This window comes from Polaromonas sp. 39-63-25, assembly GCF_002278925.1.
Classification (GTDB): domain Bacteria; phylum Pseudomonadota; class Gammaproteobacteria; order Burkholderiales; family Burkholderiaceae_C; genus Polaromonas.
Window position 1 is genome coordinate 168318 of record NZ_NCJH01000002.1, and the last position, 55475, is coordinate 223792.

Annotated in this window: 54 protein-coding genes (2 of these 54 cut by a window edge); 24 read left to right on the plus strand and 30 right to left on the minus strand. The window is 65.1% G+C overall.

Annotated elements, in window-relative coordinates; translation table 11 throughout:
• On the minus strand, positions 1-834 hold the 5' portion of the coding sequence (locus B7X65_RS03475) for a neutral zinc metallopeptidase (RefSeq protein ID WP_293592726.1). 39 nt of this gene lie to the left of the window's left edge; the window shows 834 of its 873 coding nt (coding positions 1-834); the start codon lies at positions 832-834; its stop codon lies off the left edge, out of view.
• Between the two features lie 115 nt (positions 835-949).
• On the opposite strand from B7X65_RS03475, the gene B7X65_RS03480 reads away from it, so the two are divergent.
• Both B7X65_RS03480 and pcp read left to right on the plus strand, forming a co-directional pair.
• Complete coding sequence (locus tag B7X65_RS03480; RefSeq protein WP_293592727.1) at positions 950-1627, plus strand: DUF4136 domain-containing protein; 678 nt, start codon at positions 950-952, stop codon at positions 1625-1627.
• A gap of 93 nt (positions 1628-1720) precedes the next feature.
• On the plus strand, positions 1721-2359 hold the full coding sequence (pcp, locus tag B7X65_RS03485) for a pyroglutamyl-peptidase I (protein WP_349769854.1): 639 nt from the start codon (positions 1721-1723) through the stop codon (positions 2357-2359).
• Here pcp and B7X65_RS03490 read toward each other — a convergent pair.
• On the minus strand, positions 2352-2573 hold the full coding sequence (locus B7X65_RS03490) for a hypothetical protein (RefSeq protein ID WP_293592729.1): 222 nt from the start codon (positions 2571-2573) through the stop codon (positions 2352-2354). The genes pcp and B7X65_RS03490 overlap by 8 nt on opposite strands.
• Before the next feature lie 77 nt (positions 2574-2650).
• Positions 2651-3022 (minus strand): hypothetical protein, encoded by a 372-nt coding sequence (locus B7X65_RS03495; RefSeq protein ID WP_293592730.1) that lies wholly within the window; start codon positions 3020-3022, stop codon positions 2651-2653.
• A 172-nt stretch (positions 3023-3194) separates the two neighbouring features.
• Between B7X65_RS03495 and B7X65_RS03500 the strand changes: the two genes are divergently transcribed.
• Both B7X65_RS03500 and B7X65_RS03505 read left to right on the plus strand, forming a co-directional pair.
• Complete coding sequence (locus B7X65_RS03500; RefSeq protein WP_293592731.1) at positions 3195-4109, plus strand: delta(1)-pyrroline-2-carboxylate reductase family protein; 915 nt, start codon at positions 3195-3197, stop codon at positions 4107-4109.
• 79 nt (positions 4110-4188) lie between these two features.
• On the plus strand, positions 4189-5547 hold the full coding sequence (locus B7X65_RS03505) for an MBL fold metallo-hydrolase (protein WP_293592732.1): 1359 nt from the start codon (positions 4189-4191) through the stop codon (positions 5545-5547).
• 198 nt (positions 5548-5745) lie between these two features.
• On the opposite strand, the gene B7X65_RS03510 is transcribed toward B7X65_RS03505, so the two are convergent.
• The 4 genes from B7X65_RS03510 to hemN form a co-directional block, all read right to left on the minus strand.
• Positions 5746-7737: a GspE/PulE family protein gene (locus tag B7X65_RS03510; protein ID WP_293592733.1), complete on the minus strand. Its 1992-nt coding sequence runs from the start codon at positions 7735-7737 to the stop codon at positions 5746-5748.
• Positions 7738-7753: 16 nt separating this feature from the next.
• The gene (locus tag B7X65_RS03515) at positions 7754-8878 is read right to left on the minus strand and encodes a PilT/PilU family type 4a pilus ATPase (RefSeq protein WP_293592734.1); all 1125 of its coding nucleotides are present in this window, start codon (positions 8876-8878) and stop codon (positions 7754-7756) included.
• A gap of 129 nt (positions 8879-9007) precedes the next feature.
• A complete protein-coding gene (locus B7X65_RS03520; RefSeq protein WP_293592735.1) occupies positions 9008-9706 on the minus strand; it encodes a sulfite exporter TauE/SafE family protein in 699 nt (232 codons plus the stop codon).
• Between the two features lie 12 nt (positions 9707-9718).
• Positions 9719-11101 (minus strand): oxygen-independent coproporphyrinogen III oxidase, encoded by a 1383-nt coding sequence (gene hemN / locus B7X65_RS03525; RefSeq protein WP_293592736.1) that lies wholly within the window; start codon positions 11099-11101, stop codon positions 9719-9721.
• 187 nt (positions 11102-11288) lie between these two features.
• Between hemN and B7X65_RS03530 the strand changes: the two genes are divergently transcribed.
• The gene (locus tag B7X65_RS03530; RefSeq protein ID WP_293593011.1) at positions 11289-12008 is read left to right on the plus strand and encodes a helix-turn-helix domain-containing protein; all 720 of its coding nucleotides are present in this window, start codon (positions 11289-11291) and stop codon (positions 12006-12008) included.
• Positions 12009-12127: 119 nt separating this feature from the next.
• Here B7X65_RS03530 and B7X65_RS03535 read toward each other — a convergent pair whose 3' ends face one another.
• Positions 12128-12598: a universal stress protein gene (locus B7X65_RS03535; RefSeq protein ID WP_293592737.1), complete on the minus strand. Its 471-nt coding sequence runs from the start codon at positions 12596-12598 to the stop codon at positions 12128-12130.
• A 24-nt stretch (positions 12599-12622) separates the two neighbouring features.
• Positions 12623-15298 carry a bifunctional acetate--CoA ligase family protein/GNAT family N-acetyltransferase gene (locus tag B7X65_RS03540; protein WP_293592738.1) on the minus strand — a complete coding sequence of 892 codons (2676 nt, stop codon included), beginning with the start codon at positions 15296-15298 and terminating at the stop codon, positions 12623-12625.
• Between the two features lie 135 nt (positions 15299-15433).
• On the opposite strand from B7X65_RS03540, the gene B7X65_RS03545 reads away from it, so the two are divergent.
• The gene (locus tag B7X65_RS03545; RefSeq protein ID WP_293592739.1) at positions 15434-15820 is read left to right on the plus strand and encodes a TraR/DksA C4-type zinc finger protein; all 387 of its coding nucleotides are present in this window, start codon (positions 15434-15436) and stop codon (positions 15818-15820) included.
• A gap of 35 nt (positions 15821-15855) precedes the next feature.
• Positions 15856-16341, plus strand: coding sequence for a phasin family protein (locus B7X65_RS03550; protein WP_293592740.1), 486 nt, complete (start codon positions 15856-15858; stop codon positions 16339-16341).
• A gap of 51 nt (positions 16342-16392) precedes the next feature.
• On the opposite strand, the gene B7X65_RS03555 is transcribed toward B7X65_RS03550, so the two are convergent.
• Positions 16393-18144, minus strand: coding sequence for an alpha/beta fold hydrolase (locus B7X65_RS03555; RefSeq protein ID WP_293592741.1), 1752 nt, complete (start codon positions 18142-18144; stop codon positions 16393-16395).
• A 361-nt stretch (positions 18145-18505) separates the two neighbouring features.
• Between B7X65_RS03555 and B7X65_RS03560 the strand changes: the two genes are divergently transcribed.
• The 11 genes from B7X65_RS03560 to B7X65_RS03610 all read left to right on the plus strand — a co-directional run bounded on the left by B7X65_RS03560 (position 18506) and on the right by B7X65_RS03610 (position 30866).
• Entirely contained in the window at positions 18506-19159 is a 654-nt protein-coding gene (locus B7X65_RS03560) for a BON domain-containing protein (RefSeq protein ID WP_293592742.1), read from the plus strand.
• A 53-nt stretch (positions 19160-19212) separates the two neighbouring features.
• Positions 19213-19641 carry an Hsp20/alpha crystallin family protein gene (locus B7X65_RS03565; protein ID WP_293592743.1) on the plus strand — a complete coding sequence of 143 codons (429 nt, stop codon included), beginning with the start codon at positions 19213-19215 and terminating at the stop codon, positions 19639-19641.
• Positions 19642-19653: 12 nt separating this feature from the next.
• Positions 19654-20379, plus strand: a complete 726-nt coding sequence (locus tag B7X65_RS03570; protein WP_293592744.1) for an ABC transporter ATP-binding protein — start codon at positions 19654-19656, stop codon at positions 20377-20379.
• Positions 20380-20383: 4 nt separating this feature from the next.
• The gene (locus B7X65_RS03575) at positions 20384-22765 is read left to right on the plus strand and encodes an ABC transporter permease (protein WP_293592745.1); all 2382 of its coding nucleotides are present in this window, start codon (positions 20384-20386) and stop codon (positions 22763-22765) included.
• Positions 22766-22784: 19 nt separating this feature from the next.
• Complete coding sequence (locus B7X65_RS03580) at positions 22785-23987, plus strand: HlyD family efflux transporter periplasmic adaptor subunit (RefSeq protein ID WP_293592746.1); 1203 nt, start codon at positions 22785-22787, stop codon at positions 23985-23987.
• A gap of 19 nt (positions 23988-24006) precedes the next feature.
• Positions 24007-25476 carry a bifunctional aminoglycoside phosphotransferase/ATP-binding protein gene (locus B7X65_RS03585; RefSeq protein WP_293592748.1) on the plus strand — a complete coding sequence of 490 codons (1470 nt, stop codon included), beginning with the start codon at positions 24007-24009 and terminating at the stop codon, positions 25474-25476.
• 94 nt (positions 25477-25570) lie between these two features.
• Positions 25571-27103, plus strand: a complete 1533-nt coding sequence (locus B7X65_RS03590; RefSeq protein WP_293592750.1) for a thymidine phosphorylase family protein — start codon at positions 25571-25573, stop codon at positions 27101-27103.
• Positions 27103-28005 carry a ribose-phosphate pyrophosphokinase gene (locus B7X65_RS03595; protein ID WP_293592752.1) on the plus strand — a complete coding sequence of 301 codons (903 nt, stop codon included), beginning with the start codon at positions 27103-27105 and terminating at the stop codon, positions 28003-28005. Before B7X65_RS03590 ends, B7X65_RS03595 begins: the two co-directional genes overlap by 1 nt.
• On the plus strand, positions 28002-28595 hold the full coding sequence (locus B7X65_RS03600; RefSeq protein ID WP_293592754.1) for an NAD(P)H-dependent oxidoreductase: 594 nt from the start codon (positions 28002-28004) through the stop codon (positions 28593-28595). The genes B7X65_RS03595 and B7X65_RS03600 overlap by 4 nt, the downstream gene beginning before the upstream one ends.
• A 69-nt stretch (positions 28596-28664) precedes the next feature.
• Positions 28665-30188: a DASS family sodium-coupled anion symporter gene (locus tag B7X65_RS03605; protein WP_293593013.1), complete on the plus strand. Its 1524-nt coding sequence runs from the start codon at positions 28665-28667 to the stop codon at positions 30186-30188.
• A gap of 27 nt (positions 30189-30215) precedes the next feature.
• A complete protein-coding gene (locus B7X65_RS03610; RefSeq protein ID WP_293592755.1) occupies positions 30216-30866 on the plus strand; it encodes a SagB/ThcOx family dehydrogenase in 651 nt (216 codons plus the stop codon).
• A gap of 85 nt (positions 30867-30951) precedes the next feature.
• Here the strand turns inward: B7X65_RS03610 and petA are convergent, their stop codons facing one another.
• Positions 30952-31542: a ubiquinol-cytochrome c reductase iron-sulfur subunit gene (petA, locus tag B7X65_RS03615; protein ID WP_293593015.1), complete on the minus strand. Its 591-nt coding sequence runs from the start codon at positions 31540-31542 to the stop codon at positions 30952-30954.
• A gap of 270 nt (positions 31543-31812) precedes the next feature.
• Between petA and B7X65_RS03620 the strand changes: the two genes are divergently transcribed.
• From B7X65_RS03620 to B7X65_RS03630, 3 genes are all read left to right on the plus strand, one after another.
• Positions 31813-33177 carry a sigma-54-dependent Fis family transcriptional regulator gene (locus B7X65_RS03620; protein ID WP_293592756.1) on the plus strand — a complete coding sequence of 455 codons (1365 nt, stop codon included), beginning with the start codon at positions 31813-31815 and terminating at the stop codon, positions 33175-33177.
• An 82-nt stretch (positions 33178-33259) separates the two neighbouring features.
• On the plus strand, positions 33260-34018 hold the full coding sequence (locus B7X65_RS03625; RefSeq protein ID WP_293592757.1) for a DUF4395 domain-containing protein: 759 nt from the start codon (positions 33260-33262) through the stop codon (positions 34016-34018).
• Positions 34019-34165: 147 nt separating this feature from the next.
• Positions 34166-34858, plus strand: coding sequence for a class I SAM-dependent methyltransferase (locus tag B7X65_RS03630; RefSeq protein WP_293592758.1), 693 nt, complete (start codon positions 34166-34168; stop codon positions 34856-34858).
• A gap of 16 nt (positions 34859-34874) precedes the next feature.
• On the opposite strand, the gene B7X65_RS03635 is transcribed toward B7X65_RS03630, so the two are convergent.
• Positions 34875-35801 carry an alpha/beta fold hydrolase gene (locus B7X65_RS03635; protein WP_293593017.1) on the minus strand — a complete coding sequence of 309 codons (927 nt, stop codon included), beginning with the start codon at positions 35799-35801 and terminating at the stop codon, positions 34875-34877.
• Entirely contained in the window at positions 35801-35941 is a 141-nt protein-coding gene (locus tag B7X65_RS03640) for a hypothetical protein (RefSeq protein WP_293592760.1), read from the minus strand. The genes B7X65_RS03635 and B7X65_RS03640 overlap by 1 nt, the downstream gene beginning before the upstream one ends.
• Positions 35942-36375: 434 nt before the next feature.
• Between B7X65_RS03640 and katG the strand changes: the two genes are divergently transcribed.
• Entirely contained in the window at positions 36376-38550 is a 2175-nt protein-coding gene (gene katG / locus B7X65_RS03645) for a catalase/peroxidase HPI (protein WP_293592762.1), read from the plus strand.
• Between the two features lie 263 nt (positions 38551-38813).
• Here the strand turns inward: katG and B7X65_RS03650 are convergent, their stop codons facing one another.
• The 10 genes from B7X65_RS03650 to B7X65_RS03695 form a co-directional block, all read right to left on the minus strand.
• Positions 38814-39053 carry a hypothetical protein gene (locus B7X65_RS03650; protein WP_293592764.1) on the minus strand — a complete coding sequence of 80 codons (240 nt, stop codon included), beginning with the start codon at positions 39051-39053 and terminating at the stop codon, positions 38814-38816.
• Positions 39054-39104: 51 nt separating this feature from the next.
• Positions 39105-39485 (minus strand): rhodanese-like domain-containing protein, encoded by a 381-nt coding sequence (locus B7X65_RS03655; protein WP_293592766.1) that lies wholly within the window; start codon positions 39483-39485, stop codon positions 39105-39107.
• A 77-nt stretch (positions 39486-39562) separates the two neighbouring features.
• Complete coding sequence (locus B7X65_RS03660; RefSeq protein ID WP_293592768.1) at positions 39563-40165, minus strand: class I SAM-dependent methyltransferase; 603 nt, start codon at positions 40163-40165, stop codon at positions 39563-39565.
• The gene (locus B7X65_RS03665) at positions 40162-41508 is read right to left on the minus strand and encodes a DUF3422 family protein (protein ID WP_293592771.1); all 1347 of its coding nucleotides are present in this window, start codon (positions 41506-41508) and stop codon (positions 40162-40164) included. The genes B7X65_RS03660 and B7X65_RS03665 overlap by 4 nt, the downstream gene beginning before the upstream one ends.
• 115 nt (positions 41509-41623) lie before the next feature.
• A complete protein-coding gene (locus B7X65_RS03670; RefSeq protein ID WP_293592773.1) occupies positions 41624-42070 on the minus strand; it encodes an OsmC family protein in 447 nt (148 codons plus the stop codon).
• A 28-nt stretch (positions 42071-42098) separates the two neighbouring features.
• Positions 42099-42323: a DUF2892 domain-containing protein gene (locus B7X65_RS03675; protein ID WP_293592775.1), complete on the minus strand. Its 225-nt coding sequence runs from the start codon at positions 42321-42323 to the stop codon at positions 42099-42101.
• 39 nt (positions 42324-42362) lie between these two features.
• The gene (locus B7X65_RS03680) at positions 42363-43634 is read right to left on the minus strand and encodes an FAD/NAD(P)-binding oxidoreductase (RefSeq protein WP_293592777.1); all 1272 of its coding nucleotides are present in this window, start codon (positions 43632-43634) and stop codon (positions 42363-42365) included.
• A 41-nt stretch (positions 43635-43675) separates the two neighbouring features.
• The gene (locus B7X65_RS03685) at positions 43676-46972 is read right to left on the minus strand and encodes an efflux RND transporter permease subunit (protein ID WP_293592779.1); all 3297 of its coding nucleotides are present in this window, start codon (positions 46970-46972) and stop codon (positions 43676-43678) included.
• A gap of 7 nt (positions 46973-46979) precedes the next feature.
• Positions 46980-48050, minus strand: a complete 1071-nt coding sequence (locus B7X65_RS03690) for an efflux RND transporter periplasmic adaptor subunit (RefSeq protein ID WP_293592781.1) — start codon at positions 48048-48050, stop codon at positions 46980-46982.
• Between the two features lie 165 nt (positions 48051-48215).
• The gene (locus B7X65_RS03695) at positions 48216-49076 is read right to left on the minus strand and encodes an MBL fold metallo-hydrolase (RefSeq protein WP_293592783.1); all 861 of its coding nucleotides are present in this window, start codon (positions 49074-49076) and stop codon (positions 48216-48218) included.
• Positions 49077-49179: 103 nt separating this feature from the next.
• Here B7X65_RS03695 and B7X65_RS03700 point away from each other — a divergent pair, with 103 nt between their 5' ends.
• Positions 49180-49512 carry a metalloregulator ArsR/SmtB family transcription factor gene (locus B7X65_RS03700; RefSeq protein ID WP_293592785.1) on the plus strand — a complete coding sequence of 111 codons (333 nt, stop codon included), beginning with the start codon at positions 49180-49182 and terminating at the stop codon, positions 49510-49512.
• A gap of 1 nt (position 49513) precedes the next feature.
• Here B7X65_RS03700 and B7X65_RS03705 read toward each other — a convergent pair whose 3' ends face one another.
• The 7 genes from B7X65_RS03705 to B7X65_RS03735 form a co-directional block, all read right to left on the minus strand.
• A complete protein-coding gene (locus B7X65_RS03705; RefSeq protein WP_293592787.1) occupies positions 49514-49852 on the minus strand; it encodes a chaperone modulator CbpM in 339 nt (112 codons plus the stop codon).
• A complete protein-coding gene (locus tag B7X65_RS03710) occupies positions 49833-50759 on the minus strand; it encodes a DnaJ C-terminal domain-containing protein (protein WP_293592789.1) in 927 nt (308 codons plus the stop codon). Before B7X65_RS03710 ends, B7X65_RS03705 begins: the two co-directional genes overlap by 20 nt.
• A gap of 26 nt (positions 50760-50785) precedes the next feature.
• A complete protein-coding gene (fnr, locus tag B7X65_RS03715) occupies positions 50786-51574 on the minus strand; it encodes a fumarate/nitrate reduction transcriptional regulator Fnr (protein ID WP_293592791.1) in 789 nt (262 codons plus the stop codon).
• A gap of 26 nt (positions 51575-51600) precedes the next feature.
• Positions 51601-51990, minus strand: coding sequence for a response regulator transcription factor (locus B7X65_RS03720; RefSeq protein WP_293592793.1), 390 nt, complete (start codon positions 51988-51990; stop codon positions 51601-51603).
• 170 nt (positions 51991-52160) lie between these two features.
• Positions 52161-52997 (minus strand): universal stress protein, encoded by an 837-nt coding sequence (locus B7X65_RS03725; protein WP_293592795.1) that lies wholly within the window; start codon positions 52995-52997, stop codon positions 52161-52163.
• 92 nt (positions 52998-53089) lie between these two features.
• Positions 53090-53734: a response regulator transcription factor gene (locus B7X65_RS03730; RefSeq protein WP_293592797.1), complete on the minus strand. Its 645-nt coding sequence runs from the start codon at positions 53732-53734 to the stop codon at positions 53090-53092.
• Positions 53731-55200 carry a PAS domain-containing sensor histidine kinase gene (locus B7X65_RS03735; RefSeq protein WP_293592799.1) on the minus strand — a complete coding sequence of 490 codons (1470 nt, stop codon included), beginning with the start codon at positions 55198-55200 and terminating at the stop codon, positions 53731-53733. The genes B7X65_RS03730 and B7X65_RS03735 overlap by 4 nt, the downstream gene beginning before the upstream one ends.
• 189 nt (positions 55201-55389) lie before the next feature.
• Between B7X65_RS03735 and B7X65_RS03740 the strand changes: the two genes are divergently transcribed.
• Positions 55390-55475: the 5' portion of a universal stress protein gene (locus tag B7X65_RS03740; RefSeq protein ID WP_293592801.1), read on the plus strand. 391 nt of this gene lie beyond the right edge of the window; the window shows 86 of its 477 coding nt (coding positions 1-86); the start codon lies at positions 55390-55392; its stop codon lies off the right edge, out of view.

Sequence of the window (55475 nt, forward strand, 5' to 3'; positions counted from 1 at the left end):
ATTGCCCTGCTGCAAGCCGTTGTTGAACCAGCGCGCACGCTGGGCGCTGCTGCCATGGGTAAAACTCTCGGGCACGATGGCGCCGCCGTTTCCGCGCTGCAACGCGTCGTCGCCGATCTTCGCGGCGGCATTCATGGCCTCCTCGACGTCGCCCTGCTCCAGGATGGCACGGGCGCGCTGTGCGTGGTGCGCCCACAAGCCGGCAAAACAGTCGGCCTGCAACTCCAGCCGCACGCTCATGGCGTTGTATTCGGTCTTGCTGACACGGCCGCGCATCTGGTCCATCTTGCCGGTGATGCCCAGCTGGTTCTGCACATGGTGGCCGACCTCGTGCGCAATCACATAGGCCTGCGCAAAGTCGCCGGGCGCGCCCAGCTTTTTCTGCAGGGTTTCATAAAAGCCGAGGTCGATGTAGACCTTCTGGTCGGCCGGGCAATAAAACGGCCCCATGGCCGCCTGCCCCTGGCCGCAGGCCGTGGCGGTGGCGCCGCGAAACAGCACCAGCCGCGGCTCCTGGTAGGTGCTCCCGCCCTGGGTGAACACCACTTTCCAGACGTCTTCGGTGTCGGCCAGCACGGTGGATACAAAACTGGCCATGCGGTCATCCGCCGGCGGACGCTGGGCGGGGCCCTGCTGCACCTGCGCCGTCGGGGTGCCGCCGCCGCTCAGCAGGCTCAAAATGGTCAGCGGGTTGATGCCGAAAATCCAGCCGCCCACCAGCGCGATCACAATCGTGCCGATGCCGATGCTCCGGCCGCCCAGCAACCCGCCCCCTCCGCCTCCACTGCGGCGGTCCTCGACGTTGTCGGATTCGCGGTTGCCTTCCCATTTCATGATTGACTTTCGTTGGCGTCGGCGCCGCAGAGGCGGCGCAAACTGTGCGGATTACTTTACTTGAGCTTTCAATTCAGAGACGGAACATTTTGTTCGTCGCAGCATCCCATTGAACATGAACAGCCTTCTTGCACGCGCGCGTCTTTTTCCCGTCCTGCTGTCAGCCTTATTGCTGAGCGCCTGCGCGAGCCCGCTGGTGACACAGGTCACCAGCTTCAACCAGTGGCCCACTGACGCTGCCGGCGCCAGCTTCAGCTTCATCAGGCCGCCACCCAACCGCCTGGGCGCGCCGCAGGAGCTGGAGCAGGCCACCTATGAACGGTATGCGCAGCTGGAACTGGAAAAACTGGGGCTGCGGCCTGCCGCCGCGGGCCAGCAGGCGCGCCTGCTGGCCGAGCTGAGCACGGTCAACCAGACCCAGCAACGGACCTATCTGCAGCCGGTGTATGAAGACCCCCTGGTGTTTTACCCGCCGCGCCGCAACGCCGCCGGCCAGTATTTCCCGGGCTTCTGGGCGCCCAGCCGCTTCGGTCCGACCTATGTGGGCGACCGGGTCGTGCCCTACACCGTGCAGTTCAGCCAGCTCAACCTGCGTCTTCTCGATACCCGCAGCGGCCCGCCGGGGCAGCCCCGCGCCGTGTTCGAATCCCGCGCGGTGTATGAAGGCAGCGCCAGCCTGCCTGCGGTCATGCCTTATCTGGTGCGCGCCGCGCTGGACGGCTTTCCCGGCCAGAACGGGCAGGTGCGCCAGGTGCGTTTCGACCGGGAAACCGGCGCACTGATCAGAAAATAAGCGCCTTGCACGGCCCCGGGATCGACGCTGCCGAGCGCAGGGTCCGGCCTGCTTCACAATGGTGGCATGCCACGCCCGACGACCTCCCCGCCCCTGCCACGCATCCTGCTGACCGGTTTTGACGCCTTCGGCGGCGACACCCTGAATCCGAGCTGGCTGGCGGTCCAGGCGCTGCACGGCCGGCGCATCAGCGGCCATCAGGTGGTGGCCGCCCAACTGCCGACCGTGTTTGAGGCCTCGCTGGACGAACTGCGGCGATTGCTGCGCACGCACAAGCCGGCGCTGGTCATTTGTGTCGGTCAGGCCGGCGGGCGCGCCGCCCTCTCGCTGGAGCGTGTGGCCATCAATGTGAACGACGCACGCATTGCCGACAATGCCGCCGCCCAGCCGGTGGACACGCCCGTCGTCGCCGGCGGGCCGGCCGCGTATTTCAGCACGCTGCCCATCAAGGCCATGCTGAAGGCGCTGCAAAAACAAGGCATTGCCGCCGAGGTCTCGCAGACCGCCGGCACCTTTGTCTGCAACCATGTGTTTTACGGACTCATGCACATGCTGGCCACAGGGCGCGGCTTCAAGCGCACGCGCGGCGGCTTTGTGCATGTTCCCTTTCTGCCCGGCCAGGGCCAGCCCCACATGGCGCTGGAGGACGTGGTGCGCGGGCTGCGTGTGGCCGTGCGCACGGCAATCACAACGCAGCGCGACATCACGCAGGGCGCGGGAGCGATCAGTTGATTTTTTGGGGAGCGGGCTCGTCCCGCAGAAGCCGCCAGACCAGCCAACTGCCGATCAGCGCGTTGCTGAGGGCGAAACCGCCGACGATCAGGGTGGCCCAGGTGTCCAGCACCCGGTTGTGAACAATCCAGGCCAGCGCGGCCGACAGGGCATTGAGCGCCATGGCCATCCAGAACAGGGGATTGCGGGGCTGAAACAGGCGGGATAACTTCATGCAGGGAATGCTAACCGCTGCCGGCGCCCCTTCCTGGAACCGCTCTGTCTGGTACAGCCGGAAAAATAGACCCGGGTTTAACGGACAGCGCTGAAGGAGACCGGGATCAAACCCATGTTGTCCGCGGAAGTCTTGGCCTGTCCGCCGGCCAGAACCGCGCCTGCCGGCTCATTGCCGGCCAGGGTGGACTTGGCGCCGTCGTTGTACACGTCGGCCCGGGCATGTCGCATGCAGTTGCTGAGGGCCGCACCGCGCAGGGTTTCCACACAATAAGCCACGGCGGTCTGCTGGGAGGCCAGCAGGGAGTCACGCGCCTGGGCCTTTTTGACTTCGCCGCCGGCCACCATGGCCATGGCCGCCAGCAGGCTGATCATCAGCACCACCCCGGCGCCCAGATAAAGGTATTCACGGGGAATGGCATTGACTTGGGGCATATGGGTGGAAAACATGAAACAGACTCCTCGTTGCGACTGTTTCGATGTTATGAATGCGCCCTGGACATTCAACGCGGGGCATTGCCCGTGCCGATGTAGGATAAAACCGCTTCCAGCAAACACGCCCTGACCGGTCCTTTGCCGATGCCACAGGCGGGGGATGCGCAGGCTGGCTTACCATCCAGCCATGACCGATTCGCCCATCCTGCTGAGCGCCGCGCAGACTGCGGCCCGCCTGCCCTACCCTGCCTTGCTGGAAGAAATCGTGCGCCTGCTGGGCGATGCCTCGGTGCAGGTCCCGCAGCGTCTGGTGCAACCCCTGGCCGGCGGCGGCAGCCTGTTTGTGATGCCGGCCTCGGACAGCCGGGTGGCCATGACCAAACTGATCACCTTCACGCCGGCCAACGCCGGAACCGCGCGAGCCACCATCCAGGGCGATGTCGTGATTTTTGACATTGCCAGCGGCGAACGCCGGCTGGTGCTGGACGGCCCGACGGTCACGGCGCGGCGCACCGCGGCCGTCTCCGTGCTGGCGGCGCAGCGACTGGCCCCCAACACCCGCGGGCCGCTGCTGATCGTGGGCGCGGGGGTGCAGGGCAAGGCCCACCTCGACGCCTTTGCAGAAGTCCTGCAGGTTCGCGAAGTCGTGATCGCCTCGCGCAGCGTGTCCAGTGCGCTGGCCCTGGTGCAGCATGCGCAAGCACGGGGCCTGCAGGCCCGTGTGGTGCAGGACGCTAACACCGCGCTGGCCGACTGCCCGCTGGCGGTGACCTGCACGCCGGCCCATGGCGTGGTGCTGGGCAGCTTGCCGCGCCCGGATGCGTTCATCAGCGCGGTCGGCGCCTTCACGCCGCAAATGGTGGAGCTCGGTCCGGACCTGTGCCGTCACTTTGCGCAGCAGGGCGCGGTGTTTGTGGACACCGCCGACGCAAGCCATGAAGCGGGCGATTTGCTGCAGGCCGGTCTCGATGTGAGCCGCTTTGCAACGCTCGCGGACGTGCTGGCCCAGGGCACGCAGCGGCCAGCCGGGCCAGTGCTTTTCAAGAGCTGCGGCTGGGCCGGCTGGGACCTGGCAGCCGCGCGGACGGCTCTGGCGCGGTAAAAAAAGCGCCTGTCGTCACGTCCACCCCTGTTGATCCACCGCAAGCGAATCCACCCTCGCCCTTCCTAGACTGAAACCCATGAAACTTCAATTCCTCGGCGCGACCGACACCGTCACCGGTTCCAAATACCTGATCCAGCACGACAAGTCCAAGGTGCTGGTCGACTGCGGCCTGTTCCAGGGCTACAAGTTGCTGCGCCTGCGCAACTGGGCGCCGCCGCCGGTGAAGCCGTCCTCGATCGACGCGGTGATCCTGACGCACGCCCACATCGACCACAGCGGCTACCTGCCCCTGCTGGCGCGCCAGGGGTTTCGCGGCAAGGTGTTCTGCACACCCGCCACCTACGACCTGTGCCGCATCCTGCTTCCCGACTCCGGCCACCTGCAGGAAGAAGAGGCCGAGTACACCAACCGCCACAAGCTGTCCAAACACAAGGAGGCCCTGCCGCTGTACACGCGCGACGATGCGCTGCAATGCCTCAAGCTGTTTCATCCGGTTCCCCACGGCAAGGACTGGGAGGCCGCACCGGGCCTGCATGCCCGCATGACGCCCTCGGGCCACATGGTCGGGTCGTCGTTTGTCAGGCTGGACGACGGCTCACGCTCCATCCTGTTTTCCGGGGATATCGGCCGGCCCAACGATCTGGTGCTCAAGCCCCCCGTGCAGATGGATGGCGCCGACTACCTGGTGGTGGAATCCACCTATGGCGACCGTCCGCACAGGAACTCGGACCCGCTGCTGGAACTCGGCAAGGTGATCAACCGCACCGCCGCCCGCGGCGGCGTGGTGGTGATCCCGGCCTTCGCCGTGGGCCGGGCCCAGAGCCTGCTGCACTGCATCCAGCTGCTCAAGGCCCAGGGCGTGATCGGCGACATCCCGGTGTACCTCAACAGCCCCATGGCGGCCAGCGCCATGCAGGTTTACCTCAAACACAAATCGGAACTGCGGCTGACGGCCGCCGAATGTGATGCGCTGGCGCATGCTGCACACATCGTGCAAACGCCGGAAGAATCACGGCTGCTCAATGCACGCCACGGCCCGATGGTGATCGTCGCCGCCAGCGGCATGGCCACGGGCGGGCGCGTGGTGCACCACCTCAAGGCCTTTGCGCCCGGCAAGCGCAACACCATTTTGTTCGCCGGCTTTCAGGCCGGCGGTACGCGCGGAGCATCCATCGCGGGGGGAGCACCGACGGTGCGGATCTTCGGCGAGGACGTGCCCATCCGGGCCGAGGTCGCCAAGCTGGACGACCTGTCGGCCCATGCCGACGCCGCCGAAATTGTGAGCTGGCTCAAGGGCTTCAAGGCGCCGCCCAAACAGACCTTCATCACACACGGCGAACCGGCCGCTGCCGACGCGATGCGCCAGCACATCGAGCGCGAGCTCCATTGGGACGTCCACATGCCGTTTTACCTCGAAACGGTCACGCTCCGTTGATGGGCTCAGGGCCTGTTACCGCTATCGCCGGGGGAACGAATGGGCCCGGCGCCAGACCGAACCATAACGCAACGCGCTGCACAAGGTCTGCACAGCGCGCCGGGTGAAAAAAATCCCGGCCCGTGGCCATGCCAGCGGGCGAATGCGGGCACCGTAGAGGAAACGTCGAGTTTCATCGCCCGTTCCATACTGATTTATTCAGCCGTAGGCAGCACGGGCCTGTGGCAGGTCGATCTTCCCCTGCACCATCTTCTCCAGCGCGTCATGCCGCAGACTACGCATGCCCATCCGGATGGCGGTCTCGAACACCTCAGACGGACGAGCCTGATGCTGGATCAGGCCGCGCAAGGTCGGATTATTCTCCAGCACCTCGTAGATCCCCATACGGCCCTTGTAGCCCTTGCCTCCGCACTGTGGACAGCCAACCGCCGTCCTGACCACGATCTCGTCGGACTTGCTGACGCCGGCGCCGTCCACCAGCCGGCGGCGACCCTCCTCGGCATCCATGGGCGTTCCGTCGATGTACTCCGTCACCAGCTTTTCAAACGCTTCGCGGGGGAGTGGCTTGGGTGCGGCACATTTTGGGCACAGTGCCCGAACCAGGCGTTGGGCCACGATGCCCAACAGCGAGTCGGCAAAGTTCATCGGGTCCATGCCCAGGTCCAGCAGGCGAACCACGCTCTCCGAGGCGTTGTTGGTATGCAGGGTAGAGAGAACCAGATGCCCCGTCAACGATGCTTCGATCACGATCTTGGCCGTCTCGGTATCACGAATTTCACCGATCATGATGATGTCCGGGTCTGCCCGCAGGAAGCCACGCATGGCAGCGGCAAAGGTCACGCCAATCTTTGGATTGACCTGGACTTGGCGCAGGCCGTCCTGCGTGATCTCGATGGGGTCTTCAGCGGTCCAGATCTTGCGCTGGTCTGTGTTGATCTCTTTCAGCATCGAGTGCAACGTCGTGGTCTTGCCAGAGCCGGTGGGACCGACGGCAAGGATCAGGCCGAAGGAGTGGGCCGACATGGCCAAAACCTTTTTTTCATCGCGAGGTTGGAGGCCCAGTTTCTCCAACGGGATCGGTTTACTCGACGCCAGCAGGCGCATCACCACATCTTCCAGACCATCATGGGTAGGCAGCACCGCGACCCGCAGCTCGAGCTTGCTGCCGCCAAAATCAGCAAAGTTGATTTTTCCATCCTGCGGCCGACGGCGCTCGGAAATGTCGAGTTTCGCCATCACCTTGATGCGCGACACCAGCGCAGCGCGCAGCGAAGCCGGCAACTTCAGGTAAGGTTCCAGATCCCCATCGCGGCGAAAGCGGACACGGGTCACCATCTGGCCCGGGTTGGTTTCGATGTGGATGTCAGAGGCATTGAGCTTTTGGGCATCCTGAATCATGCGATTGACCAACATCACGAAGCTGGACGACTCGACAATATCGAGGAGCTGCGCACCCGCCGGATGGGAATCCGCGTCGGCAATCGCCTTGGCCAGCAACAGGTCGATATTCTCATGCTCCGTCCCGGTGTCTGCAGCCTCCGGCAACCCGGTGATGCGCGCACTCGGCGCCGCCCCTTTTGCTGCCAGTCCGTTAGCGGACACTGGATCTCGCCGACCCGGCACACGATCCACAAGCCTTTCGTCGATGGCCTGAGCCGACGCCCACACCAGCTGTACATGCCGATTGAGAAGAGACGAAAGCAGTAGCGCGAGTTCCTGTTGGGTCGGTGTAGACGAAGCCACAAAAAAACTATCGGGCGTCGCCCCGAGGGGACACACATGGTAGCGACGCGCGTCACTCACGTTCAATTCATCAGCGTCCGTCCGGATCTCGAAATGGCTCAGGTCCACCTCCGGCAGACCGGCCAAACTCGACAGGATCCGGTGAGATGCGTCCAGCGTGATCAGCCCCTTCTCGAGGAGATTCCCCAACAAATAACCTGAAGACCCTGCCTTATGCAAGTAGGGTGCAAGCACCTCTTTCGACAGGTAGCCCAAGTCAAGGATGATGCTCTCGACCGATTGGCTGGGGCGGGTATGCAGATATTCCAGGGCTACAAGCAACTGGGGGATGGTGGTGACCTGCGGCGGTATCGCAGGCAAGCCGGCTGCCATTGCCAGCATGGCCGGAGCCAGCTCGTGTGGTTCACCGTCCCATTGCGGCGTGGATGAATCCGTCGATTCGCTCATCTTCGCGCCCCCCGACTCACGACTTGATCTCCATGCCCGACGCATCCGGAGCCCTGCCGGAGGTCAGCCTCACCCTCAGGGACAAGTCGGTTTTCGAATCTGCGTTCTCGATGGCCTGCTCCAGAGTGATGTCTCCGGCGGTGTAGAGGTTGTACAGGGACTGGTCAAAAGTCTGCATGCCCAATTCGTTGCTCTTGGCCATGGCTGGCTTGATCTGATCCGCCTGGCCCTTGAGGATCAGATCCGAGATGTAGGGAGACTGCAGCATCACCTCCACGGCTGGTACCAGCTTGCCGCTGGTACCCTTGATCAGGCGCTGCGCCACCACGCCCTTGAGGTTGAGCGACAAATCCATCAGGGCCTGGCGGCGAGACTCTTCCGGAAACAGGTTGAGCACGCGTTCGATGGCCTGGTTGGCGTTGTTCGCGTGCAGCGTGGACACACACAGGTGCCCCGTCTCGGCGTAGGCCATCGCATGCTGCATGGTGAGGCGATCGCGAATTTCGCCGATCATGATCACATCCGGCGCTTCGCGCATCGCATGGCGAAGCGCCTCCTCAAACGAATGCGTGTCCAGGCCCACCTCACGCTGGTCGACCAGCGACTGCTTGTGGTGGTGCACAAACTCGATCGGATCCTCAATGGTCAGGATATGCCCCGGCACCGTGCCGTTGCGGTAGTCGAGCATGGCGGCCAGTGTGGTGGACTTGCCAGAACCTGCGGCACCCACGACCAATACCAGGCCTCGCTTGAGAATGGCCAGGCCCTTGAGAGCAGGCGGCAACTTGAGTTCATCTATCGATGCGACGGTCGAGGTGATGTAGCGCACCACCATCGCCACCTCGCCGCGCTGCATGAAAATGTTGAAGCGAAAGCGCCCCAAGCCGTCGATGGTTGTGGCCAGGTCGCACTCCAGCGATGATTCGAACTCACGCATCTGGGACTCGCGCATGACCGAATAGGCCAGCGACTTCGCATCGCCAGACGTCAAGGCGGGCAGATTCATGGGACGGATCACCCCATGTACCTTGACAGATGGTGGGGCACCTACGGTGACAAAAAGGTCCGAAGCATCGGACTTCACCATGAACTGCAGATAGCGCCCCATGTCGTTCAGGTCATTCGATGAGATGGCGTCCATGACGGGCGTTCCTTGTTGCAGCGGAATTTGCAGTCTACCCTGCATGGGCCTGCGTCAACCGGCACTCCACGCCATTTTCATCGCCATCCGCGCCACCGTCGCGCGTTGACCATCGACCGGAACCCCAGGTCAGGCAATCGCGATACCGCACCACTCGGCAAAGCGGTGGAAGGCATCCGCCCAGAGCGCCCAGGCAGCCGCGAGGACCAGCAGGCCACCGGCCGCGCGTGTGCCCCAGTCCTGCTTGAACTTGTTACCGCGCCCCTGAAGCTTGTCGTACAGCAGCGGCACGAGCATCAGCGACACGCTGCTGCCGGCGACAAACAGCGCCATCGACAGCGCGCCCTCCAGCGGCCCGCCGCTGAGCGAGGCCACCAGCAGCGCCGAATAAAGCAGGCCGCAGGGCATGAAGGTCCACAGCACACCAGTAGCGAAGATGCCGCCGCGCGCCGTGGCCAGTGGCCGGATGCGCGCCCAGACGGCGCGGCCAGCGTCGCTGACCCATGCCGGCTGGCGGGCCTGATACAGCAGCATCAACCCCCATAGCAGCACAGCCAGATGAAACAGCGTCCAGACCGGGCGCAACGCCGCGGTGTTGGTGGTCAACCAGGCCAGGCTCTGCACGGCCAGCGCGGCAGCGGCGCCGGCCAGCGAGTAGCCCGCCAGACGCCCAGCCTGAAAGCTCCAAAGTGAGCGCGACGACGAGCCCGCACCCTGACGCGGCCCCAGGCGCGAAATGCCCGCACAGGCTGCACCGCACATGGCAGCGCAATGCGGGCCGCCGGCCAACCCCATCATCAGGGCTGTTACAGCCAGTGTGGTGGACATGGCGGAAACCTCTTAGATGATGCGCGAAAACCTGGCGCGGTTTCGGTCGGCCTGCAGGTAGCGGTCGAACACCATGGCCACCGCGCGCACGAAGAACCAGCCCTGCGCCGTGACCTGAATGCCGGACTCGTCCAGCAGAACCAGCCCGGCATCGGCCAGACTGCGCAGCTGTTCGAGCTCGGCCGCGAAATAACTGCGGAAGTCCAGCAGCCACGCCAGCTCGATTGACTCGAAGAGCACCTGGCCCTGGCACATCAGTGCCATGATCACGGCACGGCGCGCCAAGTCATCGCGGTTGAGCGCCAGCCCACGCACCACCGGCAGGCGGCCCTGGTCCAGATGGTCGCAGTACTCTTCCATCGTCTTGGCGTTCTGGCTGTAGGTCGCACCGATTCGTCCGATGGCCGAGACGCCCAGGCCGATGAGGTCGCAGTCGGGCTGGGTGCTGTAGCCCTGGAAGTTGCGGTGCAGCCGGCCCTGGCGCTTGGCCACGGCCAGCGCGTCATTGGGCAGGGCAAAGTGGTCCATGCCGATATAGACATACCCTGCACCCATGAAGGCCGCCAGCGACTGCGTCAGCATGGCCACCTTGGCCGCAGCACCAGGCAAATCGGCCGTCGTGATGCGTCGCTGCGGCTTGAAGCGCTCGGGCAGGTGGGCATAGGCATACAGCGCAATGCGGTCGGGCCGCAACTGCGCCACCTGGGCCAGTGTGCGTGCAAAGGACTCGGGGGTCTGGCGCGGCAGGCCGTAGATCAGGTCCACATTGATGGAATCGAAGCCCACCTCGCGCGCCTGGGCCATCAGTTCGCTGACCTGCTCAAAAGGCTGGATGCGGTGCACGGCCTTCTGGACATCGGGATCAAAATCCTGCACGCCAAAACTCAGGCGATTGAAACCCATGTCGGCGAGGGCGCGCAGCCGTGTGCCGTCAACCGTGCGCGGGTCGATCTCGATGGAGTATTCGCCGCCGGGCACCATCGTGAAACTGCGCCGCAGCATGGCCATGAGTTCTCTCAACTCTTCATCGGACAGGAAGGTCGGCGACCCCCCGCCCAGATGCAGTTGCGTGACCGTCTGGCCCTCGCCGAGCTGGGCCGTGTGCAGGTCGATCTCGCGGCTCAGGTAGCGCAGGTAGCTGATGGCACGGTTATGGTGCTTGGTGATGATCTTGTTGCAGGCGCAGTAATAACACAGCGATTCACAGAACGGAATATGGACATACAGCGACAGCGGCATGGTCAGCCCGGCCGGGCCGGTGCGGCGCTGGACCAGGGCCTGACCATAGTCGGCTGCGGTGAAGGCTTCTACAAAACGGTCGGCCGTTGGATAGGATGTATACCGCGGCCCCGGAACGTCGAATCGTTGGAGCAGATCGGGCGATACATTGGTCATGACATGATTCTCGTGGAGGTAAGTGACTGTGCCGCGTCCGCCCCCCTGACCGTTTGATATGGATCAAATGCGCCGGGGCGGAGGACAGGACAATTTGATCAAGATCATATAAGGCTCTCCCATGAAGGAAATCCCCGTACGTACGCCCCCCGCGGATCTGGTAATGACTGCCCCGGAAACGCCGTTTATCGATGAAAAAACTATCAAGGTGGCGTGCTCGAACTGCAACCTTCGCGAACTGTGCATGCCGGTGGGCCTGAGCCCGCAAGAGCTCGCGCGCATCGACGAGGTCGTGGCCATCCGCCGCAAGGTCAAACGCGGCGCCACCCTGTTTCGCAATGGTGAGCCGTTCGAATCACTGTTTGCCATTCGCACCGGCTTTTTCAAGACCTGCGTCACTTCCGGCGACGGTCGCGACCAGGTCACCGGCTTCCAGATGGCCGGCGAGGTGATCGGCCTGGACGGCATTGTCAATGACCGCCATACCTGCGATGCCGTCGCCCTGGAAGATGCCGAGGTCTGCGTCATGCCTTTCAATCGCATCGGTGAGCTCTCGCGCGAGATCAATGCCCTGCAACACCATGTGCACCGCATCATGAGCCGCGAGATCGTGCGCGAACACGGCGTGATGCTGCTCCTGGGCAGCATGCGGGCCGAAGAACGCGTGGCGGCCTTCCTGCTGAATCTGGTGCAGCGGCTGCATGCTCGGGGGTTCTCGGGGTCGGAGCTGGTCCTGCGCATGACACGCGAGGAGATTGGTAGTTACCTCGGGATGAAGCTGGAAACCGTGAGCCGCACCTTCTCGAAGTTTGCCGATGACGGCGTCATCGAGGTCCACCAGCGCCATGTGCGCATCCTCGACCCCGCCGCCCTGCAGTCCATCGTCAACCAGCAGGGCTGCAACTAGGGCCCCCACGCTTGTCGCTTCGCGTACTGCGCTGCCCCCCGAGGGGGCGCTGCGCCTGCGGCCCGGCAAAGCCGGTTCCGCGGCCCCGGCTGGCAACTCGGGCGATTGGCAACCAGGGACTACGGGCGGGCGGTATCCTCGGCCCCGCGCACCACCAGCACCGGAACCGGCGCGGTCCGCACGATCTGTTCGGCGTCGCTGCCCATCAGGACACGGCCCATGCCGCGCCGCCCGTGCGAACCGACCACAATCAGGTCCGCCCCCGCGCTCCTGGCCTGCTCGGCCACATGTTCGCAGATGCGGCCCGGCCCGCCCACAATCAGCACACTGTCGGTGTCCACGCCCTGGTCCACGGCCTTTTGCCGGCCGAGCGCCAGCAGTTTCTCACCCGCCGCCTGCATCAGGGGAACGATTTCGTTGGTGTAATTCATCGCCGTCTCGAAGCCGTTGACGTAACTCAGCTCGTCCACCACATGAAGCAGCCGCAGCCGCGCGCCGGTCAGCCGGGCCAGGCGGATGGCTTCGTCCAGCGCCTTTTCCGAAGTCGGGCTGCCGTCGAAGGGAACAAGAATCTGATGGTAAGCGGACAATTTTTCTCCTCAGTCAAATCATTTTCAGCGCAGCGACAGGCGCATCGCCACGGTTTCCTGCGCGCTTGCGGTGGACACGTCGAACCTGGTCTGGCGCGCCAGGGCGGCCATGCCCACGTTCTCCGGCAGGCACTGCCCCACAACCTCGGTGGTGCCGCGCTCGCGCAGGTAGCGAATGAGCTTGTCCATCAGCTGGCGCCCCAGGCCGCGCCCCTGCCAGTCCGTGGCCACCTGTATGGCAAATTCCGCCTGCAGGTTGTCGGGGTCGCAAACGGCCCGCGCTTCGCCCACCATGACCGGCTCGCCGCCCGCCTGCGGCACCATCGCCACAAAGGTCATCTCGCGGTCATAGTCGATCTGGCTGTAACGGGCCAGCTCGGAATGCGGCACCTCGCGCCGCGTCATGAAGAAACGCAAGCGCATGTCGGCAGGTGACGCCCCGGCGTAAAAAGCCATCAGGCGCTGGCCATCCTCGGGGCGAATCGGACGCAGCAGCACGTCCTGGCCCTTGACCTGCACATGCTCCTCCAGGGTCTGCGGGTAAGGACGGATGGCCAGCCGGCTGCGCTCGCCCGCGGGAACCGGGCGCAACCGGACCCGCGCATCGAGAGCCAGCACACCGTGTTCGTCAACCAGCAGGGGGTTGATGTCGAGTTCGGCCAGCCAGGCCAGGTCGCAAGCCATCTGCGAGACCTTCAGCAGCGTGGCCAGCAACGCCGCCTCATCGGCGGGCGGGCGCCCGCGGTAGCCCGCCAACAGCAGCGATAGCCTGCTGCCGGCGAGCATGTCCTGCGCCAGCCGGGTGTTGAGCGGCGGCAACGCCACCACATGGTTCTTGTGCAGCTCGACGGCCACGCCACCCTCGCCGAGCAGCATCACCGGCCCGAACACGGGGTCCGAGGCAATGCCGACAATCAGTTCGTGCGCCCCGGGGCGCTCAGCCATCGCCTGCACAGTGAAGCCGAGTATCTGCGCCTGCGGCAGCAGCCCGGTCACCTGCCGGCGCATTTTCTCGGCCGCGCGCCCGAGTTCTTCGGCTGAAGCCAGGTTGAGCGCCACGCCGCCGACGTCGGACTTGTGGATGACCTGGGGCGACACGATCTTCAGGGCCACGGGGTAACCAATGCGGTTGGCGGTAGCGACCGCCTCCTCGACGTCGCGGGTCCTGACGGTTTCCACCGTGGGGATGCCGTAGGCCCGCAGCAGCGCCTGGGCCTGCGCATCACCGAGCCACTCGCGGCCTTCCTGCAGCGCCTCCTCGAGCAGCGACTGGGCCAGTTGCCGGTCCGGCGTGAAGTCCTCCAGTGCGGACGCGGGAAGCTGCTGCAGCGCCTGCTGGTTGCGCGCGTAGGTGGCCAGTTGCAGCCACGCCGCTGCGGCGCGCTCCGGCGTGTTGTAGCTGGCAATGCCGGCCCCGGCGCTGGCCCGCCGCGCCGCCGCCACCGCCGCACCGCCCAGCCAGCAGGTCAGCACCGGTTTTGCGGACGCCTGGATCAAGGGCAGGCAGGCCGCTGCAATCTGGTCGGCAGGAACAATGGCGGTGGGGGCATGGATGAACAGCACACCGTCGACCTCGGGTGCCGCCAGCAAGACCCGCAGGCTGTCCGCATAACGACTGACGGGTGCATCACCAACAATGTCAATCGGGTTGCCATGCGACCAGGTAGGCGGCAGGCACTGGTTCAGCGCTTCCAGCGTCCCTTCACCCAGCACCGCCAGTTGGCCACCGCCCAGCGCTAGCGCGTCGGCGGCCAGCACCCCCGCACCGCCGCCGTTGGTCAGGACCGCCAGCCGCTCGCCGTGCCAACCCCTCACATGGGTCAGGGTTTCGGCGGCGTCGAACAGCGCCTCCAGCGTGTCCACCCGCAACATGCCAGCGCGCCGGACGGCGGCGTCGAACACCACATCGGAGCCGGCCAGCGCACCGGTGTGCGAGGCCGCGGCCCGGGCGCCGTCAGGCGCACGCCCGGCCTTGACAACAATCACCGGCTTGTTGCGCGCGGCGGCGCGCGCCGCCGACATGAACTTGCGAGCGGTCTTGACCGATTCCATGTACATCAGGATGGCCCGCGTTCCTGGATCGCTGGCCAGGTAGTCGATGACGTCGCCGAAGTCCACGTCGGCGCTGTCGCCCAGCGAGATGAAATGCGAAAACCCGATGCCGCGGCTGTTGGCCCAATCCAGCATGGCGGTCGCCAGCGCGCCCGATTGCGTAACGAAAGCCAGCTTGCCGGGCAAGGCGTTGCCGGGTGCAAAACTGGCATTGAGCCCGATCCCCGGCACCAGCGCCCCGATGCAGTTGGGCCCGAGGATGCGCAGCAGCCAGGGCCGCGCCGCATCCAGCATGGCCTGCTCCAGCGTGGGCCCGCCCGCGCGCGAGGCCTGCTTGAGCCCGGCCGACAGCACGATGGCGGCGCGCGTGCCTTTGCGGCCCAGGGCGGTGATCAGGTCGGGCACGGTCGCGGCCGGCGTGCAGATGATGGCCAGATCCGGCGCCTGCGGCAGCGACTCGACATCGGGCCAGGCCGGGCCACCACCCACCTGGGAATGCCGACGGTTGACCGGCCAGACCGGGCCCTGAAACCCGTCAGCCCTGAGATTGCGCAGGACCACAGCCCCCAGACTGCCCTCGCGGTCGGAGGCACCTATCAGGGCCACAGAGGCGGGGCGGAACAGGGTCTCGAGATTGCGTACGCTCATGAATTTCCTTGGAACAAGAGTCAAACATACCCCATGCTGGAAGATTAGCGCCCGGTCAGCACCCTCAGTTGCTCCAGATCAAAGACCCGGGTGCCGGGTGGCCCACAGAATGGTCGCGCCAGCACAAGGTTCTCCATGGAAACATACGATTGCACCCTGATGCCGCGCTTCAGCCAGATTCTGGCGCAGCGCGAAGCCGAACTGCGTGCCCTCCTGCGCGCCACCGCCGAGCACCCCCAGGAAGCGGGCAGCACCGGACAACACCGGGTGATGGATTTCAAGGATGTCGCCATGGAACAGGCCCTGGCCACGGTCGATGAGGCCAAGGCCGGACACGCGGTGCATGAACTCGAGGAGGTGCTGGCGGCGCGGCGCCGCCTGGCCGATCAGCGCTTCGGCCATTGTCTGGACTGTGGCGAAGCGATCGATCTGCGACGCCTCGCGGCCCGGCCCGCCGCGGCCCTGTGCACCACGTGCCAGGCCATTCATGAGCATGAGCGTCCCATGGCGATGCGGCGCTGAACCGGCAACCATCACCCCACCCGAAAGGAATTCCCATGCGTGCAAAAACGTCCCTCCCCGTCCCGTCCCGCGAAAGCACGGGTATGGGCGCCACCCCCGCCAGTTTTCTGGCCGACCTTGGCCGCCAGCAACTGGCCGTCGCCGCCGATGCGGCGTGTGCCCTGTTGCGCGGCAGCGAAGCCATGCGGGCCATCCAGCATCAGGCGGCCCACGAGGCTTCCCTGCGTCACCAGGCGGCGGCGCAAAAGCTGCATGGAAACTGTGAGCCGGCCGACCTGATGGCCATCCAGTCGGATCTGCTGAGTTTTGACCTGCAGGGTGCCACCCAGTACTGGCAACAGATCACGGCCGCGGCACTGCAGTCGCAGGTCGAGATGATGGCCAGCGCCACCCACCTGCTCGACAGCGAACAGGGCGACGCATTGAAATCGGCCATGGAAAGCTTTCAGGCGGCGATCGCATCGGGCAATGGCTTTTTTGCGGGGAAACCCGCCGCCACGGCGCCACCAACCCGCGTCTGAAGCAGGTTACCCGCCGACCGTGTCCGCGGGCAGGGGTACTGAAACCGCACCTTACCCTTGGTGAACGTAAGTACCGGGTGCGGCTGACAGCCGGCCCGCAGAACGCAGGCCGACGACCGGCGTTGCCTTGGTTTGTCCCGTCGATTGTTCATGCAGCCAGGCGTGCCAGCACGGCCACCAGGAGCCGGTGACCGGCGGCGCACCTTGCAGCCAGGCCTGCGGATCCGCAGGCGCCTTGCCTTCCGCATGGGTGGCGACGCGGTAACTGGCCTGGGCATGGGCTGCGGCGCCGGACGGCGGATTGACGATGCCGACGTTGTGCCCTCCCGAGGTCAGCACAAAACTCACAGGCGCGCGTGTCAGGCGGTGAATCTTGTAGACCGAAGTCCACGGCGACACATGGTCGCGCTCGGTGGCCACCACGAACAGCGGCACCTTGATGTCGGCCAGCGAGATGGCGCGGCCACCCGCCACATAGCGGCCCTCGGCCAGGTCGTTGTGCAGGTACAGCCTGCGCAGGTACTCGCTGTGCATGCGCGCCGGCATGCGCGTGGCGTCGGCATTCCAGGCGCGCAGCGCCGTCATCGGTGTCTGCGCGCCCATCAGGTATTCATGCACGAGTTTGGACCACACCAGATCCTTGGAATTGATCAGGGCAAAGGCGCCGGCCATCTGGCGGCCGTCGAGGTAGCCACGTCCCGCCATCAGGTCTTCCAGAAACGCAATCTGGCTCTCGTCGATGAACAGCCCCAACTCGCCAGGCTCGTGAAAATCAACCTGCGCGGCCAGCAATGACACGGTTTTCAGCGGGTTGCGCGGCCGGGCGCCCAGGGCCGCAGCCGCCATGGCCAGCAAGGTGCCGCCCAGGCAATAACCCGCCGCATGAATGCCGGCCCCGGGCCGCAACTCGCCCACCGCCTTCAGCGCGGCCATGGCCCCGAGTTCCAGGTAATCGTCGAGCCCTAGGTCCCGGTCCTGGCTGTCCGGATTTTTCCAGGAAACCATGAAGACGCTGTGGCCCTGATCCACCAGGTAGCGGACCAGCGAATCGGCCGGCGTCAGATCAAGGATGTAGTACTTCATGATCCACGAGGGCACGATCAGCACCGGCTCGGCATCGACCTTGGCCGTGGCCGGCTCGTACTGGATCAGTTCGATCAGCCGGTTGCGGAAAACCACCTTGCCCGGGGTCAGCGCCACCCCTTTTCCCGGAAGAAAGGCCTCCACGCCGCGTGGCTTGCCCTCCGTCAGAACCGCCATGGCGTCGCGCGACCAGTTGGCAAAACCGCTGGCCAGATTGGCCCCGCCCGTGGCCAGGGTTTCCTTCAGCACCTGGGGGTTGGACATCGGAAAGTTCGAGGGCGACCACATGTCCAGCCACTGGCGGGTGGTGAATGCCGCCACGTCTTCGTGGTGCCGGGAGACGCCGCGCACACCTGTCATGGCCCCGTTCCACCACTGCTCCTGCAGCAGGAAGGCCTGAGCCATGGCGCTGAACGGCAGCATGTTCCACTCCTGCGGCGAGAAGCGTTTGTCCTGGGGGACAGGCTCCACGCAGCGCACACAGTCGCCCCGCCAGGCCTGCGGCGCATACTGCGCCCACAGCAGACCCTTGCGCAGCGCGTCGGCAACCAATTCGGCCTGCCGGGAAGGCGACACGAGCAGGTGCGTGAACCAGTCGGCATACGCCCCAGCGACAGAGGCAGGTGAGACGCCGTGCGTGAGCCGGGCCAGCCCGGCCTTGAGTGGAAGGTCCATCGGAGCCGGCGTGTGCCCGTGCGGGCGGGAGTCAGAAAGTGCCATGAAAAAGTCCGGCGCCACTATGCCGCGCCTCCAGTCAGTCAAAAGCATGATCGTCCCGTAGCAGCGCCACCCCGCATTTGCGCAAGGTCAACGAAACCCCTGAATCCCGGTCCACAACCTCGCCAGCTGCGTACCATGCCCGCAAGTCGCCCGAGGCCATGCTCGCGATGACCGTCGACCCCTCCAGTGCGAAATTGCAGCCTCATCGAAACCTGTGCCGCAGGCGCCGCGTCCCTGCGTGAGCCGGGTTCCGCGCCGACTTGCGCCATGTCAATGCATGCCGCGCAAAGAGGAATAGATTGAGCGTCTTGGCAGTGCCATACCGCCGCATTCAGATTCCAACAGCCATCAGGAGAGTTCCATGAAAACGGATGCCCACATCAAGGCCGACGTCGTTGACGAGCTCGCGTGGGATCCCGCCGTCAATGCCACCGGCATTGGCGTGGCGGTCAGGGAGGGTGTGGTGACCCTGACCGGCCACCTCGACAGCTATGCCGAAAAGCATGCGGTGGAGCGGGCTGTGCACCGTGTGGCCGGCGTGCGCGGCATCGCGGTGGAGCTTGATGTCAGGCTGGCCGCCGAACACAAACGCAGCGATTCCGACATCGCGCAGGCAGCGGCCACAGCCCTGCAGCTGAACTCCCTGGTGCCGGACGAGAAGATCCAGGTCCTGGTCGAAAACGGCCGGGTCACCCTCACCGGCGAAGTCGACTGGAGCTACCAGCTGGCCAGCGCCGAACAGTGTGTGCGGCCGCTGGCCGGCGTGCGCGGCCTGTCCAACCGCATCACCATCAAGTCCCGCGCAAGCAGCAAGGACGTCGGCGCCCAGATCACCGCGGCCCTGACGCGGCAGGCCGCGCGGGAGGCCAAACACATCACCGTGGAGGTTGAAGGCAGCGTCGTCACCCTCTGGGGGAAAGTGCATTCACTGGCGGAGCGCGAAGCGGCCGTAGGTGCTGCGTTCTCGGCGCGCGGTGTTTCGCGCGTTGTGGACAAACTCGAGGTCGGTGCCTGACCTGGAAGGTACGGTTTTTCATTATTTTTTTAATCATTCAAGGAGTGTCAATCATGAGCAATCTTCGTGTCCTGGACCCCACCTTCACCGATTCCTTCGAGTCGGCCATGCGCCGCTTCTTCTCGCCCACAGTTTTCGAGACGGAAACGCCGGCGCTGAAAATGCGCATTGATGTCTCGGAAAAGGACGACGCCTACCAGGTCAAGGCCGACATCCCCGGCGTGAAGAAGGAAGACATCAACGTGCGCATCGACGGCAATGTGGTGCAGATCGACGCCGAGGTCAAGCGCGAAAAAGAGACCAAGGGCAATGGTGACAAGGTTCTGCGCAGCGAGCGCTACTGGGGCAATATCTCGCGCACCTTCAGCCTGGCCCAGGACGTGGACGACGGCAAGGTCCAGGCCAGGTACGCCGACGGCGTGTTGACGCTGGAACTGCCGAAGAAGGCTACGGCAGCGACCAAGAAAATCACAGTGCAATAGGCTCCTGCACGCATGACCACGGCGCAGCAGCCGGACGCCCCGGTGCTGCGCATCCGGTCGCTGTCCAAGATCTATGGCAGTGGTGAAACCGCGGTACATGCCCTGCGCGACGTGGATCTCGAGGTGCGGGCGGGCGAATTTCTGGTGCTGCTGGGCGCCTCGGGTAGCGGCAAGTCCACGCTGCTGAACATTTTGGGCGGACTGGACCGGCCGAGCACCGGTGAGGTGGAGTTCCTCGACCACCGCCTGACCGATGCGCCCGATGAGGAGTTGACGCGTTACCGGCGCGAACACGTAGGCTTCGTGTTCCAGTTCTACAACCTCATTCCCAGCCTGACCGTTCGCGAGAACGTGGCACTGGTCACCGACATCGCCAGCGACCCCATGCCGGTGGACGAAGCGCTGGCACTGGTCGCGCTGACGCCGCGACAGGACCACTTTCCTTCCCAACTGTCCGGCGGCGAGCAGCAGCGCGTGGCCATTGCGCGGGCCATCGTCAAGCGCCCGCAACTGTTGCTGTGCGACGAGCCGACCGGCGCGCTGGACTATGCCACCGGCAAGCTGGTGCTCGAAGTGATCGCCCGCATCAACCAGGAACTGGGCACCACGGCCATTGTCATCACGCACAATGCCGCCATTGCCGGCATGGCCGATCGCGTCATCCGCCTGGCGGACGGACGCATCGCCAGCATTGAAGTTCCGTCGCGGCGCCTCACCCCCGCAGAATTGTCATGGTGAAGCCGTGAAAGCACTGGACCGGAAGTTGCTGAGGGACCTGCGGCTGCTGTGGAGCCAGGGCCTGACCATCGCACTGGTGGTGGCCAGCGGCATAGGCGGCTTCATCACCAGCCTGAGCGCGGTGGACTCGCTGGGCCTGGCACGCGAACGTTTTTATGCCGAGGCACATTTTGCCGATGTGTTCGCCACGGTCAAACGCGCCCCGAACGCGTTGATGGAGACACTTCGGGAGGTGCCCGGCGTGGCCGACGTGCAGACCACCATCGAGCAGGTGGTCCGCATAGCGGCTCCGGGGGTGAGTGACCCCATCCTCGGCCAGCTGATCGGCGTGGACCGCAAACAGCTGCCGCGCATGAATCAGGTGAGCGTTTCTCGCGGCCGGGCACTTGACCACGCGGGACTCTCCTCCGGCGCACGCAGCGACGGCCGCATCGAGGTGCTGGTCTCGGCCGGCTTCGCGACATCGCGGGGCGTCAAACCGGGCGACATCTTCACCGCGCTGATCAACGGGAAACAACGCACACTCCTGATCGCCGGCATCGCGCTGTCGCCGGAGTATATTTTTGCCGGCCTGGGCGGCAGCCCCGACCAGCGCGGCTTCGGGGTGTTCTGGATGGACCGCGATACCCTGGCCGCGGCCTACGACATGCAGGGCGCCTTCAACCGCGTGAGTATCAAGCTTGCCCCCGGGGCATCGCAGCGCGACGTGATTGCCCGCATGAGCCGGGTGCTGGCACGTTACGGCGCGGGAGAAGCCTATGGCCGCGAAGACCAGACATCACACGCCATGCTCGACGCCGAGATCAAGGAGCAGCAGGTGCTGGGCACGGTGCTGCCTTCCATCTTTCTCGGCGTGGCAGCCTTCCTTTTGCATGTGGTGGTGTCGCGGCTGGTATCTACACAGCGGGAACAGATTGCAGCCCTGAAGGCGCTGGGTTACGCCAACCGCAGCATAGGCGCGCACTATCTCAAGCTGGTGCTGGTGATCGTCATCCTGGGGCTCTTGCTGGGTATCTGGCTCGGCGACTGGCTGGGGGGCGCCTTCACGCGGCTGTATGCCGACTTCTTCTACTTTCCGGCTTTCGAGCACCACCTTGCGCCGTGGCTGCTGGTGGTGGGCGCGGGCCTGACGCTGGCGACCGCCGTGGTCGGCACACTCAGTGCCATCGGCGCCACCGTTCGCCTGGCACCGGCTGAGGCCATGCGTCCGCCCGCGCCGGGGCACTTTCGGCGCACGCTGCTGGAGCGCCTGGGTGTCAAGGGGGTCAAACCGGCCCTGCAGATGATCCTGCGCAACATGGAGCGCCGACCGCTGCGCACCGGACTGTCCATTGCCGGGGTGGCCGCAGCCGTGGCCATTGTGGTGATGGGCAATTTCATACGCGACGCGATCGACCATATTGTGGACACCCAGTTCTCCCTGGCCATGCGCAGCGACGTGATCCTGTGGATGAGCGACCCCATTGGCAATGAGGCCCGCCATGAGGTGGCGCGCATGCCCGGGGTGATCGCGGTGGAGGCAACCCGCGACGTTCCGGTTCGCTTCGTCAACGGCGCAGTCAGCGAGCGCGGCCTCATCCAGGGTTATGCAGAAAGCCCCGAGCTGCGGCGCATCATCGACATCCGCGGCCAGGAAGTGCCTCTGCCCGAGGGCGGCCTGGTGATGACCGACCGCCTGGCCAGCAAGCTGGGCCTGCGCGTGGGTGACACCGTGCGTACCGAAGTGCTCGAAGGACGCCGCGAGACGCTGCAGCTGACACTGGCAGCTACCGCACAGGAAATGATGGGGCTGAACGCCTACATGGAGCGCCGCGCGCTGAACCGGCTGATGCGCGAGGGCGACGTGGCCTCGCAGTATGCGGTGGCGTTGCAGCGCGGCAGCGAAGCCGCCTTCCTGGCCGCCAGCCAGGGCCTGCCGCGCGTCGCGGGTACTTTCAGCAAAGCCAACCTGCTGCGCAACATGCAGGAAGTCAGCGCTCGCAATGTCCGCCTCATGAGCCTGGTTCTCACCGTGTTTGCCAGCGTGATTGCCGTGGGTGTGGTGTACAACAATGCACGTATTGCGCTGTCGGAGCGAACGTGGGAGCTGGCCAGCCTGCGGGTGCTGGGCTTCACACGCGCTGAAGTCTCGGTCTTGCTGCTCGGTGAACTGGCCATCAGCATCGCCATTGCACTGCCACTGGGCATGCTGATGGGCTGGGGCCTGGTACACCTGATCGCGGAACTGCTCCAATCCGACCAGTTCCAGTTTCCAGTGGTGATCCAGCCGCGAACCTATGCCTGGGCGGCCATCTGCGTGGTCGCCGCCGGCGTGGCCAGCGCCCTGGTGGTGCGACGGCGGATCGACCGGCTCGACATGGTGGCTGCGCTCAAGACCAGGGAATAAGGAACAGGGGAAACAGGGAATGAATGTGCTGAAACTGAAAAAGACAACCTGGCTATGGATAGCGGCAGGCGTCGCCGTGCTTGCGGCGCTGGTCTGGGCCTTTTCGCCGCGACCCGTCGAAGTCGAAACCGCTGTAATCAAACAGGGGCATTTCGAGCAGTCGATCGAGGAGGATGGACGCACCCGGATCAAGGACCGCTACACCGTCTCGGCGCCGGTGGCCGCACGCGTGGCACGCATGGTGCTGCGCGAGGGTGACCCTGTGGCCGCTGGCGACGTCGTGGCCGTGCTGACGCCGGTCATGTCATCGATGGTCGATGAACGCAGCGTGCGCGAAGCGACAGCGCGGCTGAAAGCGGCCGCTGCCGGGGTGGAGCGCGCCTCGGCCCGCGTGGCGCGCGCCAGAATTTCCCTGCAGGAGGCTCAACTGGAAAAGGAGCGCACCGAGAAACTCGCCGGTGAAGGATTCCTGTCGGCCTCGAAGCTCGATGCGGTCCGGCTGGCCCAGTCGGGCGCCCGCCGCGAACTGGAGGTGGCGGACGCGGAGCGTGAAATGGCGGTGCAGGAAAAGGCCCAGGCCGCGGCGGCGCTGCAACCGGCCGCTGCCGGCAGCAGCAGCACCCGGCCGCTGAGCGTGCGTTCGCCGGTCAGCGGGGTGGTGCTGCGCGTGCCGCAGCCCAGCGAGGCCACCCTTGCCGCCGGTGCCGCCTTGCTGGACATAGGCGACCCCCAGCGGATGGAGGTGATCAGCGAACTGTTGACCACCGACGCCGTGCAGGCCACGGCCGGGCGCCGCGTGGTGATCGAGCGCTGGGGCGGGCCGCCCGTCGAGGGCGTGGTGCGCCGCGTGGAACCGGCGGCCTTCACCAAGGTCTCTGCGCTGGGCATCGAAGAGCAGCGCGTCAATGTACTGATCGACGTCAGCAACCCGCCCGAAGCATGGCGCAGCATGGGCGACGGCTTCCGGGTATCGGTGCGGATCATTACGGCCAGTGTCGAGCAGGCCGTGCTCGCGCCTCTGGGGGCGCTGTTCCCCCACGGCAAGGGCATGGCGGTCTACCGGCTGGACGGTCGTGAAGCGCGGCTGCAGCCGGTCGAGGTCGGCGCGCGCAACAACAACGAGGCCTGGCTGCGCAGCGGCCTGACCGAAGGCCAGACCGTGATTGTTTACCCGCCCGCCACACTGCGTGACGGCAGCAGGGTACAAGTACGCAAGCCCTGACCGTGATACCGATCGCACCATGCCGACTTCCAACGCTGCGCTGAACGCCGCCCACGCCCTGGTCACCACGCTGGCCGGCGCCTTGCACGCCGAATTGATCGAGACCCATATTTCGTGGGTGCTGCTGGCCGCGGACACCGCGTACAAGATCAAGAAGCCGGTGCACCTGCCCTTCGTCGACTACAGCAGCCTGCAAGCCCGGCGCCATTTCTGCGAGGAAGAGGTCCGGCTGAACCGGCGGCTGGCGCCCGGGCTGTACCTGGGCGTCACAGCCATCACCGGCGGGCCCGCGTCGCCCAACATCGACGGTGCCGGGACGGTGCTGGAATACGCGGTGCGCATGCGCCGCTTTCCCCCGGGAGCGCTCTTCAGCGAAAGAATCGCCGCAGGCACCCTGGACAACAAGGACGTCGATCAGCTGGCCGCCTTGCTGGCCGATTTTCATGAAAATGCGCCGCGTGCCACTGCCGCGGATGATTTTTCCGGCGCCGACCAGCGCCGGGGCATCGCGCTGGCCGCGCTCGAAGGCGCGCGGCCGCTGGCTGACGAAGCCGCGCTGTCGGCGCTGCAAACCTGGCTGACGGCGGAGGCCGACGCACTGGCGCCCTTGTGGAGCTCCCGCCAGGCGGACGGGCATGTGCGCGAATGCCATGGCGACCTGCATCTGGCGAACGTGGTGCGTCTTGAAGACCATGTCGCGGCCTTCGATGGCATCGAGTTCGACCCGGCACTGCGCTGGATCGACATTCTCGACGATGCGGCCTTCGTGGTGATGGACCTTGCTGCCCACCAGCGGCAGGACCTGTGTTTTCGCTTCCTCAATGCCTGGCTGGACCGGACGGGCGACCACGCCGGCCTGCCTGCACTGCGCTTTTCCGTGGTTTACCGGGCGTTGGTCCGCGCCCAGGTGGAGCACCTGCGCAGCGCCGGGAGCGACGCAGCCCGCCGCTACCTGGCGACGGCGCTGGCCTGGGCCCGGCCGGGCAAGGCCGGGCTGTCCATCATGCACGGCCTGCCGGGGTCGGGAAAAACCTGGGTCTCGCAGCGCCTTCTAGAGCAGGAGGGCGCGATCCGTCTGCGCTCGGACGTGGAGCGCAAGCGCCTGTACGGCCTGGGCATGCTGGAGGATTCGCGAGCCCGGGGGCTGGACCTGTACAACGCGGACACCACTGCGCGCACTTATGCGCAGCTGTTCGGCCTGGCGCGCACGGCATTGCAGGCCGGTTATCCGGTGATCCTCGACGCGGCTTTCCCGCGTCGCACCGAACGGGACCAGGCGCACGCACTGGCACAAAACCTGGGTGTGCCGTTTTCCATCGTGCACTGCGAGGCGCCCTTGCCCGTGCTGCGTGAACGCCTGCTGGCCCGCCGCGGCGATGCCTCGGAGGCCAACGTGACGGTGCTTGAACACGTGCGGGAAGTCGTGGAACCCCTGTCGGGGGACGAGCTTTCTTTTGTGCGCCCTATGGCACCAGACAAACCCGCGTGATCTTCCACCGGTGAGCCCCCGGCACGGAAGCCGGACTTGCGTTTTATCAAGGCCAGCGATACTCGCCTTGCCTACAGTGGCGCGAAGGATCTCCATGCAAGCAACACCGTCCCCTGCCCCTCCCGCTGTCAACCGGCTGCGGCTGCGCAGGTTGGGCATCGACACCTACCAGGAACCGGTGCTCTACATGCACCGCGACTGTCCCATCTGCCACTCGGAAGGCTTCGAGGCACGGTCGCGTGTGGAACTGCGGCTCAATGGCTACACCATCGTGGCCACGCTCAATGTGGTGACCGGAGACTTTCTCGCGGTCGACGAAGCCGGCCTGTCCGAAGCGGCCTGGCGCCTGCTTCATGCGCAGCCGGGGGAAGAAATCTCCCTGCACCATCCCGCACCGCTCGAATCGCTGAGCCATGTGCGCGCCAAGGTCTACGGCCGCCGCCTCGGCCAGGTCGCCATCGACGCGGTAATCGCGGACGTGGCAGCCGGGCGTTACTCGGACCTGCAGCTCGCGGCCTTCGTCACCGCCTGCGCCGGCGACCATCTGGACACGGAGGAAACCATCGCGCTGACCCGCGCCATGGTCAACGTGGGCGAGCGCATCCATTGGGGCAAGGGCCTGGTCATGGACAAACACTGCGTGGGCGGCTTGCCCGGCAACCGCACCACCATGATCATCGTGCCCATCATCGCGGCCTGCGGGCTGCGCATGCCCAAGACCTCCTCACGCGCCATCACCTCGCCTGCAGGCACCGCCGACACCATGGAGACGCTGGCGCCGGTGGACCTGGACGTGGCACAGATCCGGCGCGTGGTCGACCGCACCGGCGGCTGCATTGTCTGGGGCGGAGCCGTGCGGCTCAGCCCCGCGGACGACATCCTGATTCGCGTCGAGCGCCCGCTGGACCTGGACAGCCAGGGGCAACTCGTCGCCTCGGTCCTGTCCAAGAAAGCCGCGGCCGGCGCCACCCATGTGCTGATCGACATGCCGGTCGGGCTGACGGCCAAGGTTCGCAGCGCGCACGCGGCCCACCTGCTGGGGCAGCAGCTCGAGCAGGTCGGTCAGGCACTGGGCATGCAGGTGCGTGTGGTGCAGACCGACGGCGTGGCCCCGGTGGGCCGCGGCATCGGCCCCGCGCTGGAGGCGCGCGACGTGCTGGCCGTGTTGCGCCGCGAAACGCGGGCTCCGGCCGACCTGGCGCTGCGTGCGCTGCAGCTGGCCGGGCAGATTCTCGAGTTCGGTGGCGCGGCACCCGCCGGGGCCGGCCTGGCCCAGGCCACCGCAGTACTGGAAGACGGCCGCGCCTGGCAAAAATTCCAGGAGATCTGCGAGGCGCAGGGCGGCCTGCGCGAGCCACCGGTGGCCACCCACCAGCAAGCCGTGCGGGCCCGGCATGGCGGCACCGTGATCGCCATCGACAACCGGCGCCTGGCGCGCATCGCCAAACTGGCCGGCGCCCCTTCGGCGGCGTGTGCGGGCATCGACATGAATGTGCAGCTCGGCACGGTGGTCGAGCGCGGCCAGCCGCTGTTCACGCTGCATGCGGCAACGCCGGGCGAACTCGCCTATGCCCTGGAGTACGCCACCTCCCAGGCCGAAGCGGTGCATGTGATGGAAGAGGCCTGATGCTGGTCCTGGCCATCCCCGGTGGTGAGCAGCTCGCGGCCGGCCTCGCCAGCCGCCTGCGCTGCGACTACGCCAGCCTGCAACTGCACCGGTTTCCCGACGGCGAAACCGGGGTGCGTATCGATGCGCCGGTCAAAGGCCGCTGCGTGGTGCTGGCCGGCAGCCTGGACCAGCCCGATGGCAAGACCCTGCCGCTGATTTTTGCCGCCGACGCGGCGCGTGAGCTGGGCGCCCGGCAGGTCGGACTGGTCGCGCCCTACCTGGCCTACATGCGACAGGACAAACGTTTCAAGCCTGGCGAAGCGGTGACCTCCCACAGCTATGCCCGGCTGCTGTCCGCTTCGCTGGACTTTCTGGTCACCGTGGACCCGCACCTGCACCGCATCCACAGCCTGGGCGAGGTGTACAGCATCCGCACGCAGGTCATCCCGGCCGCACCGTTGATTGCGCGCTGGCTGCGCAGCCACGTGGAAGCGCCCTGGCTGATCGGACCCGACCAGGAAAGCGAACAATGGGTCGCCGAAGTGGCAGGCTTGGCCGGCGCCCCCTGGACCGTGCTGGCCAAGACACGGCGGGGCGACCGCGATGTGGGTGTCCGGCTGGCCGGCCGCGAACGCTGGCCGGGACGGACCCCGGTGCTGCTCGACGACATCATTTCTACCGGGCAAACCATGCTGGCCGCCACGCGGCTCCTTAAAAAAGCCGGCTTGGGTGCGCCGCTGTGCATAGGTGTGCATGCGCTCTTCGACGCCGAGGCTCAACGCCAGCTGCTCGAAGCAGGCGTCACGCGTGTGCTGACCTGCGACACCATCACGCACCCTTCCAACGCGATACGCATGGCCCCGCTGCTGGCCCGCGCCGTGCGCGCGCTCTGCGCCGACAAAAAGGATGCCAAACAATGACAGCGAAACGCATCGCTCTGATCCAGGGCCATCCCGATTCCACCATGCCCCACCTGTGCCACGCGCTGGCGGCCGCCTATGCCGAGGGCGCGAAAGAAGCGGGACATACCGTGCGTGTCATCCAGGTTGCCGAACTCGATTTCCCGCTGCTGCGCAGCCAGCAGGCCTGGGAGGAAGACCCGCTGCCCGCCGGCTTGAAGCAGGCGCAGGTGGACATCCGATGGGCCGAACACATCGTGCTGTTCTTTCCTCTCTGGCTGGGCGGCATGCCGGCCCTGCTCAAGGGTTTTCTGGAGCAGGTCGCCAGGCCCGGTTTTGCCTTCGAGCACGATACGGGCCACGCGACCTTCACCAAAAAAGGGCTGACAGGCCGTTCGGCCCGTGTTGTCGTGACCATGGGCATGCCGGCCCTGGTGTACCGCTGGTATTTCCGCGCGCACAGCGTCAAGTCACTGGAGCGCAACATCCTCGGCTTCGTCGGCATTGCCCCCGTGCATGAAACGCTGATCGGCATGGCCGGCAACTTCAAGGCGAACGACGCCGGCCGCTGGCTGGCCAAACTGCGGCGGCTCGGACAACGCGCTCAATAAGATCAACAAGGGATGAATGGCCAACCCCACTCCATCCACTCAGGAAAGACCCCCATGAACCCTGCACCCATGGCGCCACCCCTTGCGCCCCCCATCACTCCCGCGCCCGGCAAGCCCGGCAGCGACATCGTCAAGCGGGTCGGCCTGGTCGCCGCCCTGGCGGCCCTGCTGGCCATCGTCTGGATGCCGGCACTGCAGGGCCTGCCCGCGGCCGGGCAGGTGATGCTGGCCATCCTGGCCTTTGCCGTGATTGTCTGGATGACCGAGGCGCTCGACTACGCCGTGAGCTCGGTGGTCATAGGCGCGCTCATGATTTTCCTGCTGGCCTATGCACCCGATGCGGCCAGGCCCGCCGGCCCCGACATGGGCACCGGCGCCGCGCTCGGCCTGGCCCTGTCCGGGTTTTCCAACAGCGCCGTGGCGCTGGTAGCTGCGGCCTGTTTCATTGCCGCGGCGATGTCTGCCACCGGGCTGGACCGGCGCATCGCGCTCAAGGTTCTGTCGAAAGTGGACGCGGGTACCAACCACATCGTGATCGGCGCCATGGTGACGGGTTTCCTGCTCTCCTTCATCGTGCCCAGCACCACGGCGCGTGTCGCCTGCCTGGTGCCCATCATGATGGGCTTCATCCTGGCTTTCAAGGTCGACAGGCGCAGCCGTTTTGCCGGCCTGCTGGTGATCACCGCGGCGCAAACCGCCAGCGTCTGGAACATCGGCATCAAGACGGCGGCGGCACAAAACATGGTGGCCATCGGTTTCATCGAGAAGCAGTTCGGCACCAGTATCAGCTGGACCGAGTGGTTTATTGCCGGTGCGCCCTTTTCGGCCGTGCTGAGCGTGGCGGTGTATTTCATCATGACCCGCCTGATGAAACCGGAGATGAAGGAAATTGCAGGTGGCCAGGCCACCATCCGGCAACAACTCGAAGCGATCGGGCCGATGACGCTGCGGCAATGGAAGCTGCTGGTCATCGTGCTGGTGCTGCTGGGCTTCTGGGCCACCGAAAAAGTACTGCACAACTTCGACACCTCCTCGACCACCATCGCGGCCATTGCCCTGATGCTGGTGCCGCGCCTGGGCGTGATGGACTGGAAGGAGTCGCAGCGCGGCTTCCCCTGGGGCACGGTGATCCTGTTTGCCGTCGGCATCAGCGTGGGCACCGCGCTGCTGAAAACAAGCGCGGCCGGCTGGCTGGCCAACCTGATCGTCCAGCACCTGGGGCTGCAGCAGGCCAGCGCGTTTGCGATCCTGATGCTGCTGTCGCTGTTCCTGATCGTGATCCACCTCGGCTTTGCCAGCGCCACGGCGCTGGCCTCGACCATGATCCCCATCATCATCAGCGTGCTGACGGCGGTCCAGACGCCGGGCATCAACGTGATCGGCATGACCATGCTGCTGCAGTTCGTGGTGAGTTTCGGCTTCATCCTGCCAGTCAACGCGCCGCAGAACATGATCGCCTACGGCACGGACACCTTCGACGCACGCGACTTCGTGCGCACCGGCCTGGTGATCACGCTGGCCGCCATGGCGCTGCTGGTCATCTTCGCGCTGACCTACTGGCCGTGGATGGGCTACATGACCAAAGCGGTTTAGGCAGAAACAGACACAAGGAGCAACGACATGACCACCCTGACCAAGCTCGCCCTCGGCATGATGGGCAAACTGCGACCGCAGCCGGCCTTGGGCAACGCGGCGGCCCAGATCAGCCTGCCGCCGCCCGACCGGCAGGCCGGGCTGCCGTTGATGCAGGCCCTGGCCCAGCGCCAGTCGCGCCGCGACTACAAGCCTGACCCGCTGCCGCTCGAGTTGCTGTCGGGCCTGCTCTGGGCCGCCTGCGGCGTCAACCGGACCGATGGCGGACGCACCGCGCCGTCGGCCCTCAACGCGCAGGAAATCGACATTTATGTGGCCTTGCCTGAAGGCACCTATTTCTACGACGCCGCCGGGCATCAACTGCAGCTGGTCGCCGGCGCCGACCTGCGGCGTGTGACCGGCTACCAGGATTTCGTGGATGAGGCGCCCATGGACCTGGTCTACGTCGCCAACCACCCGCGCATGTCGCTGGTGCCGGCCGGGCAGCGCGAGGCCTACGCCCATGTCGCCGCCGGCGCCATCACGCAGAACGTCTACCTGTTTGCGGCCAGCAGCGGCCTGGCCACGGTGATACGCGCCTGGATAGACCGCGCCGCCATCGCCGACGCGCTGGGCCTGAGCCATGACCAGCAGGTCCTGCTGTCGCAGACGGTCGGTTATCCGGCTGCTGCTCCCTGAAAGCGCGGCGAGGAGCTCCGCGAACGCTCCTGTTTTTATAGCGTCAGCGTAATATCCACGGTCGCCAGGGCCGATTTTGACTGAATCAGGCCGAACCGCTACTGTCTTCACCGATCAGCAGCTTGCCGTCAGCGATGTATCGGTGCGGCGGCACTTCCAGGTTGGTGGGCGCCGGCTTGTTCCTGAACACCCGCCCGGCCAGGTCAAAGGTTGAGCCATGGCAGGGGCAGAAAAATCCGCCTGCCCAGTCCGCACCCAGGCTGGGGTTGCCGGCGCCGGCGGGCACCTGGTTGGGCGAACAACCCAGGTGGGTGCATATGCCCACACCCACAAACACCTCGGGTCGGATGGAGCGCTGCGGGTTGCGCGCGTAGTCGGGCTGCTGGGCTTTTCTGGAGCCGGGATCGGCCAGGCTGGCATCGAGCAAGGGCAGGCTCGCCAGCATCTCGGGCGTGCGGCGCATGATCCACACCGGCTTGCCGCGCCACTCCACGGTCTTGATGCCGCCGGGCGGTATGTCGGAAATATCGACTTCCACGCTGGCACCCATGGCTCGCGCACGCTCACTGGGCGCGAAACTCGAGACAAAAGGGACAGCGACGGCCGCCATGCCCACACCCGCCACCGCTGCGGCAAGCAGCACCACCTGGCGGCGCTCCGCATCGTGGGCAGGCATGTCGCCGGCAGGGGCCGGGCTGGCTGGTAGTTCAGGAAAGGTGAAAGCCGGTGTCATGATGTTCCTCTGCCGTGTCACGGTGAAGGCACTGCGCTTTCGCCGTGTTTGGCCATCACCCTGTTCTCAAGAAACGTGCCGCCCCGGCTCTGGGGAAAAAAGCCAATTCAATCAAGGGCTGCTGCTTGTTCACCGAATGTCCGGCTCCGTCACGACTGTCATTTTTGGCAGTTTCTGGCAGTTTCTGGCAGCCGGCAGTACACTGCTGGCAGCATGAAAAACCTCGCCGCGCAACCCCTGCCGGAACTGGCGTCCTACCTCGAAGGCCTGGCCGAACCTCACATCCTGCTCGACGCGCAGTACCGCATCCTTGCGGCCAATGCCGCCTACCGCCGCCAGTTCAGCGCCGGGCGCGAGGTCGCGGGCCAGCTCTGCCATGAGGTCTCGCACCACTTCAGCGTTCCTTGCGACCAGGCCGGCGAGTCCTGTCCGCTGGCCCAGTCGCGCGAATCCGGGCAGCGTGAGCGGGTGCTGCACCTGCATCACACGCCACGGGGCGAGGAGTACGTCAACATCGAGCTCGCGCCGCTGCGAGACCACAAGGGCCGGCAAACTTTTTTTGTCGAGAAAATCGCGACGCAGCGCGCGGCGCAGGGCCAGCCTGCGGCCCAGGGCCTGATCGGGCGCGCGCCGGCCTTCCAGCACATGCTGGCGCTGGTCGCGCGGGTTGCACCGTCGCAGGCCACAGTGCTGCTGCTCGGGGAATCAGGCACGGGCAAGGAACTGGTGGCCCGGGCGGTGCATGAGACCAGTCCGCGCGCCCAGCGGGCCCTGGTGGCGGTGGACTGTGCCAGCCTGCCCGACAACCTGTTTGAGTCCGAGTTGTTCGGCCACGAACGGGGTGCCTTCACCGGCGCAAACACAGCCCGAGCCGGCCTGGTGGAAGCCGCCAGCGGCGGCACGCTGTTTCTCGATGAGGTCGGCGACATACCGCTGACCATGCAGGTCAAGCTGCTGCGCCTGCTGGAGACCGGCACCTACCGCCGCGTCGGCAGCACCGAGCTGCGCCATGCCGACATCCGCGTGGTCGCCGCCACCCACCGCGACCTGGAGCGCATGGTGGCCGAGGGACGTTTCCGTGAAGACCTCTACTACCGGCTGAGCATTTTCCCCATCCACCTGCCCGCCCTGCGCGAGCGGCGCGAGGACATTGGCCTGTTGGCAGCGGCCCTGCTGGCGCGCGTGGCGCCACAGCGCAAGCTGCAGATCAGCGAACCTGCCCTGCATTTGCTGCAAGTGCAGGACTTCCCCGGCAATGTACGTGAGTTGAGAAACCTTCTGGAGCGGGCGGCCTTGCTATGTGATGGCGATACGCTGGAGGTCGCTCATGTTGAGCAGGCGCTGATGTCGGGCCGGCGCCCGGTCAACGCACTGCAGCGCCAGCCGCAAGTCCCCGCCGCCGACACTGACGCCCGCGGCCTGGCGCACGCCACCTTGGCAACTGGCTCGCTCAAGACCATCGAGCGCAAGGCTCTGCATCAGTTGGTGGCCAGCCATCGCGGCAGTCGCGCGGAGCTGGCACAGAAGCTGGGCATCAGCGAGCGCTCGCTCTACCGCAAGCTCAAGGCACTTGAGTAGCGTTGGACAAAGCTGTGGGTTCCCCAGAGATTTGGGCCCGGATTCAGCAATAATTAAGAAATTGCTTATGAATTGAGATTCCATGAAACAAGCCATATTCCAGTTTGGACAGGACCACCCGGACTACCTGGTGCCCGTTCTCAACGAGCGGGCCGTGCGTGCCAGCGCCGGCATTTTTTTCTTCTTTGCCATGATTGCATTCATGAACGCCTGGCTACTGGGGAACTTTCTGCCCACGCGGGTTTTTGTAGTGGTTTTTTTGATGGACTTCAGCATACGGATCTTCATCAATCCAATCCACGCGCCCAGCCTCATCCTGGGGCAATGGGCCGTGCGCAAGCAACAACCAGAATGGGTGGGCGCGCCGCAAAAGCGCTTTGCGTGGGCCATCGGTTTTGTGCTGGCGCTGGTCATGTTGTACCTGATGGTGCTTAACAGCGTGGTGGGGCCCATCAACCTGCTGGTCTGCGGTGCTTGTCTCACTCTGATGTTTTTTGAATCGGCGTTCGGTATCTGCATCGGGTGCAAGCTTTACAACGTGTTCAACAAAGACAAGGCCCAGCTCTGCCCCGGTGGTGTGTGCGAGATTCCCGCTGGCACTGGCTCAAAAGTCAGCTTGGCCCAAGTGGCGGTGGTGGTGGTGTTTGCCGGGCTGACCGCAACCGTGGCACAGGCGGTGTACCGCACCGGCGGGCCGCCATCGCAACACGCCGCGCCTGCTAACCCGGCCTCGCCCACCGAATCAGACAACCCGGCCGATGCGCAGCGCTGCAAGGTGCCGGAGTTCGCCAAAGCCATCGGGCACGAGGAAAAATGGAAACTCCACAACAACTGCCAATGACAACCTGCGTGGAAACAGGCATTCGTTTGCTACTCTTAATATAGCTATATAACCAATAAACACGAGCGCTAGATCCATATTTTTCACAAACTTCATGTCATTTGCCTGCAAACTCCGGGTCCAATCGATTCATCACGACTTCACTGCATGAACACACCACTGATCACCGACGAACTCGACTTGCTGCAATCGCTGGTCGACCTGAACCAGCACCCGCAGATCATCGAACTGGGCTGCGGTGCCGCACACCTGTCGCGCCAGTTGCTGGCTCGATGGCCAAGGTGCGAAGTCACAGGGCTGGAGGTGGACGAGCGCCAACACGCCAAGAACCTGCTCAACCCGCAGCAGCGCCTGCAATTCGTTCAGGCGGGTGCGCAGGCCATTCCCTTTGAGGCGCAAGGTTTCGATCTGGCGCTGATGCTGAAATCCTTGCACCATGTCCCGCTGGATCAGCTGCGCCAAGCGCTGGCGGAAGTGCACCGTGTGCTGCGACCGGAAGGCCTGCTCTATATTTCAGAACCGGTGTTTTCCGGAGCGCTGAACGAGGTCATTCGCCTGTTCCACGATGAGGAGCAGGTGCGTGCCGCAGCGTTGCGCGCAGTGCGCGAAGCGGTGGCTTCAGGCGCATGGGAGCAAGTGACCGAAACCTTCTTCGACATGCCGGTGCACTACCGCGACTTTGCCGAGTTCGAACAGCGCATGATCGGCGTGACATTCGTCGATCACCGGCTGGACGCCCCTACCTTGCAGGCTGTACGTGAACGCTTTGAGTCGCACATGACAGCGGACGGGGCACACTTCGCGCGCCCGATGCGTGTCACCCTGCTACGCAAGTGCTGATCTCGTCCCAGCCGTGCTAAAGCCCTGGCGAATCGGTGTAGTTGGCAACCAATGCAGCGGGCGGCCCGGGTAGGGCTCCTGAAATGGCCTGCCGCAAAAACCCGATCAGTGCCGGCAGATGCACCGCCAGCGCGGTGCTGGGATCATGCCCGCCGGTGACAGCCAGGAACTGCACCTGGCCGGGCGACCCGGCAGCCTGCAGCCGCTGGGCATCGCCAAAGGGCACCACGGCGTCGTCAGTGCCATGCACCAGCAACACCGGGCAACGCAGGCGGGCCATGCTGGCCAGTGGGGCAATGTCATCAAAGCGCGCGCCAATCACCGCCTGCACATGGCGCATCACGTACCAGCCCAGCACGGGGTAAGGAATACGCGCCTCTGCCAGTAGCGAGCGCATGATGTCGCGGGGGTGGGCGAAGGCACTCAGGCTTACCACAGCCTGCACATCCGGTCGCCGCGTTGCACACAGCAGGGCGGCTCCGGCGCCCACCGAGTGGCCCATGACAGCCAGGCGCCTCTTGTCAATGTGCGCTTGCTGGTGCAGCCAGTCCAGACCGGCTTCAATGTCTTCCGCAAACCGGGGCAGCGAGGTAAACGTTGCGTCGTCACTCTGGCCGTGGCAGCGGGCGTCGACCAGCAGCACGGCAAAACCGGCAGCGTGCAGTGGCGCCAACGCTGGCAACATCAGGCTGGCGTTGGCGCCCCAGCCGTGCATCACCACCACCGCCGGGCTTGGCGTCTGGCCGGGTACCGGCACAAACCAGGCAAACAGCGTTTTGCCCTGCGCCGTGGGCAAGCGCACCACCTCGGCGGCCAGCCCCACATCACCCGGCGTGCGTTGGTGCGCCAGCCGTGGCGCCCGCAGCCCGCGCAAGATGAGCGCGTGGGCACCGCGGCGCAGCGCCAGCGCGCTGATCAATGCGATGGCGCTTGTGAGGAGCATCAAGGAAAAAGGGCCAGGGCCTGGCGCAGTTGAGCTTCGGTCCGCAGGTACTGCACTTGAATCACCTGGCCGTTGTCAAGCGTCCATGCGGCGGCGGCGCCAGCAATGGCGGCAGTCCATGGGGTCAACTGGATCTTCATGATTACGCATCAGGTTCGGCGGCAGGTGCCAGACAGAGACGCTATCGTAGGCTGGCTGATGCACATATCAGCGCGCCTGGGTGTTCAAAGCTTGACCTGGCCCAAACAGTTCATGATGAGAGGAACGCCGCCCTGCAACGACCGGGGAGTGCTGTTCCAGCCGACGCTGGCGGTCCTTTAACAACAGCCCGGCTGAAACATTGGCGCGCATTGAAACTTGCCGCTCGCCGTGTGGGCTTCCTGCCCCTGGACTATCGGGGCGATTGTTAAAAATGACATTCAAAACGCCTCCCGGTAAGTACACTGAATCTTCGATCGAAAAGGTGGCACGCGGTGTTTGAAATCTTTCAAACAGTGCGGTACGACAGGCTCTTCACAGCAGATCGTCTCACTTTGGCGAACTTCAATTGACGATGCCATGAACGGAGATTTATATGGACCTGAAGAATCTGAACACTGCTGGCAAATGCCCGGTGATGCACGGCGGTAACACGGCCACCGGCAACTCGAACATGGCGTGGTGGCCGAAGGCGCTGAACCTGGACATCCTCCATCAGCACGACACCAAGACCAACCCCATGGGCGAGGACTTCAACTACCGGGAAGAAGTCAAAAAGCTCGACGTCACAGCGCTCAAGAAGGATCTGACCGCCTTCATGACCGACAGCAAGGACTGGTGGCCCGCTGACTGGGGCCACTATGGCGGCCTGATGATTCGCATGGCCTGGCACTCGGCCGGCTCTTACCGCATCGCCGACGGCCGCGGCGGCGCCGGCACAGGCAACCAGCGCTTCGCGCCGCTGAACTCCTGGCCCGACAACGTGAACCTGGACAAGGCGCGTCGGTTGCTCTGGCCCATCAAGAAAAAATACGGCAACAAGCTCAGTTGGGCCGACCTGATCGTCCTGGCCGGTACTGTGGCCTATGAATCCATGGGCCTGAAGACCTTCGGATTTGCCTTTGGCCGGACCGACATCTGGCATCCGGAAGAGGACATCTACTGGGGCTCCGAAAAAGAATGGCTGGCCCCCAGCGGCAGCGAAAACAGCCGCTACTCCGGCGAGCGCGATCTGGAAAACCCGCTGGCCGCCGTGATGATGGGCCTGATTTACGTCAACCCGGAAGGCGTCGACGGCAAGCCTGACCCGCTCAGAACCGCGCAAGACGTTCGCGTGACTTTTCTGCGCATGGCGATGAACGACGAAGAAACCGTGGCCCTGACCGCCGGGGGGCACACGGTTGGCAAATCCCATGGCAATGGCGATGCCAAACTGCTGGGCCCCGTCCCCGAGGGCGCCGATGTGGACGAACAAGGCCTGGGCTGGATGAACAAAACCACCCGCAGCATTGGCCGCGACACCATGTCCAGCGGCATCGAAGGCGCCTGGACGACCCATCCGACCCAGTGGGATAACGGCTACTTCCAGCTGCTGCTCGGTTATGACTGGGAACTTACCAAGAGCCCGGCTGGCGCCTGGCAGTACAAGCCGGTGAACATCCGGCCAGAAGACATGCCGGTGGACGTGGAAGACCCCTCTATCCGCTGCATGCCCATGATGACCGATGCCGACATGGCCATGAAGATGGACCCGGCCTACCGGGTCATTGCCGAGCGTTTCCACAAGGACCCCGACTACTTCTCGAAAGTCTTTGCGCGCGCCTGGTTCAAGCTGACCCACCGCGACCTGGGTCCGAAGGCCCGCTACATCGGACCCGAGGTGCCCGAGGAAAACCTGATCTGGCAGGACCCGGTACCCGCAGGCCGCACCGACTACGACGTGGCAGCGGTGAAGGCAAAAATTGCAGCCAGCGGCCTGAGCGTCAGCGACATGGTCACCACCGCCTGGGACAGTGCCCGCACCTACCGTGGTTCGGACATGCGCGGTGGCGCCAACGGTGCCCGCATCCGGCTCGCCCCGCAAAAAGACTGGGAAGGCAATGAACCCGCGCGCTTGGCCAGGGTGCTGGGCGTGCTTGAAGGCATTGCCACCGGGAGTGGCGCCAGTGTGGCGGATGTGATTGTGCTGGCCGGTAACCTCGGCGTGGAGCAGGCGGCCAAGGCCGCGGGTTTCGACATCACGGTAGCGTTCGCTGCGGGCCGTGGTGATGCGACCCAGGATGCCACGGATGTCGAATCGTTCGAAGCGCTGGAGCCTGTCCATGACGGCTACCGCAACTGGCTCAAGAAGGACTACGCGGTCAGTGCCGAAGAGTTGTTGCTCGACCGCACGCAGCTGATGGGCTTGACCGCCCACGAGATGACGGCGCTGGTGGGCGGCCTGCGCGTTCTGGGCGCCAACCACGGCGGCACACGGCACGGCGTGTTGACCGATCGCGCAGGTGCTTTGACGAACGATTTCTTCGTGAACCTGACCGACATGGCCTACACGTGGAAGCCCACCAGCAAAAACCTGTACGACATCTGCGACCGCAAGACGGGTCAGGTCAAGTGGACAGCCACCCGGGTGGATCTGGTGTTCGGCTCCAACGCCATCCTGCGCGCCTATGCCGAGGTTTATGCGCAGGACGACAACCAGGAAAAGTTCGTGAAGGACTTTGTCGCCGCATGGACCAAGGTCATGAACGCTGACCGCTTCGATCTGGCCTGAGCTCTGGTCGACATCCCCACGCCGTGCATCAAGGTGGCGTGGGGGCCATCCGGCCCCTTCGAGCGCCATGGCACCCGGATCTGCTGCGGTCGCGCCCTGCACCGTCCCAGCCTCTGCCAAGGCCATGGTCCGTGAGGGAACGTGGCAGTGGCACAAGCACTTCCTGTGACCAGAATTTGCTATCTATTAGATAGCTACTGGCGCAATACAGGCAAGGTCTGAAGGCACTTTTCATCACAATCAGGACACCTGCCGCGGCAGGCTCAGGGCTCCCGTGCGCCAGCGCGTGCGGCGGTCACCCTGCGCCAGAGTCGCAGAACCAACAGCACCAGGGGCATGGCGTGAATGAACAGGTCGAAGATGTCCAGGGGTCGGGACAGCGTGCCCTGGCCCAGCATCCGCAATTTTTCAATCAGGTGCGGTTCGGGCGTGATCGGCGCCACGGCCATCCAGAGCGCCAGGACGACCAGCCAGACCAGTGGAATGCGGTCCAGCCACCTCATGACCAGACTCCCTGCGGCCGCTGCGGGCCACGCGGGCAAACGTGCAGGACATCATTCAAAGGACGGTGCCTCCGGCTTGACCACCGGCTTGCCGGCCGCCACCCAGCCATCGAAGCCGCCGGCAATCGACTGCACGTTCAGGTAACCCATCTCGTGCAGGGCCGCGCCGCACAGGGCGGCGCGTCCGCTGGTCTTGCAGTACAGCACGATCTTCAGGTCGCGCGGTTGCAGCGCCGGGGTGCTGCTGAACTTGAACTCGAGCAGGCCGCGCGGGACGAGGACCGCACCGGCCAGGTGGCCGGCGGCGTATTCATCGGCTTCGCGCACGTCCACCAGCACGTCGGCATCGCGCAGGGCGGTTTCAGCGTCTGACACGGTAATTTCCTGCACGCGGGTTTTGGCGGCGGCGACGAGATCATGGGCGGTTTTCATGGGTAGCTCCTGGCTTCAAGTGAATAAAAAAATTGGGCTCTGTTTCGCACGCACCCCTTGCGGGGGTGCAGAAAATTTCATCTCAGACGCTGGCCAACCCAGCGCGTGACATGGGCCGGGCCCTGATGGCCCGGGCCTTCGGACAGGGCAGTGTCGCCCTCCCATGACAGCACCGGAGCCAGCAGGCCGGCAAAATCGCCGGCCAGCATCTCGGGGGTGTAAAGCATGTCGGGGTCTTTGGGGCCCCCGCTGGTGTGCGCCAGTTGTGCGGGATGAAAGGCCTCCAGCACCAGCCAGCCGCCGGGGCGCAGGCCCAGCGCCAAGCGGCGGTGGGCTGCGCAACGGATGGCGCCCGGCAGGTGGGTGTAAATCAGCACCACGGCGTCAAAGGCAGCCGGTGGGGGCGACCACTCACCCAGGTCGGCCAGTATGGTGGTCAGCGCGACACCGTGGCTGGCTGCCAGTTCGCGCGCCTTCTTCAGGCCGACCTCCGAATAGTCCACCGCCGTCACGCGGTGCCCCTGCCGGGCCAGCCAGACGCCATTGCGTCCTTCGCCATCACCCGGCACCAGCACGTCGGCGGGCGGCGTCAGGCGGTCGGCCTGCTCACGCAGAAAGGTATTGGGGCTGGTGCCGTATTTGTAGTCCGGACCGGAATAACGCTGATCCCAGAAGTTCATGGTGCGCGAATTTTTTCGTGGATGCGGCGCGTGGTGCGCCACACGCCCCACAAGACCAGCGGAATCAGGGCGCCGGCGGCGATCTCAGGGTTGATGGGCGCACCGGCAGCCTTGAACGCCTTGCCCACATACAGCAACAGGCTCACCACGTAATACGAGATGGCGGCAATCGACAAGCCCTCCACCGTGGATTGCAGGCGCAATTGCAGTTCCTGCCCGCGCGTGAGTTTTTCCAGCAGTTGCTGGTTCTGCACCTCGGTGGCAATGTCCACGCGCGTACGCAGCAGCGCGCTGGTGCGCGACACCCGCTCGGACAGGGAAGCCAGCCGCTGTGCCGTGGCCTCTACCGTGGCCATGGCCGGCGACAGGCGGCGCTGCATGAATTCACCCAGGAGCTGGGTGCCGGAAATGGGTTTCTCGCGCAGCTCCGCGATGCGCTGGCCGACCAGCGCGCTGTAGGCGCGCGTGGCCGAGAAGCGGTAGCTGTGCTCGGCCGTGGCGCGCTCCACCCGGGCCGCCAGCGACACCAGGGTGTCCAGCAGCTCCTGGTCGGAGGCCGATTTGTTTTCGAGCCGCGCCGTGATGTCGGCCAGTTGCCCTTCGGCCTCGGCCAGCATGGGGCCCAGCGCCTTGGCCACGGGCAGGCCGCGCAGCGCCATCAGGCGGTAGGTTTCGAGTTCCAGCAGGCGCTGGGAGATGCGGCCGGCACGCATGTCGGTCATGACCGGCGGGGCGATCACCAACATGCGCTCGAAACCGTCGACGCCCAGGTGAAATGCGGTCAGCGCCCACGAGTGTCCGTTGCCCAGCTGCGAAGCCACCACGGCACGGCCTCCGAACCAGGCCAGCGCCTGTGCCATCAGGGCCCCCTCGCCGGACAGATCGCCATGAACCATGGCCAGTTGGATGGCGGCCACCGTTTTCCCGGGAATGCCAGGCAGCCAGCCCGGCGCGACCACCGGGGCCGACAGCAGGGGCGGCTCGGTGGCACCCAACAGCGCGCTGGCGGGCAGCGACTGCACGATGGCGTAACGCGTGAACTCGGTGTGCCGCTCCCACTGGACGAGGTAACCCTCGCAGCGCAGGCTCAGGAAGTTGCCCTGCAGGCTGTCCAGCGGCAAATCCTGCTGGCCCGGCAGGCGGCGCAGGTGCGCGCACTCCTGCTCGCGCGTCACGCCGGCATTGAGCACCGCCACGTAGATGATGAGCGCCGGCAGCCGCACGCGGGCCGAGGGTCGCGCATGCAGTTCGTTGTGCAACACGGCACGCTGCGCATCGTCGGGCGGCAACAAGGCGAAAGATGCAGCGAAGGAAGCCGCAGAAGAAGGCAGGCTGGAAGTCATCGCCTGATGCTACTGTTTTGATAGCAGCCTGCGCTTTCCCGGCAAGGGATGATGCCTCTTTTCATGAAGAATCCCCCTGTGCCTGGAAGCGGAAGGTGTGGAAGACCGGCACGATTTATTTCAGGCGCTGACCGGTACTGTCGGAAATCTCGATGGTGATCGGAATGCCCTGTCCCACACTCTGGGTGACGGTGCAGAACGCCTCGAACTGCTCGAGCACGCGGTCCAGGTGCTGCAGCGAGGCAGCCGGCACACCCAGCGTCATCTGCGCTGTCATGGCCAGCACCCGCAGGCGCCCTTCCGGGTTGCGGCCCACCTGCGAGGTGATGTCGCAGCGCATCGGCTCCGGGGCCTGCTTGAACTTGCGCAGCGCAAACAGCAGCGAATCGCTCAGGCAGTTGCCGACGGCGGCGCTGAGCAGCTGCACCGGCGAGGGCCCGAGACCCGTCCCCAGGGGCGCCGGTTCATCGCCGGTCAGCACCGGAATGGCTCCGCCAAACTGGATGTCAAAGCGGTAGTCGTGCTGCTGAACCAGGCTGACCTGGACGAGGGTGTCGCTCATGGCGCCTCCGGGTTGAAGATGAACAGGATCAGGTACCGCAGGAAAACTTGGACTCGGGCACGCCCAGTTTCTTGAGGATGAAGCCGAGCGGGCACATGTTGGTGAACCCGAACTGGAACAGGTTGAAGCCCACAAAGGCGGTAAAGGCCAGGGCCCACTTGCTCACAAACAGCGGGCTGCCCTCGATGCCGAGTGCGAGCGAAGCCAGGATGAAGAGGCCGGCAATGATGCGGATGTAACGTTCGACGGTCATGAAATTCTCCAGAGAGTTAAAAAAACAAAAAAACGGTTTTTATTTCAGGCGCACGATGCCCAGGAGCTTGAGCACGTACTTCTCATACACCGGCTCCGAGTTGCCGGTTTTCATCTTGCGGATGAAATACTTCTCGAACGCGATCTTGGCCAGGTGCACCCATTTGCCCTTCTTGAACCAGTTCACGTTGCGCGGCGGTATCTGCGGCAGGGCCACAAAGGCCGCGCCCGTGTCGCCCATGTCGGCCAGGCAGATCGCGTTCCAGGTAGCCTTGGCCTGCACCGGCCGGCCGGCAATTTCGTCGGCGATGTTGTGGGTGATCGCGGTCACCATGGTCTCTATCATGTAACCGGTCTTGGGCGCACCCGTCGGCACAGGCGTGACCTCTACCGGCGGGATGGCGACGCAGACGCCGGCCGCAAAGATGCTGGGCCAGGCCTTGCTGCGCTGGTGTTCGTCGATCAGCACAAAGCCGCGCGGGTTGCACAGCCCCGGCACCGCCGCCACCGCGTCCACGCCCTTGAAGGCCGGCAGCATCATGGACAGCCTGAACGGGACTTCATGCTCCTTGTACACATTGCCGAGGTCATCGACCTGGGTGACAAACATTTTCCCGTCCTCGACACGCGTGGTCTTGGCGTTGGTGATCCACTTCATGTCGTGGCCGCGCATCTCCGACTCCATCATGGACTTGCTGTCGCCGACACCGCCCAGGCCCAGGTGGCCGATGTAGGGCTCGCTGGTCACGAAGGTGATGGGCACCAGGTGGCGCAGCTTGCGCTTGCGCAGGTCGGCGTCGAGGATGAAGGCGAATTCGTAGGCCGGCCCGAAACAGCTGGCCATCGGCATGGCGCCAATGACGACCGGGCCGGGATTCTTGAGGAAGTCCTGGTATTCCGCCCAGAATGCTTCGGCGTGCGCCACGGTGCACACGGAATGGGTGTGTCCGCCGTGGGGGCCGGCACCGGGAACCTCGTCAAAGCTGAGCTTGGGCCCAGTGGTGATCACCAGGTAGTCGTAGTCCAGGCTGTCGCCGCCTTCCAGCGTCAGGCGCCTGGCCTCGGCGTCGATGGTGGTGACGGCCTTGGGCACAAAGGCGATGCCCTTGCGCTCCAGCAGGGGGGCGATCTTCAGCACGATGTCGTCCCGCGTGCGCCAGCCCACCGCCACCCAGGGGTTGGAGGGCACGAACTGGAAATAGTCCACCGCGCTGACCACCGTGATCTTGTGCTCGGGCGGAAGCAGCTCCCGCATTTCGTAGGCAGCCGGCATGCCGCCTATTCCGGCACCCATGATGATGATGTTGGCCATGTCTTGTCTCCTTGGTTCAGGTTGAAAAATCAGTCCGTCGCTCAGGCTTCAATGCGCGCAGCCGGCGGGGCCACCCGGTGCTGGTACAGCGCGAAATAAAGAACCGGAATAACCACCAGCGTCAGCAGTGTGGACACCAGGATGCCGAAGATCAGCGCAATGGCCAGGCCGTTGAAGATGGGATCGTCCAGGATGAAAAAGGCGCCGATCATGGCGGCCAGGCCGGTCAGCGCAATCGGCTGCGCGCGCACCGCAGCCGAACTCACCACAGCCTCCTTGAAGGCCATGCCCTGCGCGACCTGCAGCTCGATGAAGTCCACCAGCAGGATGGAGTTGCGCACGATGATGCCGGCCAGCGCGATCATGCCGATCATGCTGGTGGCCGTGAACTGGGCATTGAGCAGCGCGTGCCCCGGCATCACGCCGATGATGGTCAGCGGAATGGGTGCCATGATCACCAGCGGCGCGAGGTAACTCTTGAACTGCGCCACCACCAGCAGGTAGATCAGGATCAGGCCCACACCGTAGGCGGTGCCCATGTCGCGGAAAGTCTCATAGGTGATCTGCGATTCGCCGTCCCACTTGACCGCGTACTGGCGGTAGGGATCGGAGGGCTGGCTGATCCAGTATTCGCCCAGTTCCCCGGTGTTGGGCAGGGCCGCCTGGGCCAGCTTGGGCCGGATGCCGAACAGGCCGTACAGCGGCGAGTCGAGCTTGCCGGCCATGTCACCGAACACATAACTGACCGGTAGCAGATCCTTGGTGAACAGCGGCTTGTTGATCACGCCCCGGTCCACACGCACAAGTTCGGAAAGAGGTACCAGGCGGCCGTTGGCGGCCCGCATCGGCAGCGCCAGCAAGGCGTCGAGCCCCACCTGGCTGTCCAGCGGCAGCTGCAGGCGAACCGGCACCGGGTTCTTGGACTGGCCGTCGTGCATGTAGGCTGCATCCGCGCCAAACAGTGCGCTCTGCACCGTCTGGGCAATCGCCGCCACAGGAATGCCCAGTGACTCGGCCCGTTGGCGACGCACCGTGAGATGGGCGCGCGGTGCGTCCTCCTTGAGCGAGGTGTCGATGCCCACGATGTCGGGCGTGGCCGCAAAGGCGGCGGCAATGCGCCGGGCGAGCGCCTGGCGGCCGGCCTCGTCCGGGCCGTAGACCTCGGCCACCAGCGGGCTCATGACCGGCGGGCCGGGCGGCACTTCCACCACCTTGACCCGGGCCTGATGACGCGCGCCGATCTTTTCCAGTTCCGGGCGCAGGCGCTGGGCGATCACATGGCTCTTGTCGCTGCGGTGTTTCTTGTCGACCAGGTTGACCTGCAGGTCGCCCTGCTCAGCCTCGGCACGCAGGTAATACTGGCGCACCAGGCCGTTAAAGGTGATCGGGCTGGCCGTGCCGGCATAACCCTGCAGGTCGCGCACCTCGGGCTGCTGCGCCAGGAAAGCGCCCAGCTCGTGCAGGGCGGCCGCGGTGTTTTCCAGCGGTGTGCCGGCCGGCATGTCCACCACCACCTGGAACTCGCTCTTGTTGTCAAAGGGCAGCATCTTGAGCACCACCCACTGCACCATGGTCAGACCGACCGACAGCAGCAAGGCCACCAGGATGCCGGCCAGCAGCAACCAGCGCTTGCGCGCGCTGTCGAGCAGGGGCGTGAGGATGCGCGTGAAAAAGCGCTGCAGCCTGGGGCCCAGCCCGCCTGGCGTTGCTGCGGCCTCATGCCCGTGCCCCGGGCCGTGCGGCTTCATGAGTTTGAGCGCCAGCCAGGGCGTGACCGTGAAGGCAATCGCCAGTGAAATCGCCATGCCGAGGCTGGAGTTGATCGGGATCGGGCTCATGTAGGGGCCCATCAGGCCGCTCACAAAGGCCATGGGCAGCAGCGCGGCGATCACCGTGAGGGTCGCCAGGATGGTCGGGCCGCCGACCTCGTCGACCGCACCGGGAATGATGTCGACCAGCGACTTCTCCGGAAAGAGCTGCTGGTGTCGGTGGATGTTCTCCACCACCACAATCGCGTCGTCCACCAGGATGCCGATGGAAAAAATCAGCGCAAACAGCGACACGCGGTTCAGCGTGAAACCCCAGGCCCAGCTGGCAAACAGCGTGGCCATCAGCGTCAGGATCACGGCCGCGCCGACGATCACGGCCTCCCGGCGTCCCAGGGCAAAACCCACCAGCAGGATCACCGAGCCCGTGGCAAAGGCCAGCTTCTGGATCAGCTTGTTGGCTTTTTCCGCGGCGGTCTCGCCATAGTCACGCGTGACGGTGGTCTGGATGTTGGCCGGGATCACCGTGTTGCGCAACTCTTCGAGTCGGGCATTGGCGGCACGCGCCACATCCACGGCGTTCTCGCCGGGCTTCTTGGTCACGGTCAGCGTCACCGCCGGATAGACCTGGCCCGCAGCCGGTGGCGGCGCGGCCGTCGGGCCGGCATCCGTCACGGCGGCGCCCGGCGTGAACCAGACATAACGTTGCGGCAGCTGGGCACCGGCCTCGATGCGGGCCACCTCGCTCAGATAAACCGGCTTGCCGTTGCTGACACCGACAACCAGGGAACCGATCTCCTCGGCGGAGGAGAGGAATTCGCCGGTCTCCACGCTGAGCATCTGCGGGATCGGGCCCGAAGGGTCCATCACCGAGCCAGAGGGCATGCCGAAATTGGCAGCGGCCAGCGTCTGCTTGAGCCCCAGCACATCGACCCCGCGTTCGCGCAGGCGCACCGGGTCCAGCCACACATGCACGGCACGGCCCGGGCCGCCTATAGTCTGCACCTCGCGCGCGCCCGGCACGCGTTTGAGTTCCATCTCCAGGGTGCGCGCCACCCGCTCGAGATCGTTGGCGGCCAGCGCATCGCCGCTCCAGAGCGTGACGGCCAGCACCGGCACGTCGTCAATGCCCTTGGGCTTGACGATGGGTGTGAGTGTGCCCAGGTCACGCGGCAACCAGTCCTGGTTGGCGTTGAGCACGTCGTACAGGCGCACCAGCGCCTCGGTGCGCGGCACGCCCACCTTGAATTGCACGGTCAGCACGGCCAGGCCGGGCCGGGCCACCGAGTACGTGTGCTCGATATCGGCTATCTGGCTGAGCACCTGCTCGGCGGGCCGGGCCACCATGTTCTGCACGTTTTCGCTGCTGGCCCCGGGGAAAGGGATCAGCACGTTGGCCATGGTCACGTTGATCTGCGGCTCTTCCTCGCGCGGCGTGACCAGCACGGCAAACAGGCCCAGCAGCAAGGCCATCAGGGCCAGCAGCGGCGTAATGGCATTGGACTGGAAAGCCGCCGCCATGCGGCCTGATGTGCCGAGGCGGGTGGAGCCGGAAGGTGTGTGATCGTTCATGACCACCTCAGCGCGCAGCGGTCTGCGGACGGGCACCGGACAGGCCGGCGCGAACCGGGTCCAGCGCCACACTGTCACCGGCGGACAGGCCTGCCAGGACTTCCACGCCAGCCGTTCCATGGTCGGCGCCCAGCCGTACCGCCCTGAGCGAGAAACCCTGCCCGGCCACAACATACACCGCCGTCAGCTCACCGCGCCGGACCACGGCCGAGGCCGGCAGCACCATGCGCTCGGACGCGCCGCCGACAAAACGCACACGGACCTGCTGGCCGGGCACCAACCCACCCGCGCCGGCAGTCGGCAGCTCCAGCCGCCACTCGATGGTCTGCGATACCGGGTCCGCCGAGGGCAGCACGCTGCGCGCCACCGGCACCAGCCACTGCGGGCCGGCCTTGCCGGCCGGACCCTGGACTTCCACCTGACTGGCCGACCGGGCGATGTCGCCCAGCGACGCCGGCACCTGCACCACGGCGCGCAAGGGCAGCGGCGCATACAGCGTCAGCAGGGGCGTCCCCGGCATGGCCAGGTCGCCCGCTTCGCTCAGGGTCTGCAACACCCAGCCGTCATACGGTGCGGTCACGCGCGTGAAGCCCTGCGCCAGTGCCGACTGGCGGGAACCCGCCGCAGCCTGGTCGCGCCCGGCCTGGGCGGCGTTGAGCTGCGTATTGGCGGTGTCAAGTGCGGCCTTGCTGACAAAACCCATGGCCTGCAACTCACGCGAACGCTCGGCGTTCGCCCGCGCATTGCGCAACTCGGCCTCGGCCTGCGCCACCTGCGCCTGGCTGCGCTGCACACCGGTCTGGGTCTCGCGATCATCAATGGTGGCCAGCAACTGCCCGGCACGCACGCGGTCACCCGCCTTCACCAGCAGGGACGCCACACGTCCCGACGCCTGCGCCGACAAGGTGCTTTGCTGCACCGGCTGGACCACACCGTCGAGCTCGAAGCCCGTGGGCACCGCCTTCGCCCGGATCTGCACCACCGGCACCTCGACGGCTGTGACGGCGCGCGCCGAACCTGCGCTGAGCGCCAAGCCCAGCACCAAGGCCTGGAAAACGGGAAACTGCAATTTTTTCATCATCTGTCCTTTGTCATGCCCGGGGCTGCTAAGCGTCGTCGTCCGGACCCGCAGCCTGTTTTTCCATATTGGGTCCAGGGGCTGTTTCTGCACTTGCTTCATATCAATCTCCCGCTGCTTTTCCGGCGGGCGCCGCTCCGTCCCGGATGAAAAACCGGCCCCCGATCACAGCGCATTGAGCGGGATCTTGAGATAGGACACCCCGTTGCCCTCGGCCGGCGGCATCTCGCCGGCGCGAATGTTGACCTGCACCGACGGCAGGATCAAGTTGGGCATGGCCAGCGTGGCATCCCGGGCGGTGCGCATCTTCACGAACTCGGCCTCGCTGACGCCGTCATGGACATGGATATTTTTGGCGCGCTGTTCGGCGACCGTGGTTTCCCAGACGGGGGACCGGCCCTCAGGCGGGTAATCGTGGCACATGAACAGGCGGGTTTCAGGCGGCAGACCCAGCAGCCTGTGCACCGACCGGTAGAGGGCGGCGGCGTCCCCGCCGGGAAAGTCGCAACGCGCCGTGCCGACATCGGGCATGAACAGGGTGTCGCCGACAAACACGGCATCACCGACGAGGTAGGCCATGCAGGCCGGCGTATGGCCGGGCACGGACAAAGCCCGGACCTGGAGCGCCCCGATGGCCAGGGTCTCGCCGTCCTGCAACAGGCGGTCGAACTGGCGGCCGTCGGTCTGGAACCCGGGCTCGAGGTTGAAGATGCGCTTGAAGGTGGTCTGCACCTGCGTGATGGCCGCACCGATGGCGATTTTTCCGCCCAGCTTCCCGCGCAGATAGTGTGCCGCCGACAGGTGATCCGCATGGGCATGGGTTTCCAGGATCCATGCTACCTGGAGCTTGTTTTGCTGCACGAAAGCCGCCAGCTTGTCGGCGGAAGTGGTCCGGGTGCGGCCGGACCTGGCGTCATAGTCGAGCACGGCATCGACGATGGCGCAGGCACCGCCTTCCTTCTCATGGACCACATGGCTGACGGTCCAGGTGTCGGGGTCAAAAAAGCTTGTGACGATGGGTGTCATGTCTTGTTTTCCGGCTTGCTCAGTTTCGATTCTGACATTCTATTTACATACATTATATTTGTCAATATAATATCATTGTCGCAAATCAAAAGGAGTACCTCCCATGCCCGCAGACACTGTGATGGATCTCGGTAGCCTGCGCAATTCTGCCGATGCTGCCTGCCGCCTGATGAAAGTGCTTTCCAATCCGGATCGCCTGCTCTTGTTGTGCCAGCTGGCACAGGGCGAAATGCGCGTGGGTGAGCTGGAGGAATCGGTCGGCATCCTGCAGCCCACGCTGTCGCAGCAACTTGGCGTGTTGCGCGACGAGGGCTTGGTCAGCACACGCCGTGACGGCAAGGCCATTTATTACCGCATCGACAGCCCCCAGGCGCTGGACGTGATGAAAGTTCTCTACGACCAGTTTTGCAGCGTTCCCGGGAAAAAAGAGCGCTGATCTAGCGCCGTTCCACAGGCGTGTTGCCGGGCAGGTGCGCCTGCAAGGACCGGACCTGCCGCTCCAGTCCCTCGATACGGTTCAGATAGCCCAGCAGGAGCCCAACCGTGAACAGGTCCAGGTCGAAATCCTGGCGCAGCTTGCCGGCCGTGCGCAGCGGCATCACACATTCGGCGCTGAACAGGCGCTCCTGCCGGACGTCCTGCACCGGCACCAGGGCGCCATAGTCCATCAGTTCATCCAGTTCGTCCACGCTCAGGGCACAGATTTGTGCGAGTTCAGCCAGGGTCACGGCCTCGTGTGCGTCGAGCCACGCGACGTCAAGCAGCTGTTGTTCCATGAAACTTCTCCTTGTCCGCGGGCGCGCGCGGGTTGAAACGCGAGACCTTCGCCAGTTCCCCGAAGAGCTCGCGCTCCCGCTCGGTCAGGATGGCAGGCACGTCGATCTGCACGGCCGCGTAAAGGTCACCGCGGCCGCCCCTGCCATTGGCCAGGCCCCTGCCCCGCAGGCGCAGCTTGCGACCCGAATGTGTCCCCGGCGGCACGGTGAGCACCACCGGACCGTCCAGCGTTGGCACCTCCACATCGGCGCCCAACGCCGCTTCCCAAGGCGCCAGCGCCAGGTCAAAGTACAAGTCGTGGCGGTCGGCCCGAAACACCCGGTGCGGCGCGAGCGTGATGTGAAGGTAAATGTCGCCATCGGCCCCGCCGTTGCGGCCCTTTCCACCCTTGCCGCGCAGCCGCAGCTTCTGGCCTTCGGTCACACCCGCAGGAATGGTGACTTCCAGCGTGCGACCGCCTTCCTCATCGGCCAGATCGAGCTTGACGCTTGCCCCATGATGCGCGTCTTCCAGCTTGATGCGGACGCTGGTTTCGTAGTCCCGACCATGCATCGGCACCGGCCCCCCGGATGACCTGCGCCCCCGCCCCATGGCAGCCAGCAGGTCGGCCAGATCAACACCCTCAAATCCCTGGGCGTCCGCACCGAAATCCTGGCGCCACTGGGGCGGCGGTGCGAACTCCTCCCCGGCAGGGCGGCGGCCCAACTGGTCGTAGGCCGCACGCTTTTCGGGGTCCTTCAGCGTCGCGTAGGCCTCCCCCGCTTCCTTGAAGCGGGCCTCTGCATCGGGCGCCTTGGACACATCGGGATGGTGCTGGCGCGCGAGCTTGCGGTAGGCCTTCTTGATCTGCTCGACGTCCGCATCACGCGGCACACCCAGCGCGGCGTAATAGTCCTTGTACTTCATGACAGGATTCGCCGCTCAACACGCGTTCAGTGCACGCGCGTCTCGAAAGCACGGGTCAAGCCGTCCAGGTCGGTGATGCGGATGTGGCGTTTGTCCACCTCCAGCAGGCGCTGTTGCTGGAAGGCTGAAAAGGTCCGGCTCACCGTTTCAAGCGTCATGCCGAGGTAGCTGCCGATCTCGGCACGCGACATCCGCAGGTGGAACTCGCTGGCCGAATACCCGCGCGCCTTCATGCGCTGCGACAGGTTCAGCAAGAATGCCGCCAGCCTCTCCTCGGCATTCATGCTCCCCAGCAACACCATGAGGCTGTGTTCGCGCACGATCTCGCGGCTCATCAAGCGGGTGACCACGTGCTGCATGCCCGGGTTGCCAGCCGCCACTTCAGCGAAATGGGTGAAGGGAATGGCGCACACTTCGGTGTCTTCCAGCGCGGTGGTGCTGCTGGCATGCGCGCCATTGGCGACACCGTCCAGACCCATCAGTTCACCTGCCATGTAAAACCCGCCCACCTGCTCGCGGCCATCGGCCAGCGTCAGGCTGGACTTGAAGGTGCCGCTACGCACGGCATAGATGAACTGGAAACGATCCCCTTCACGGTACAGCGTCTGGGCCGCTTTCACCTTGCGCCGGCTGAACATCAGGCTGTCGAGCCGCTCCACGTCGCTGCCCGTCATGCCGCAGGGCAGGCACAGGTCGCGCAGGTGGCAGGTGGAGCAATGCGTCATGAGGGGCGCGACCGCTGCGGTTGCGGGAGCGGCTTGGCGGGACACGATGCGGATGGGGGCGGCGACGGCTTCGAGGGTGGCTGCAGACATGGGTTTCTCCTTGGGTGATTCAGGCGTCAACATGCAACATACCGCGAGGCTTTCGCCACGGTCTGAACGAGCTGATCGAATTCGGTGCTTTTGTCGAGGAAAGCTTCGGCGCCCTCCCCGAAATAACGTTTACGGTAGGCGGGGCCGGAATTGCTGCTGAACACCACAAAGGCGATATCTGGTGCGGCCGGGTGGACGGCGCGCAGAACTTGCAGACCGGAGCCGCCTTCAAGCTGGACGTCCAGCACCACCACATCGGGCGACGCTGCCAGGATGCCGTCAATGGCGTCCTGCGGCGTGGCGGCCCGTCCAACGACGCTGATCGCGCTGGCTTCGAGCATGGCGGCGACGCGGTCGCGGATCAGGACCGAGTCATCAACGATAAAAACTTTGAGAGGGGCTTGGCGGGAAGGCATGGCTCTACTGTGGCCGCAACCGGGCCCTGCGGCCATAGGCAGCGGCTGAATGCATCCCTCGGAGAAATCCGGATTCAGAAGACTTGAGCGCCTACCCCGTCTAGGAATAATCCGAGCGCAAGGACGCCCCGGGCATGGCCGGTTTCAAGCGCCCTGCTGTGACCGCGCCGTCAGTGCGCCATGAGCACCGGCAGGGTCATGGACCGCAACACCGTGCGGGACGTGCCGCCCAGCACCCACTCCCGCGCGCGGCTGTGGCCGTAGCAGCCCATCACCAGCAGGTCGGCCTCGAGGTCGAAGGCGCGCGAGAGCAGCAACTCACCGAGCAACTCGGGCTCCCCCGTCTCGCGGTGCCAGGTCGCCTCGACCCCGTGCAGTTTGAGATAACTGTCCAGGTCCAGCAGCTGGCCGCTCACCGCCTCGTCCGCGCCTGACCAGGACAGGACATGCACGCGCCTGGCCCGCTGCAGCATGGGCAGCGCAGCACTGACCGCCCGGGCCGCCTCGCGCGTCGGCTTCCAGGCAAGCACCACGGTGTCGCCGATGGACGATGCACCGATATAAGGCAGGATCAGGGCCGGTTTGCCGCTGGCGACCATCACGGACTCGGCAAAATCGACTGGCACGCCAGTCGCCGGTGTACTGGCCGGATCGTGCTGGCCGAGCACCAGCAGGTCCGCGTACAGGGCCTGCTGGGCAAAAACGCCCATGATGGGATCGTCGCCCACCTCGGCCCAGGCGGCCTGCATGCCAGGCTTCGCCAGCACGCGGTCAAACGTTGCGCGGGCACGCGTGCGCAACTCGTCATCAATCTCGCGCAGGGCCGCTGCCACGCCCGGACCAACCTCGGGTGCGAAGGGCAGCGCGACGAAACTGGGTGTCACGGCGTAAAGGCCGGTCACGGCAGCACCGTGGGCCTGGCCAATGCGGCACGCCGCCTCAAGACGTTGCGCGGCCTGCGGCGAAGCGTCCAGATGAACGAGCAGCTGCGTGAGGGTGGTTTTCATGGGCCGGCTCCTTGGTCATTGCGATCCCGCCACCTTAGGGGACAGGCGCCGGATGCAGCTTGACGAAGGTCAAGCGCCGGTCACGACCGGGCTCAGGGTTCCAGCGGCTCCGACACCCCGTTTTTGATGGCGTAGCGGATCAGTTCGCTCTGGTTTTGCAGGCCCATCTTCTGCATCAGGTTGGCCTTGTGGGTGCTGATGGTCTTGACTGAAAGTTTCAGGCGCGTGGCAATGTCCGTCACGGAAACACCGGCAGCAATCAGGCGAAACACCTCGAATTCGCGGTTCGACAGCGACTCGTGCGGCGCCGAGGTTCCGCCCGGCATGGCACTCAGGGCGAGCTGCTCGGCGACTTCTGCACTGATGAACGCGCCGCCGGTGGCGATCTTGCGGATGGCCTGCTCCAGTTGCCCCGGCGCACTCTCCTTGGTCAGGTAGCCGCTGGCGCCGGACTTGATGGCGCGCACGGCATACTGAAGCTCCTGGTGCATGCTGAGCACGAGAATCCGCACTTTCGGTTTTTCGCTGCGCACCAGCTTGATCAGTTCCATGCCGCTGCGGCCCGGCATGGACAGGTCCAGCACCAGCACATCCAGCTCGGATTCGCGCACACGCTGCAGCACCTCGTTTCCGTTGGCCGCCTCAGCCACCACCTGCAGGTCATCTGCCGATGAAACGATGCGTTTGAGACCTTCGCGAACAATGGCGTGGTCGTCGGCGATCACGATCCGGATCACGGGGCGGCCTCCTCTTCGGGCAGCGGAATGGTCACGCCGACGCGCGTGCCCTGCCCCAGCGCACTGTCGATGCTGACGCATCCGTTGAGCAGTTGCGCCCGCTCGTGCAAACCCATCAGCCCCAGCGACTGCCGCTTGCGCGGCATCCCGGTCACAAAACCCCTGCCGTTGTCGCGCACCGACAGCGTGATCTCGCCCGGCAGGCTGCCGATAACCACGGCAACTTCGGTCGCGCCGGCGTGTTTGGCGACGTTGGCCAGCGCCTCCTGAACGATGCGGAACACGGCAGTGGCATAGGGCTCCTGCAGCTCCAGGTCCTCGTCGGCCAAAAGCGTGCAAGTCACGCCTGTACGCTGGCTGAAGTTGTGGACCAGCCACTCGATGGTGGCCAGCAGGCCCAGATCGTCCAGCAACAGTGGCCGCAGGTCCGCCGCGATGCGGCGCGTGGAAGCCACCATGCCATCCACCATCGTCAGCATATCTGTCAGTTTGGCCGCCGCAACGTCAGGCGCCGCACGGGTGTTGTCGCGCACCCAGAGGGTGTCCATCTTCAGCGCCGTCAGCGACTGCGCCAGCTCGTCGTGCAGCTCGCGGGCCACCCGGGTCTTTTCTTCCTCACGCGCAGCATTCACAGCAGCCGCAAAGGCACTTCGCTCCTCCTGGGCCCGGACCCGCTCGGTCACATCGCGCAGGATGACGGTATAGAGTTTTCCGTCGGCCATGTCGAGCTGTGAGATCGAGGCGTCCATCGGGAATTCCTCCCCGCTGGCGCGCAAGCCGTAAATGACGGAGCCGTCGCCCATGCGTCGGGAGGTGACACCAGTTGCCGAAAACCGGCTGATGTGTTCAGCGTGGCCGGCGCGAAAGCGTTCGGGAATCAACTCGCCCAGAGGCTGACCCAGGGCCTGCCCATCCGGCCAACCGAAGATTTTTTCAGCCGCGCGGTTAAACATCACGATGTGCTGCTTCTCGTCCACGGTGATGATCCCGTCCATGGCAGAGTCCAGCAGGGCCGCGAGCCGCGCGTGCTCGTCTTCCGCCAGCAAGCGGCCGGTGATGTCGCGCAGGATCACCGTGAACCACTTCCCGCCCGGCGTATCAAGCTGCGAAATCGACGCATCCAGAGGGAACTCCTCCCCATTGGCGCGCAGGCCATGAACCACATTGCGCGTGCCCATGCGCCGCGAGGTCACACCCATGGTTCCGAAGCGGTCGACATGCCCGGCATGCTCTTGCCGGAAACGGCCAGGAATCAACCTCTGCAGGGACTGGTGCATGACCTCCTGCTGTGGCCATCCGAAGATTTTTTCAGCCGCGCGGTTGTACAGAATGATCTTTTGCTGCTCATCCACCGTGATGATGGCATCCATGGCCGAGTCCAGCACCCCCGCCAGCAACGCTGCTACGCTGCCGGGGTTGTCAGCCAGAGAGGCTGCATCCAGGCCGCTGATAGGAGAATAATCCATACCCCAGTGTAGCAATTATCAAAAGTATTCATCACCATAGGCCATGACCGTGTGTCGGAGACTTTTTACCAAGCCCTCTTATCCTACATACCCGGCCCCGGCAATCCATGCCGTTGACCCATGTCAATGGCCTTGCACTGCGCCCACTTCACACTGAATCCAACTACGACAGCCTTCAAGGAATCGACCATGTACCAGCGCATACTTGTTCCCGTCGACGGGAGCGATACATCCAACAAAGCCCTGACTGCGGCGTTGCAGCTCGCCAGGGATGC

What these genes read in the sequence shown, in the direction of transcription:
- B7X65_RS03480 (WP_293592727.1), top strand. Translation starts at nt 950, where the DNA reads ATGAACAGCCTTCTTGCACGCGCGCGTCTTTTTCCCGTCCTGCTGTCA.
- B7X65_RS03490 (WP_293592729.1), bottom strand. Translation starts at nt 2,573, where the DNA reads ATGAAGTTATCCCGCCTGTTTCAGCCCCGCAATCCCCTGTTCTGGATG.
- B7X65_RS03495 (WP_293592730.1), bottom strand. Translation starts at nt 3,022, where the DNA reads ATGTTTTCCACCCATATGCCCCAAGTCAATGCCATTCCCCGTGAATAC.
- B7X65_RS03500 (WP_293592731.1), top strand. Translation starts at nt 3,195, where the DNA reads ATGACCGATTCGCCCATCCTGCTGAGCGCCGCGCAGACTGCGGCCCGC.
- B7X65_RS03505 (WP_293592732.1), top strand. Translation starts at nt 4,189, where the DNA reads ATGAAACTTCAATTCCTCGGCGCGACCGACACCGTCACCGGTTCCAAA.
- B7X65_RS03510 (WP_293592733.1), bottom strand. Translation starts at nt 7,737, where the DNA reads ATGAGCGAATCGACGGATTCATCCACGCCGCAATGGGACGGTGAACCA.
- B7X65_RS03515 (WP_293592734.1), bottom strand. Translation starts at nt 8,878, where the DNA reads ATGGACGCCATCTCATCGAATGACCTGAACGACATGGGGCGCTATCTG.
- B7X65_RS03520 (WP_293592735.1), bottom strand. Translation starts at nt 9,706, where the DNA reads ATGTCCACCACACTGGCTGTAACAGCCCTGATGATGGGGTTGGCCGGC.
- hemN (WP_293592736.1), bottom strand. Translation starts at nt 11,101, where the DNA reads ATGACCAATGTATCGCCCGATCTGCTCCAACGATTCGACGTTCCGGGG.
- B7X65_RS03540 (WP_293592738.1), bottom strand. Translation starts at nt 15,298, where the DNA reads ATGAGCGTACGCAATCTCGAGACCCTGTTCCGCCCCGCCTCTGTGGCC.
- B7X65_RS03545 (WP_293592739.1), top strand. Translation starts at nt 15,434, where the DNA reads ATGGAAACATACGATTGCACCCTGATGCCGCGCTTCAGCCAGATTCTG.
- B7X65_RS03550 (WP_293592740.1), top strand. Translation starts at nt 15,856, where the DNA reads ATGCGTGCAAAAACGTCCCTCCCCGTCCCGTCCCGCGAAAGCACGGGT.
- B7X65_RS03555 (WP_293592741.1), bottom strand. Translation starts at nt 18,144, where the DNA reads ATGGCACTTTCTGACTCCCGCCCGCACGGGCACACGCCGGCTCCGATG.
- B7X65_RS03560 (WP_293592742.1), top strand. Translation starts at nt 18,506, where the DNA reads ATGAAAACGGATGCCCACATCAAGGCCGACGTCGTTGACGAGCTCGCG.
- B7X65_RS03565 (WP_293592743.1), top strand. Translation starts at nt 19,213, where the DNA reads ATGAGCAATCTTCGTGTCCTGGACCCCACCTTCACCGATTCCTTCGAG.
- B7X65_RS03570 (WP_293592744.1), top strand. Translation starts at nt 19,654, where the DNA reads ATGACCACGGCGCAGCAGCCGGACGCCCCGGTGCTGCGCATCCGGTCG.
- B7X65_RS03580 (WP_293592746.1), top strand. Translation starts at nt 22,785, where the DNA reads ATGAATGTGCTGAAACTGAAAAAGACAACCTGGCTATGGATAGCGGCA.
- B7X65_RS03585 (WP_293592748.1), top strand. Translation starts at nt 24,007, where the DNA reads ATGCCGACTTCCAACGCTGCGCTGAACGCCGCCCACGCCCTGGTCACC.
- B7X65_RS03590 (WP_293592750.1), top strand. Translation starts at nt 25,571, where the DNA reads ATGCAAGCAACACCGTCCCCTGCCCCTCCCGCTGTCAACCGGCTGCGG.
- B7X65_RS03595 (WP_293592752.1), top strand. Translation starts at nt 27,103, where the DNA reads ATGCTGGTCCTGGCCATCCCCGGTGGTGAGCAGCTCGCGGCCGGCCTC.
- B7X65_RS03600 (WP_293592754.1), top strand. Translation starts at nt 28,002, where the DNA reads ATGACAGCGAAACGCATCGCTCTGATCCAGGGCCATCCCGATTCCACC.
- B7X65_RS03605 (WP_293593013.1), top strand. Translation starts at nt 28,665, where the DNA reads ATGGCGCCACCCCTTGCGCCCCCCATCACTCCCGCGCCCGGCAAGCCC.
- B7X65_RS03610 (WP_293592755.1), top strand. Translation starts at nt 30,216, where the DNA reads ATGACCACCCTGACCAAGCTCGCCCTCGGCATGATGGGCAAACTGCGA.
- petA (WP_293593015.1), bottom strand. Translation starts at nt 31,542, where the DNA reads ATGCCTGCCCACGATGCGGAGCGCCGCCAGGTGGTGCTGCTTGCCGCA.
- B7X65_RS03620 (WP_293592756.1), top strand. Translation starts at nt 31,813, where the DNA reads ATGAAAAACCTCGCCGCGCAACCCCTGCCGGAACTGGCGTCCTACCTC.
- B7X65_RS03625 (WP_293592757.1), top strand. Translation starts at nt 33,260, where the DNA reads ATGAAACAAGCCATATTCCAGTTTGGACAGGACCACCCGGACTACCTG.
- B7X65_RS03630 (WP_293592758.1), top strand. Translation starts at nt 34,166, where the DNA reads ATGAACACACCACTGATCACCGACGAACTCGACTTGCTGCAATCGCTG.
- B7X65_RS03635 (WP_293593017.1), bottom strand. Translation starts at nt 35,801, where the DNA reads ATGCTCCTCACAAGCGCCATCGCATTGATCAGCGCGCTGGCGCTGCGC.
- B7X65_RS03640 (WP_293592760.1), bottom strand. Translation starts at nt 35,941, where the DNA reads ATGAAGATCCAGTTGACCCCATGGACTGCCGCCATTGCTGGCGCCGCC.
- katG (WP_293592762.1), top strand. Translation starts at nt 36,376, where the DNA reads ATGGACCTGAAGAATCTGAACACTGCTGGCAAATGCCCGGTGATGCAC.
- B7X65_RS03650 (WP_293592764.1), bottom strand. Translation starts at nt 39,053, where the DNA reads ATGAGGTGGCTGGACCGCATTCCACTGGTCTGGCTGGTCGTCCTGGCG.
- B7X65_RS03655 (WP_293592766.1), bottom strand. Translation starts at nt 39,485, where the DNA reads ATGAAAACCGCCCATGATCTCGTCGCCGCCGCCAAAACCCGCGTGCAG.
- B7X65_RS03660 (WP_293592768.1), bottom strand. Translation starts at nt 40,165, where the DNA reads ATGAACTTCTGGGATCAGCGTTATTCCGGTCCGGACTACAAATACGGC.
- B7X65_RS03665 (WP_293592771.1), bottom strand. Translation starts at nt 41,508, where the DNA reads ATGACTTCCAGCCTGCCTTCTTCTGCGGCTTCCTTCGCTGCATCTTTC.
- B7X65_RS03670 (WP_293592773.1), bottom strand. Translation starts at nt 42,070, where the DNA reads ATGAGCGACACCCTCGTCCAGGTCAGCCTGGTTCAGCAGCACGACTAC.
- B7X65_RS03675 (WP_293592775.1), bottom strand. Translation starts at nt 42,323, where the DNA reads ATGACCGTCGAACGTTACATCCGCATCATTGCCGGCCTCTTCATCCTG.
- B7X65_RS03680 (WP_293592777.1), bottom strand. Translation starts at nt 43,634, where the DNA reads ATGGCCAACATCATCATCATGGGTGCCGGAATAGGCGGCATGCCGGCT.
- B7X65_RS03685 (WP_293592779.1), bottom strand. Translation starts at nt 46,972, where the DNA reads ATGAACGATCACACACCTTCCGGCTCCACCCGCCTCGGCACATCAGGC.
- B7X65_RS03690 (WP_293592781.1), bottom strand. Translation starts at nt 48,050, where the DNA reads ATGAAAAAATTGCAGTTTCCCGTTTTCCAGGCCTTGGTGCTGGGCTTG.
- B7X65_RS03695 (WP_293592783.1), bottom strand. Translation starts at nt 49,076, where the DNA reads ATGACACCCATCGTCACAAGCTTTTTTGACCCCGACACCTGGACCGTC.
- B7X65_RS03700 (WP_293592785.1), top strand. Translation starts at nt 49,180, where the DNA reads ATGCCCGCAGACACTGTGATGGATCTCGGTAGCCTGCGCAATTCTGCC.
- B7X65_RS03705 (WP_293592787.1), bottom strand. Translation starts at nt 49,852, where the DNA reads ATGGAACAACAGCTGCTTGACGTCGCGTGGCTCGACGCACACGAGGCC.
- B7X65_RS03710 (WP_293592789.1), bottom strand. Translation starts at nt 50,759, where the DNA reads ATGAAGTACAAGGACTATTACGCCGCGCTGGGTGTGCCGCGTGATGCG.
- fnr (WP_293592791.1), bottom strand. Translation starts at nt 51,574, where the DNA reads ATGTCTGCAGCCACCCTCGAAGCCGTCGCCGCCCCCATCCGCATCGTG.
- B7X65_RS03720 (WP_293592793.1), bottom strand. Translation starts at nt 51,990, where the DNA reads ATGCCTTCCCGCCAAGCCCCTCTCAAAGTTTTTATCGTTGATGACTCG.
- B7X65_RS03725 (WP_293592795.1), bottom strand. Translation starts at nt 52,997, where the DNA reads ATGAAAACCACCCTCACGCAGCTGCTCGTTCATCTGGACGCTTCGCCG.
- B7X65_RS03735 (WP_293592799.1), bottom strand. Translation starts at nt 55,200, where the DNA reads ATGGATTATTCTCCTATCAGCGGCCTGGATGCAGCCTCTCTGGCTGAC.